Below are 55,458 nucleotides of genomic sequence, written 5' to 3' on the forward strand. Positions count from 1 at the left end.
GGTTAGACCGGGATGACCGTGGGCACGATCATCGGGCGGCGGCGGTACGTCTCGGCCACCCAGCGGCCGGTCACCCGGCGGACGGCCTGCGCGATCCGGTGGCTGTCGGTGATGCCCTCGGACTCGGTGCGGGACAGCTCCATCTCCACCAGCGGCAGCACGGCGTCGAGCGCCTTCGGGTCGTCGGAGAAGCCGCGGCCGGAGATCGAGGGCGAACCGACCGCGCGGCCCGTCGCCGAATCGATCACCACGGTGATCGCGATGAACCCGCCCTCGCCGAGCACCAGCCTGTCCGACAGCGTCGACTCGCCGACGTCACCGACCGAAAGCCCGTCCACGTACACGTGCCCGACCTCGACCCGGCCGGTGGCGCGGGCCCGGCCGTCGACCAGGTCGACCACCACGCCGTCCTCGGCGAGCACCACGTGCTCCGGCGCCACCCCAGTGCGCACCGCCAGCTCACCGTTCGCGCGCAGGTGCCGCCACTCGCCGTGCACCGGCATCACGTTGCTGGGGCGAATAGCGTTGTACAGGAACAAAAGCTCGCCCGCGGACGCGTGCCCGGACACGTGCACCTTCGCGTTGCCCTGGTGCACGACGTTCGCGCCGAGCCGCACCAGGCCGTTGACCACACCGAACACCGCGGTCTCGTTGCCCGGGATCAGCGAGCTGGCCAGCACCACGGTGTCCCCGGCGCGGATGGAGATCTGCCGGTGTTCGCCGCGCGCCATCCGCGACAGCGCCGAGAGCGGCTCGCCCTGCGAACCGGTCGACACGAACAGCACCTTCGTCTCCGGCAGGTTCACCGCCTGGTCGAGGTCGATCAGGAGCCCCTCGGGGATCTCCAGCAGCCCCAGCTCGGCGGCGATGCCCATGTTGCGGACCATCGAGCGGCCCACGAACGCGACCCGCCTGCCGTGCCGGACCGCCGCGTCGAGCACCTGCTGCACGCGGTGCACGTGGCTGGCGAAACACGCCACGATCACGCGCTGGGTGACCCGGCCGATCACGTCGTCGAGCACCGGGCCGATGTCGCGCTCCGGCGTGACGAACCCGGGCACCTCGGCGTTGGTGGAGTCGATGCACAGCAGGTCCACGCCCTCGTCGCCCAGCCGGGAGAACCCGGCGAGGTCGGTGAGGCGCCCGTCGAGGGGCAGCTGGTCGAGCTTGATGTCACCGGTGTGCAGCACGACCCCGGCCGGGGTGCGGATGGCGACCGCGAGCGCGTCCGGGATGGAGTGGTTGACCGCGAAGAACTCCAGCTCGAACGGGCCCACCGAACGGCGCTCGGATTCGGTCACCTCGATCAGCTTCGGCCGCTGCCGGTGCTCGCGGCATTTCGCCTCGAGCAGCGCGAGGGTGAACCGGGATCCGTAGACCGGCAGGTCCGGGCGCAGCCGCAGCAGGAACGGGACCGCGCCGATGTGGTCCTCGTGCCCGTGGGTGAGCACGAGCGCGTCGATCTCGTCCAGCCTGTCCTCGATGGCGCGGAAGTCCGGCAGGATCAGGTCGACGCCCGGCTGCGCGTCCTCCGGGAAGAGCACCCCGCAGTCGACGATCAGCAGCCTGCCGCCGAACTCGAAGACGGTCATGTTGCGGCCCACCTCGCCGATTCCGCCCAGCGCGACTACGCGCAGGGCACCGTCGGCGAGTGCGGGCGGGGTGCTGGTCGGTCCGGGTCCGGCTGGATTCGGGGAAAGCTGTGTCACCTAGGAATGGTCCCTACGCTGGTGTGAGTGGTCGGCGAGACGTAGGCCGCCGCCGAGTCCGCTTGCGCGACCCTCGAACTGTGCCAGTCCCCGCCGCGGGATTCGTCAAGGGGGACCCCGGCCTGGGTGAGGTCCGCGGCGATAGCCTCGACCTGGTCCTCGGTGGCGGGCACCAGCGGCAGCCGCGGGCCGCCGACCTCGTGGCCGCGCAGCGCGAGGGCCGTCTTGGAGAACACCACGCCGCCGACCCGGGACATCGCCCGGAACACCGGCAGCATGGCGCGGTGGTTGGTGCGCGCGGTGGAGGTGTCCCCGTCTTCGTAGGCCTCGATCATCGCGCGGATCCGGCCCGCGACGACGTGCCCGATCACGCTCACCACGCCGGTGGCGCCCACGGACAGCCACGGCAGGTTCAGCGCGTCGTCACCGGAGTAGTAGGCCAGATGCGTGTTCGCGATGACCTCGCTGCCCGCCAGCAGATCGCCCTTCGCGTCCTTGACCGCGAGGATCCGCGGGTGCTCGGCGAGCCGGCGCAGGGTGTCGACCTCGATCGGCACGATCGAGCGCGGCGGGATGTCGTAGAGCATCACCGGCAGCCCGGTCGCGTCCGCGACCGTGGTGAAATGCGCCTGGATCCCGGCCTGGGACGGGCGCGAGTAGTACGGGGTGACCAGCAGGACGCCGTGCGCGCCGGCCTTTTCGGCCTGCTGCACCAGTTCCACGCTGTGCGCCGTGTTGTAGGTGCCGGCACCGGCGACGACCGTCGCGCGGTCACCGACCGCTTCGACCACGGCGCGGATGACGTCGGCCTTCTCGGCGTCGGTCGTGGTCGGGCTCTCGCCGGTGGTGCCGTTGAGCACGAGGCCGTCGTTGCCCAGGTCCACGAGGTGCTCGGCGAGCTCCTGCGCCCGCTTCAGGTCCACCGCGCCCTGGGCGTCGAAGGGGGTGACCATCGCGGTGAGCACGCGCCCGAACGGCCTGCCGGGGGCTGCGGTAGGTGGAGTGGACATGCTCTGACGGTACCTCGTTCGGGCCGGATTCTCCGCGACGACCTGCCGCAACGGCACGATCCACAGGCGGAGCACGCGGCGGGCCGGAGAATCCCGCGTGCCGGTGCCGCGTGACCGGAACTTATCCCGCTATTTCACGCTGTAGGCCACGCCCTCCGTCAGCTGCGCGGAGTCCTGCCGGGTGACGGCGCAGTAGGCCGACCGGTACGGGGTTTCGTAGGTGTCGACCGGCGTGTCCCACAGCTGCTGGGTCGGGATGAGCGCGCGGAAGTTCAGCGTGGGCCTGGCCTTCCCGTCGACCATGTTCGAGTGGAACGTCATCGTGCACCGGGCCTGGGCGAAGCGGGCGAGCGCGTCCACGCCCGGATAAGCCGCCGCGTCCGGGTCGGAACCGCTGGTACTGCCACCGAAAACCGTGAAGGTGTCGTAGACCTCGAAGTCGTGCGCCTTGGCGCAGTCGAGCCCGTTGTCGCTGGAGATGTTGTAGCCCGGGGTGAGCCTGCCGTTGTAGCAGGAGTACGAGGAGGTCGGGCTGAACGACGCCAGATCGCCCCCGTCGCCGTAGGTCAGCGTGGGCAGCATCGCCGGGTCCGTCGTGGACTTCGGCGTGCCCCACCAGTCCCCGAGCGCGAACCCGCCGGCCAGCAGCAGCACCGCGGCCACCGCGCCGAGTGAGACGAAAAGCTTGCGCCGCCCGGGATTCGCCGGCTGCACGGGCGCCTGCATGGTCGGCAGCGGGCCCGACCACAACGCGGTGTGCCCGCCCGGCGGCGTGTGCTGGCCGGCCGGCGTCGCGGCCATGCCGAGCAGCTGATGCGCCTGCGCGGCACTGATCCGGCCGTCCGGGCTGGCCACCAGCAGACCCATGATCGCCGACGCGAGCGGCCCCTGAATCCTTGTCAGGTAAGGGATTTCGTTCATGATCGCGTGCAGCGTCGCCGCCGTGGTGGGCCGTTCGAAAGCGAGCACGCCCTCGACCGCGAAGTACAGCGTCGCGCCCAGCGACCACAGATCCGAGGCGGGCAGCGCTTCCTTGCCCGCGACGCGTTCCGGCGCCATGAACGCCGGGGAGCCGACGATCATCCCGCTGGTGGTCAGCCGCGGGTCGTCGACGGCCTGCGCGATCCCGAAGTCGGTGAGCTTCACGCGGCCGTTGGCGGCGACCATGATGTTGCCCGGCTTGACATCGCGGTGCACGATCCCGGCTTCGTGCGCGGCCTGCAGCGCGGTGAGCACCTGCTGCCCGATCGACGCCGCCTGCGCCGGGGGCAGTGGGCCGTTGCGCCGCACCAGTTCCGACAGCGTCGGCGCCTCGACGAGCTCCATCACGATGAATGTGCCGCCGTCCTCGGAGACGACGTCGAAGACCGTGACCACCGCCGGGTCGTTAAGCCTGCCCCCGGTGCGTACCTCGCGCAGCACGCGTTCGGCGCGGACCGAATCCTCCGCGCCGTCGGGCAGCTGCAGTTCCTTGATCGCGACCTGCCGCCCGATCACCCGGTCCTCGCCGCGCCAGACCACGCCCATCCCGCCGCGGCCGATCTCGGCCAGCAAGGCGTACCGCCCCGCGATGATCCGGGGCGTGGGCGTGTTCGCCCGTTGCGTCGTCTGTTCGTTGGTCACCTGGCCGGGCCCTCCCTCGGTGCGGACTGGACGGATGCTAGTCCGACCCCGCACGCGTCCGGGCGGTTCCTCGGGAATTCAGCCGGCGAACGTGAGCCAGAGCAGCACCACGTTGAGCACCACGACGATCCCGGCGACGGCCCACGCCAGCACCGTGGTGACCCGGTGGTTGACCGCGTCACCGAGCAGGCCGCGGTCGCTGGTCAGGCGGACCAGCGGGATCAGCGCGAACGGGATGCCGAACGAGAGCACCACCTGTGACACCACGAGCGCGCGGGACGGGTCCGCGCCCAGCGCGAGCACGACGATCGCCGGGGCGAGCGTGATCAGCCGGCGCAGCAGGATGGGAATGCGTTTGCGCAGCAGGCCCTGCATGATCATCGCGCCGGCGTAGGCGCCGACCGAGGTCGAGGCGAGCCCGGAAGCGAGCAGTCCCAGCGCGAACAGCAACGCGACGCCACTCCCCAGCGCCTGGCCGACCGCGGTGTGCACGCCCTCGATCGAATCCACGCCCGCCACGCCTTGGAGATTGGTGGCCGCGAGCAGCAGCATCGACAGGTTCACCGCGCCCGCGAGCAGCATCGCGAGCCCGACGTCGACGCGGGTGATCTTCAGCAGCCGCTTGAGCCTGCCGCCCTCGGGATGCCCGTGCCTGTCGCGCGCCAGCCCGGAGTGCAGGTACACCGCGTGCGGCATGACCGTCGCGCCGAGCATGGCCGCCGCGATGAGCACGCTCTCGCTGCCCTGGAACCTCGGCAGCAGCCCGCCCGCGACGCCGGCGGCGTCCGGCGGTTCGACGAACACACTGGCCAGGAAACCGATCGCGATGACGGCCAGCAGCCCGGTGATCACCCGCTCGAACGGCCGCTGCCCGCCCTTGTCCTGCACCACCAGCAGGCCCATCGACACCACGCCGGTGATCACGCCACCGGCCAGCAAAGGCAGCCGGAACAACAGGTTCAGCGCGATCGCGCCGCCCACGACCTCGGCGAGGTCGGTGGCCACCGCGACCAGTTCCGCCTGCGCCCAGTAGGCCAGCCGCCCGGCGCGCGGCGTCCGCTCGCGCATCGCCTCGGGCAGTGACATGCCGGTGACCAGGCCGAGTTTCGCGGACAGGTACTGCACGAGCGCGGCCATCAGGTTGGCCGCCACGATCACCCAGACCAGCAGGTACCCGAACTGGGCGCCGGCGCTGACGTTCGCCGCGACGTTGCCGGGGTCGACGTACGCGATCGCCGCCACGAAGGCGGGCCCGAGCAGCGCCCCGCCGGCGCGGACACGCGCCAGCTTGGGGCGGGCCGCCTCCGTCAGTGCCATCGGACCACCTCTCGCCGCACGGTGTCGCCGGACCCAACTTGAATGTTAGGTGGACCGAACTTCCCTGTACAGCGTGCCCGGTGTGGCCTTGCTCGCGAATTTCAGCCCGGGAGGGCCACCTCGTGCCCGGCCCCGCGCAGCGCGTTGACCGCACGCTCCAGGTCCGCCCGCTTCACCAGCACGTGATCGGTGTCGAACGTGGAGAGCGTGAACAGCGCGACCCCGGCCGCGGCCAGCTCGTTGGCCAGCGCCGCGATGATGCCGGTGAGCTGGAACGCCAGCGGGCCGCGCACGGTCAGCAGCCGCCAGCCCGCCTCGACCCTCGCGCCCTCGGGCTCGTCACCGGAGGCGCAGATGACCGACAGCTCGGCGAGGGTGCGGGTGACCGAGACGAACCCCGGCCGCTCCAGCAGCGCGGCCGGAACCGGGGCGTCCGGCTCCAGCCTGGCGACCGTGTACTCCCCCGGCTGAACGTCGATGGCGAGCCGTTTCACCCCTCGAGCACCTTCGGGCTGGAGGCGATCTCGGTGCCGTCGGGCAGGGTCGAGATGGTGAAGTCGGCGAACACGTTTTCGGCGGCCTTTTGCAGCTGCCGCAAGCATTCCACGGCCAGCGCGCGGATCTCCACGTCGGCGTGCTCGGTGGCGCGCATGGCGATGAAGTGACGCCAGGCGCGGTAGTTCCCGGTGACGACGATGCGGGTCTCGGTGGCGTTGGGCAGCACCGCGCGGGCGGCCTGGCGGGCCTGCTTGCGACGCAGCGTGGCGCTGGGCGCGTCGTCGAACTTCTGCTCCAGCCCGGCGAGCAGCTCGGTGTACGCGTCCACACTCGCCTGCGCGGCCTTGAGGAACTTCTCGTGCAGCTCGGGATCCTGCGCGATGACGTCGGGCTCGACGAAGGCCGCGTTGCGCTCGGGGACGTAGCGCTGGGAAAGCTGCGAGAACGAGAAGTGCCGGTGGCGGATCAGCTCGTGGGTGAGCGAGCGGGAGATCCCGGTGATGTAGAAGCTGACCGAACCGTGCTCGAGCACCGAAAGGTGGCCGACCTCGATGATGTGGTCGACGTAGCCCGCGTTGGTCGCGGTCTTCGGGTTGGGTTTCTTCCAGGACTGGTAGCAGGCCCGGCCGGCGAACTCGGCCAGCGCCTGGCCGCCGTCCGCGTCGGTGGACCAGGGCACGTCCTCCGGCGGGAAGAACTCCGTCTTCGCGATCAACTGCACCTTGGGCGAAACCGTCTCGGCCACCTTCGCGCTCCTTCCCCTCTGCGACTCCAGGCAGCGTAACGGGAGCCTCCGACGGTTTCGGCGAAGACGCCCCGGCACCAACCCGACGCCTTGACTGACACCACATGTGACGTCATAGTGGTGTCATGGATTTGACGCCGTACATCACCAGCCTCCGCGAGGACCTCGCCGCCACGGCTTCGGCCGGCGACGAGAACACCCGGCGGACCGCGGCCGTGCTCTCCGCGGCGCTGGAGCCGGCGGTGCGGCTGGCGCTGATGAACGCGCTCGCCGACCTCGCCGCCGAGGTCACCACGCATCTGCCCGGGCACGTCGTGGAGGTCCGGCTCGACGGCCGGGACGTCCGCGTCGTCGTCACGGGGTCGCCGGAGGCCGCGCCGGAGCCGGGGCAGGCCCCGCCGCCACCGCCTCCGCCGCCTGCTCCCCCGAATCCGGGCGAGGGCGGGGACATCGCCCGCATGACGCTGCGGATGGTCGAACAGATCAAGGGACAGGCCGAGCAGGCCGCCGCCGCGCAGGGGGTTTCGCTGAACACGTTCATTTCGCAGGCGGTGCAGGGCGCGCTCGGTGGCGCCCAGTTCCACGGCAAGGGCGCGGGTAAGGCCAAGCCCGGCCGCAGCACCGACTCCCATCTGCACGGCTGGGTGAAGGGATGACCATGACCGAGCAACCGGGGGAACTGGCGCAGCACCAGGTGTTCCCCGTCGACGGGCCGGTGGATCTGGACGTGAGCGTGCTGCTCGGCCGGATCACCGTGGAGCTCGTGCCGGACGCCACCGAAGTCGGCGTCGAGGTGCGGCACGAGCCCGATGTCCGTGAGCCGTGGGCGCAGGGCATGACGAACCTGCTGAACTGGGTCACCGAACGGTTCGGGGACCAGTTCGGGGAGTTCAGCGGGTCCGCGGCCGAGGCGGTGCAGCAGACGCGGGTGGAGCAGACCGGCGGCCGCATCGTCGTCCGGGCGCCGAAAGCCTTGCCACTGCGCAACATTCCGCTCGGCGTGGTGGTGCGCGCGCCCGCCGGTTCACGGCTGGAGGCGCGCGCGGGTTCGGCCGATGTCACGGTCACCGGCGCCTGCGGGCGCGCGGACGTGCTGACCGGCGCGGGTGAGGTGAAGGTGGAGCGCACCGACGGCGCCGCGGTCGTGCGCACCGGCTCCGGCGCGATCCGGCTCGGCCCGACGCTGGGCGGGCTGCAGCTGCGCACCGGAAGTGGTGACGTGGAGGCGTCTTCGCTGTCCGGCTCGTCGACGGTGGCCACCGGCACCGGCGATGTGTGGCTGGGCGTGACCTCCGGCGAGATCATGGCGCGCAGCGGCAGCGGCGACCTGTCGGTGGCCGAAGCGGCCGCCGGATCGCTCGAACTGATCACCGGCTCCGGCGAGATCCGGGTCGGCGTGCGGCCGGGCGTGACCGCCGAAGTGGACCTGACTTCCAGTAGTGGCAAGGTTTCCAGCGAACTGGACGTGGCGCTCGAAGAGCCGGAGGGCGAGGTGCCGCTGCACGTCCGCGGCCGCACCGGCTCCGGCGCCGCGGTGATCACCCGCGCACCCCAGTAGCGCGGCGCCCAGGGGGTAGGGGGTGTCCCCGGATCCGTGTCCCACAGCCGGATTCCGGGGACACCCCCTCGCTCGTCACCGCGTCCACGAGATGTTCGGGTGGCACACCACAACCTGCCGCGGTGCGTAAAGTCGATCTCATGCCGGACATCGCGCCGTTCACGCCGCATACTCCGCAGGAAGCGATCGAAGATCTCCGTGCCCGTCTGCGCGCGACGCGGTGGCCGGACGCGCCCGAGGACGCCGGCTGGTCCCTGGGCACCGACATCGCCTACCTCCGGGAGCTCGTCGCGTACTGGGCGGACGGGTTCGACTGGCCGGCGCAGGAGGCGAAACTCGCGCGGCTGCCCCGTTTCCGCACGACCATCGACGGGCTCGGCATCCATTTCGTGCACGCGCGCGCGAAAGAGCCCGCGCTACCGCTGATCCTCTGCCACGGCTGGCCGGATTCCTTCTGGCGCTACGAAAAAGTCATCCCGCTCCTGACCGATCCCGCCGCGCACGGCGGCGATCCGGCGGACGCGTTCGACGTGGTGGTGCCGGACATGCCGGGCTACGGCTACTCCGACCGCCCCACCGCCGAGATACCCGACACGATCACCGTCGCGGGCAGGTGGGCCAGGCTGATGACAGCGCTCGGCTACGAACGATTCGCCGCGGCGGGCGGGGACATCGGCAGCGGGGTGAGCCGCTTCCTGGCGCTCGATCACGCCGAGCGCGTCGTCGGCGTGCACCGGATCGACGCGGGAATGCCCGTCTTCACGGGTGATCCGGCCGAGCTCGCGCCCGAAGAGCGCGCCTTCCTCGAATCCGCGATGGCGTGGGGCGCGGCGGAGGGCGCTTACGGCGCGATGCACCGCACGAAGCCCCAAACCGCGGCCGTCGGGCTGACCGACTCCCCCGCCGGGCTCGCCGCGTGGATCGCCGAGAAGCTCCGCGCGTGGAGCGATTGCGGAGGCGACGTCGAGCGGCGCTTCACGAAGGACGAGATCCTCACCAACGTCTCGATTTATTGGTTCACCGGCACGATCGGCTCATCGATGCGCATGTACCACGCCAACGGCGCGATCCCCCGCGAGCAGCAGGCCCGCCGGGTCGAGGTGCCATCGGGTTTCGCGCTGTTCCCCGGCGACCTCGTCCGCCCGCCCCGCGCGTGGCTCGAACGCACGACGAACCTCGTGCACCTGAGCGAACAGCCGCGTGGCGGGCATTTCGCGCCGTTCGAAGAGCCCGAGGCGTACGTCGAAGATCTTCGGACGTTCTTCCGGCCGTACCGCGGCAAAATGTGAGGGACTTTCGCAATAGCCTACTCGCAGGTAGTCTCACGCTCCGCACGTAGTCGTGTACAGCCGGAAGGAGCGCGCGCATGCCCCGGACAGTTCGCACACTGGTGGCGCTGACCGCCGCCGTCACGATGTTCGTCGCCGGCGTCAGCGCTCCCGCGGAGGCCGCCGCCACCAACGACTACTGCGTCGGCCAGTGCAACGACATCCTGCCGCCCGGCGAGAACGGCAACGCCACGCTCGCCGACATCCTCGCCAACCGGCTGTTCGGCACCCGGCCCGCGCACACCGACGACCAGCTCAAGCCGTACGAGCAGCTCGCGGGCAACTACCAGCAGCTGACCAACGACACCATCGACGACTACTTCAACGACTCGTCGTTCGGCGTCGCGAGCGGCGACGTGGCGAGCACGATCCAGCCGCGCTCGGACGTGAAGATCGTGCGGGACAAGAAAACCGGCGTCCCGCACGTGTACGGCAGCACCCGCTCGGGCACCGAGTTCGGCGCCGGGTACGCCGCCGCGCAGGACCGGCTGTGGATGATGGACGTGTTCCGGCACGTCGGGCGCGGGCAGCTGAGCGGGTTCGCCGGCGGCGCGGAGGCGAACCGTTCGCTGGAGCAGACGTTCTGGGCCGCGGCGCCGTACACCGAGCAGGACCTGCAGTCACAGGTCGACCGCATCGCGCAGAGCGGAGCCGAAGGCGCGCAAGCACTTTCGGACATCAGCGCTTACCTCGAAGGGCTCAACAGCTACATCAAGCAGTCGCACGACGGCCGCTACTTCCCCGGCGAGTACGTGCTGACCGGGCACGTCGACGCGATCACCAACGCCGGGGACATCGCACCGTTCACCGCGACCGACCTGATCGCCATCGCCGGTGTGGTGGGGGCGCTATTCGGCACCGGTGGCGGCGGCGAGGTCCAGTCCGCGCTCGTCAAGCAGGCCGCCGAAGCGAGGTACGGCACGCAGCTGGGCGACCAGGTGTGGCAGTCCTTCCGCGAGCAGAACGACCCCGAAGCCGACCTGACCCTCCACGATGGACAGACGTTCCCGTACGGGGCGAGCCCGGCCAACGCGCAGGGCGTCGCGACCCCGGACCCGGGCTCGGTCACGCCGCAGCAGGAGATCTACGACCCCACGGGCTCGGCGGTCACGAACGCCAAGGCCGAGGTCGCCGCGCCCGGGAATCTCAATGCCGCCAAGGGAATCTTCGACAACGGCGTGCTGCCGGGCGCGATGCTGTCGGACAAGCACGGGATGTCCAACGCGCTCGTCGTGTCCGGGCAGCACACCGACGACGGGCACCCGATCGCCGTGTTCGGCCCGCAGACCGGGTACTTCGCGCCGCAGCTGCTGATGCTGGAAGAGTTGCAGGGGCCTGGAATCAGCTCGCGCGGCGTCGCGTTCGCCGGCACGAACTTCTACGTGCAGCTGGGCCGCGGCCAGGACTACGCGTGGAGCGCGACGTCGGCGAGCCAGGACATCACCGACACCTTCGCCGTGCCGCTGTGCACGACCGGCGGCTCGGTGGTGACGAAGGATTCGAACTCCTACCTCGACAACGGCCAGTGCGTGCCGATGGAGGCGCTGGAGGTCGACGACTCGTGGAGCCCGACGATCGCGGACAGCACCGCGAAGGGCTCGTACAAGCTGATCGTCTACCGAACGCGGTACGGTCTCGTGCAGTCCCGCGCGACGATCGGCGGGAAGCCCGTCGCGTACACCAGCCAGCGGTCGACGTACCGGCACGAGGCGGACTCGATCATCGGGTTCCAGAAGTTCAATGATCCGGCACAAATGGCCACAGCGCAGCAGTTCCAGCAAGCCGCGTCGCAGATCAACTACACGTTCAACTGGTTCTACGTGAACTCGACCGAGGCCGCGTACTACAACTCCGGCTGGAACCCGGTTCGTCCGTCCACTGTGGATCCGAACCTGCCGGTGCTGGGCGAGCGGCGGTACGAATGGGCGGGCTGGGACCCGGCCACGAACGACGCCCAGCACACGACGGCCGCCGAGCACCCGAACTCGATCGGGCAGGACTACTACGTGTCCTGGAACAACAAACAGGCGCAGGGCTACACCGCCGCCGGGTTCGGTGACGGCAGCGTGCACCGTTCCGATCTGCTCGACGACAGGCTGGGCGCGCTGGTGCGCAGCGGTCAGAAACTCAGCCGCGCGGACGTGACGAAGGCGATGGAGGACGCCGCCGTCACCGACCTGCGCGGTGAGGACGTGCTGCCGGAGCTGCTGAAGGTGATCGACTCGCAGCCGGTCACCGATCCCGCGCAGGCCAAGGCCGTCGAGCAGCTGCGGACGTGGCTTTCCCACGGCGCCAAGCGGGTCGAGACCACGCCGGGCAGCCACACCTACGCCGACGCGGACGCGATCCGGGTGCTGGACGCGTGGTGGCCGCTGCTGGTGCAGGCGGAGTTCGGGCCGGGCATGGGCAAGGACCTGTTCACCGCGATGACCGGCGCGCTGCAGATCAACGAATCGCCGTCGAACGGGCAGACCGGCCCCACCTCGGGCTCCGCGGGCGCGAACGAATCGGTGCCACACCGGGGTTCGGCGTTCCAGTTCGGCTGGTGGTCCTATGTGGACAAGGATCTGCGGGCCGTGCTCGGGGAACCCGTGGCGGGCGGGCTGGCGCAGCCGTACTGCGGCGGCGGTGACCTCGCGTCGTGCCGGACGGCGCTGCTGACGACCCTGGCGCAGGCCGCGGCGCAGCCGGCGTCGGAGGTCTATCCGGCGGATGACAACTGTTCGGCCGGGCAGCAGTGGTGCGCGGATTCGATCGTGCAGCGGCCGCTGGGCGGGGTGACCGACCCGGCGAGCACGTGGCAGAACCGGCCGACGTTCCAGCAGGTCGTGCAGTTCGCCGGGCACCGGTGAGCCCGACGGCGGCGCGCTGGGACTCACTGCCATGGTCCGAATCCGCCTCGGCCGGGAAGCGCGGCTCGATCAGGTCACGGTGTTCGTGGACGCCGCGGCGGAGGTCTCCCTCATCGGCGGGCGGGGCTGACGACCGTGCGAGGAGTCAGGCGTCCCTTCTCCGGCTCACGGGTGATCTCCCCGGCGGTGGCCGCCGAGTTCAGGGCGCCGATGGTGTCCTCGGCGCGGTAGATCGTCTCCAGCAGCGTGTGCCGCTGCAGTTCGGCGACCGTGCGGCTGCCCCGCCGGGCAAGTTCGGCCGACAGCGCCCGTCGCAGCGGAAGTAGTTGGGGCGTAAGGGAAATATCGATCAGCGTGCGCTCGGTGTCCGCCGGGTCCCGGTAGCGGATCCCGGCGAACTCGTCGACGGACCACAGCTCTCGCTTGAAGGTCGCGAGATGTTTGCTGTCGCCCGTCGCGAACACCAGGAGCTCCGTCTCGCCACCGTCGGCGACCAGCTCGACGGCGACCCGGTAGGCCAGCCCGACCTCCCCCAACCGCTGCCGGTCGCCGGCCTCGGGCAGCGTGAAGACCACCTCGTGGGCCTTGCCCTTCGTCAGCGACAACGCGTCGAGCATGTCCAGGTGCGCCAGCATCGGCCCGTCCACGGTCAGGCCCGTGGGCGTGTCCACCCGGCGGACCGACAACCCTTCCGGCGGCTCCCCCAGCTCGGGCGACCCCACGACCACCATCTCGAGGTGGTGCCCCTCGATCCGGTCGGCGAACTCCTCGAAGACCCGGAACGCGTCGGCCCCGAGTTCACCACCCTCGACATACGTGGCGCGGCGATGCGACCGCAGCGCCCCGGCCAGCCATGCGTCGAGGTACCGCACCAGCACGTCCCGCTCCACGGCGGCATGCTGGTCACGGCGCCGGACGCGCTCGGCCATGCTCTGGTTGTACCGTGCGCGACCGGCACACGCCACCCCCGTAACGGGCACCATGGTCGACGCGACTGCGCTGGTGACACCCCTGGGAGGCTTGAGATGTCCTCCACGTATTTCTTCCAAGAGGCCTGGCCCGAGGAGCTCGCCCGCCTCACCTCGCTCGAGGCAGCGCTCGACCCCGGGACGAAGGCACTGCTGGAACCCTTGTCCCGCAACGCGAAAACGTGCCTGGAAGCCGGCGCTGGGGCCGGTTCCATCGCCGGGTGGCTGGGCGAGCACATCCCTCCGCCGGGGCGGGTGCTCGCCTGTGACATCCAGACCAAGTTCCTCGAGCGGATGAGCAACGCCCAGTTGGAGATTCGCCGCCACGACATCGCCGCGGACGCGTTACCCGCCGATTCCTTCGATCTCGTGCATGTCCGGTGGACGCTGTTCTGGCTCGCCCCGGCATCCCGGGCCGCGGCGGTCGCGCACCTGCTTTCGTCCTTGCGCCCTGAAGGCCGGCTTCTCGTCGAAGAGCCGGATTTCGCGCCCCTGTTGCACTCGCCCATGCCCGCACCCCTCGACCAGGTGATCACCGAGCACGCCCGGTTGATCAGCGAACGCAGCCCTGTCGACGTGACCTATGGCCGGCGCGTCTACGCCGACCTGACGGCGGCCGGACTCCGCGACACCCGGACCGCCGCACGCACGCACGTGATCGAGCCGGGCAGGACCGAGACCGGGGGCGCCTGGCTACGGCTGGCCCTGAACCGGATCCGCCCGGACATGGTACGTGCGGGGATGGTCACCGAGGCCGCGTTCGACGTGGCGCTCCGGCAGTTCGACGAGCCGAACGGGCTCGTCTTCCCGCTCACGATGGCGGTGTGGGGACAGAAATAGCTGTCACAGCTTGCGCAGTACCGGCGCCAGATCACCCCGCTCCCCCACGACGACCCCGTCGAGTTGCAGCCACTCGGCCATGTGGCGCAGCTCGGCGATCAGCTCCGGGGCGACGCGTGCGATGTCCGCACCCGGCTCGGCGAAGGCGCCCGGCACCCGCAGCACACCTTCGGCCCTGTCCGCCTTCAGGTCCACCCTCGCGACCAGCTCACCGTCGAGCAGGAACGGGAAAACGTAGTAGCCGTAAACCCTTTTCGGCCCTGGGACGTAGATCTCGATGCGGTACTTGAAGTCGAACAGCCGCTCCGTCCTGGCGCGCTCCCAGATCAGCGGGTCGAACGGGCACAGCAGCGCCCGGCCGGTGATCTTGCGCGGCTGCCGCGCGCCCGCGAACCGGTACGCCGGGGCCCGCCACGTGCGCACGCGGACCGGCTCCAGCACACCGGCCTCGACGAGATCCACCACCGCCTGCTGACTCACCTGCGGGCCGAGCCGGTAGTAGTCCCGCAGATCGGGCTCGGTGGCCACGCCGAGCGCCGCGGCCGAGCGCGTGATCAGCTCCCGTGCGCCCTGTTCCGGGGTGACCTCCCGGCTCAGGATCTCCGGCGGGATGACCCGTTCCGTCAGGTCATAAAGCCGCTCGAAGGACTTGCGGCTACCCGTGGTCAGCTGCCCGATGCCGAACAGGTACTCACAGACCTTCTTCACCTCCGAGCGATCCCACCACGGGCCCGGGGTGCGCTGCGCCTCCCCCACCACCTCGCGCTCGATCCGCCCCGCGCCGACCGGGCCTAGCTCCTTGACCACCGCCAGGATGTCCTCCACCAGCTGCGGCGACCGGTCCAGGATCGGCTGGTAGTGCCGCCACCAGCCGTCCCGCTTCGCGCGGGAACGCAGCAGCGGCCAGTCCTCCACCGGGATCAGGCTCGCCTCGTGCGCCCACGTCTCCACCAGCAACCGCGGCTTGCGCGCGCTCGGCGACCACGCCGCGTCGTCGATCAAGGCCTGGTCATACGCGCCGAGCCGCGCGAACAAGGGCGCGTAATGGGCGCGCACCACCACGTTCACCGAGTCGAGCTGGAGCAGCTGCACGCGCGAGAGCACCTTCTTCAGGTGCCTGCGCGTGCTGACCTCCGGCCTCGGATCGGCGAACCCCTGCGCGGCCAGCGCGACCCGCCGCGTGGCCGCAACGCTCATCGTGTCCATCGGGGATCATCGTGCCAGCACCCACCGACAGTTTTTTACGAGATCGCCCGCAGCGGCCCGCGGAGCCGTCGTAGCTCGTCGACCGCCTCGGCCGTTTTCCGTTCGGCGGGAAGGAAAACGACGAGCTGCTGATTGTCGTCGGCGAGTTCGAGCGGCTCGCGGAGGAAGCGGAGTTCCCGCCCGGACGGGTGATCCAGGCGGAGCACGCCGCGCTCCGGGACCTCGTGCCGGTTCAGCCGGCGGGTGAACTCGGGGCCCGCGACGGGCGCCAGTTCGGCGCTGAGCCATTCGCTGTTCTCGACGGCGGGCCCGAGCCAGAGGTCGAACGCCTGCTCGTCGGCGACCTGGTCCCAATCGGGAAACAGCTTGCGCGCACGGGGATCGGTGAAGACGTACCGGGTGAGGTTCGGCGCCTCGGAGTCGAGCAGGCCGCTGCCGCTGGTGATCACCTCGAAGCCCGCGGTGTGCGCGAGGAGGTCGCCCAGCCTGTTCGTCACCACCGCGATGCCCGGCTCAAGCAGGCGAAGCGTTTGCAGGATCTGCGGCCGCACGTGCCGCGGCGGTGGCGCCGGACGGGTGTGCGTCGGGCAGGCGCCGCCGGTGATCTTCGCGAGGTAGCGCAGGTGGTTGCGCTCCGCGGGGCCCAGGCTCAGCGCGTCGGCGAGCGCGTTCATCACGGCGGGCGAGGGGTTGCGGTCGCGGCCCTGCTCGATCCGCGTCAGGTACTCGACGCTGATGCCCGCGCGGGTGGCGAGATCCGAGCGGCGCAGCCCCGGGGAGCGGCGGCGGCCGCGCTCGGGCAGGCCCAGCGTCTCCGGCTGGGTGCTGTCGCGCTTGGCGCGGAGGAAATCCCCCAGTGGCGAGCCCATCTGCCGAGCATAGGCCGGTCGGCGGGGCTCAGCGTGGCCCTGCGGGGGCCAGCCTGAGCGCGGCCTTGCTGCCGCGGCGGCCCAGGTCGATCGTGGGGGCATGACCAAACTCGTGATCATCGTCGGCAGCGTCCGCGAAGGCCGGTTCGGCCCCGTCGTGGCTTCGTGGGTCGCCGGGCAGGCCACCGCGCACGGCGGTTTCGACGTGGATGTGCTCGATCTCGCCGATGTCGACATCCCGCTGGAACTGCCCGCGGCGTCCCCGAAATACGCCGGGGACGACTACCCGCGCCCCGCCGGGATGGCCGCGCTGACGTCGGCGCTGACGGAGGCGGACGCGTTCATCATCGTCACGCCGGAGTACAACCACAGCTACCCGGCCTCGCTCAAGGCGGCGATCGACTGGCATTTCACGCAGTGGACGGCCAAACCGGTCGCGTTCGTCAGCTACGGCGGCGCCGCCGGTGGCCGGCATGCGGTGCTGCACCTGGAAAACGTGCTGACCGAACTGCACGCGGTGACCATTCGCGACGGTCTGATGTTCCCGATGTACTACACCGCCTGGGAAGACGGCAAGCCACTCGACCCCGCGACGCCCGGCTACGCCAAGACCATGCTGGACCAGCTGGCCTGGTGGGCCCGGGCACTGAAGGCCGCCCGGGAGGCCGAGCCTTATCCGGCTTAGTGCTCACTCCGCGAGCCAGTGCAAGACGATCATGCCGCCGTGCGGCGGCTGGTCGAGGCGCCGGTCGTAGGTCGCCAGGTACTCGTCCAGGAGTTCCTGGATCCGGAGGTCCAGTTCGGCGGCGTCGTCCGGTGACAGGTGCAGGGCGAAGCTGCGGAAGAGCTGCACCGAACCCGGCCCGGCCGCGCTGATCTCCTCTCGCCTCGACGAGGTGACGCACGTGGTAGAGCACGGTTCCCGGGTCGCGGTCGACTCGCCCGGCCAGTTGTTTGTTGGTCAGCTCCTGCTGCCAGCACAGACGCAGGATCCTCATGAGCCTGCTTGCGCTCATCGCACTCGGCGCGCTGGCCGGGGTGACCGACAAGGCCATGCGGGCCGCCGAAGCACCCTGGTGATCAGCCCGGCACCACGACCATCCGCTTCCCCGGCGGGGCATCGCGGGCCCAGGCATCTTCGATCCCGCTCAGCGGCACTCGTTCGATGTCGCACACGAGTTCCCCGGCTCGCGCCCATTCGACGACCTGCTCATAGGCTTCCGTCATCGCCGTCGGCGTCAAACCCTTGGTGGCGCCGTAGATCTCGACGCCCGAGGTGCGCACGCTCGCCGCGGGCAACGAAAGCGTCCCGCCCGCGCTCGCGCCCACCTGGACGAGCCGGGTGGGTTTGGCCAGGCCCAGCCCGGCCGGGGTCAGCGCTCGTATCAACAGCTCGGTTGGCCTGCCCCACAGGAAGTCGAGCACCACATCGCAGTCCACGTGGCGGAAAGCGGCCACGAGGTCCTCGTCCGGCACGTCGGTGCGGATGGTCGCGTCCGCACCCACCTCGCGCAGTGCCTCCGCCCGCCGTCCGGTCGCGATCACCCGTCCCGCGCCGAGTTTGCGGAGGACCTGAACGGCGCGCTCGGCCAGCGCGCCGTAGGGCGGGCGCACGTTCCCGAACCCGACCACCGTGCCATCGGGCAGCGCGCCGACACCGTCGAAACCGGGGATCGCGGGCAAGGCCGCCGCGAAGTCCCCCGACGCGTGACGGCGGCGGTTGTGCACGAACTCGGCGAGACGCCCCGGTACGAGGACTTTCCCGACCCGGTTCCGGGTGAGGGCGAGGTTCGGGTGCATGCCGCTGACGCGCGAGCGGATCGTCGCGGAAGCACTGGCTCTGCTGGACGAAACCGGCCTGGAAGGCGTATCGCTGCGCAAACTCGCCACCCGGCTCGGGATCCAGGCGCCGACGCTCTACTGGTACGTCCGCAACAAACGTGAGCTGACCGGCGAAATGGCGGAAGCGATCCTGCGGCCCGATCTGGAGACGCTCCCGGAACCCAAGGGCACCCCGTGGCGCGAGTGGCTCCTGGACGCCGCGAGCCGGTTCCGCCGCGCGCTGCTCAGCCATCGGGACGGCGCCCGGATCGTCGCGGAGGCCCAGCGTTCGACGACGATGGCCGACCTCACCGAGCACGCCCTGTCCGTGCTGGTGGAACAAGGCGAATCCGTGCGACAGGCGCGGTTGCTCGTGCTGCTCGTCGAACGGTTCACCCTCGGGCTCGTGCTGGAGGAACAGTCCGGCCAGGCCGAGCCACACGATGTCGACCGGGAAGCGCTCGCCGAACGGTATCCGCTGACGACCGCCGGGATCACCGAGTACTTCGGCACCGGCGCTACCGTCGACGACCTCTTCCGCCACAGCGTCCGCCTGATGCTCGGCGCTACAGCACCGTGATGCCCGCCGGCTGGGTGGACAGGCCCACCGGCACTGTGCCCACCACCCGCCGCGAGGCGAGATCCACCGCCTGCACCGTGCACGAAGCGTTGGTGCTGACCCACAACGTCTCCTGCGTGGCGAACAGGCCCGTGGGCACATGGCCGACCGGGATCGTCGCGACGACGCTGCCATTCCCGGGGTCGACGACGGAAACCGTGTCGTCGTTGGCATTGCTCACGTAGGCGAAGGAGCCGTCCGGCCGGAACACGACCTGCCACGGCGAACACCCGACCGACACCCGTTCCACCGCAGCACCCCGCACCACGGCGATGGCGTTTTCGTCCGGCAACGTCGCATACACCAGCGAGCCGTCCGGGGACACGGCGAGCCCGCGGGCCCGCGCCAGCTCGGTCATCCGCGAGCGCACGGCGCGCGTTTCCAGATCCACAATGGACAGACCGTCCGCGCAAGTGGCGTACAACGTCGTGCCCGCGACGGCCACGCCCAGCGGCGCCGCGCCCACCTCGATCTCGCCCTCGCCCAGCACCGAAACCGTGCGCGTGCCCGTGTTCGCGACGAACACGTCCGGTCCGGAAGCGACGATCCCGTGCGGTGACGCGCCGACGGGGATCCGCCCGGTCATCGCGTTCGTGCCCGGGTCGAACACCGAAACATCACTCGCGCCCGAGTTGGTCACCAGGATCCGCGAGCCGTCCGTGGTGACGTCGTACGGGTTCGGGCCCGCGACCACGGCCCGCAGCAAGGAAGAACCCTCCAGCACGAGCAGCTGGAACCCGGTGATGCCCACGACGTAGACCCGCCCCTCCCCCGCCGCGGGCGGGACGGCCGTCGCCGCCGCGAGCGGGATGCCCGGGAAGTTCGTGCCCTCGGCGCCATCGGGAAAGTCGGCCCGGTGCGTCGTCAGGGTTTCGCTCACCCGGCTGCGTGGCCCGGCGTAGCCGGTCGTTTCCCTGCGGCCGCCCGGTTCCTGCCGCGGCTCCTGCTGCACGCCCGGAACCGCGGCAGGCGGGAGCGTCGCGACTCCATTCTGGGCTTCGGCGACATCCACGCGCGGCAACGACGGGAACGGCGCATCCGAAGGCATTCCCAAGGCGGACAACAGATCCCCGAACGTCTCCCGGCGCCAGTCCGTCAGGTTCGGCTCCCGCACCCCGGTCACCAGCTCGCACAACCGCAGCACCGACGTGTGGTCGAACCGCTCGCGCGCCACCCAGCCGCCCTGCGTCCACGGCGAGATGATCAGGCAGGGCACCCGGAATCCGGCCCCGATCGGCACCCCGTCGACGAACTCGCCCTCGGTCCCCCGCTCCGGCAACGGCGGCGGCACGTGGTCGAACAGCCCGTCGTTCTCGTCGTAGTTGAGGATGAACACCGTCTTGCGCCACACATCCGGGTTCGCGGCGACGGCGTCGAGCTTGCGGGCCACGAAATCCGCGCCCGCGGCGGGCAGGTAGTCCGGGTGCTCGCACTGCGCCCCGGTCGGCACGATCCACGAAACGGTCGGCAGCCTGTCCTCGCGCGCGTCCCGTTCGAACTGGTCGGCCGGGCCGATCGCCAACCCGTGCCGGTACAGCGGCGAAGCGGTGTCCGCGTCCTGGTACGCCTGGAAGAACTCCAGCGGGTTGCAGCCGTAGTCGTCTTCCTCCTGGTAGACGTGCCAGGAAACGCCCGCCTCGGTCAGCCGCTCCGGGTAGGTCTTCCAGCGGAACGGCGAGGGCACCACGTTGCTGGTCACCGGGCCGCCGCCGTCGCCGCCCGGGTCGATGGTGCCGGTCCACAGGTACAGCCGGTTCGGCCACGTCGGGCCGAGCACCGAGCAGTGGTAGGCGTCGCAGATCGTGAACGCCTCGGCCAGCGCGAAGTGGAACGGGATGTCCTCGCGCGTGTAGTAGCCCATCGTGAACGGCCCCGAGGCGCCGTCGGCAGCGCGGTGCGCGGGCACCCACCGGTCCATCCGGCCGTCGTGGCACGCTTCGTGCTGCACGGAAAACGCGTGGCTGGTCGACGGGATCGCTTGTGCGCCAGTGCGTTTCGTGTCGAGTCGGAACGGCAGGAGGTATCCCGACGAGCTTTTCTCGTCGGGCTGGTGGAACACCGAACGCCCGTCCGCCAGCGTGAGCGCGTCCGGGTCGCCGAAGCCGCGCACCCCGGACAGTGTGCCGAAGTAGTGGTCGAACGAACGGTTCTCCTGCGTCAGCACCACCACGTGCTCGATGCCCGCGGGTTTGACCCCGCTCGTCACGGCCTTGCGCAGATTCGGCGGCAGGAACGCGGCCACGGCGGCGAGACCGACGACGCCGGCGCCGGTCGCCAGTGCGGTCCGCCTGCTGACCATGCGCCCGATGCTCGCGAACCCGCTCGCCGAGGGCAATGCACCTGCCGGAATTGGTAGGTTCTGCTGCCATGAGCACGCCCTCGGTCCGCGCCGCCGTCGCCACGGACGCCCCGGAAATCGCCCGCATCCAGCGCACCACGTGGCGCACCGCCTTCGCCGACCTGCTCGGCGAGCAGGCGCTGGCCGAGCTGGACGCGAACGCCGAGGAACAATGGGCCGCCGCGATCGAGCACCCCGCGACCACCGTGCACGTGGCCACCGAAGGCGAGTTCACCGTCGGGTTCTGCGTCGCCGGGCCCGCGCCCGACGAGGAGGTGGCCTACGCCTCCGGCGAGCTGCCCGAGGACGCCGCCCGCACCGGCCTGATCGCGACGATCCTGGTGGAACCGCGCTGGGGCCGTCGCGGGCACGGCGGCAGGCTGCTCGCCAGCGCCGCCGCCGGCCTGCGCCGGAACGGCGCCGAACGAGGGATCAGCTGGGTCGCCGAGTCGGACTCGGCGTCACTTGGCTTCTTCCGGCGCGCGGGCTGGAGTCCGGACGGAACCGTTCGGACGCTCGATACCGGCCAGCGCCGGCTGCGCGAGGTCCGGCTGACCGGACAGCTCGAAATCGAGCTCGTCGGCGGGTGAGACCCTGCCCTTGCCGCGGCCGCGGAACCACCGCACCGTCATCACGATCAGGAAGATCACCGCGATGATCTGGTAGCTCGAACCCGCGACCTTCTGCGGGAAACTCCAGATCTGGTACTCCAGCGGCACCTGGTAGTGCGGGGCGAGCCAGAGGATCACGACGCCCGCCCAGCCGGCGAACAGCAGCCACCGGTTGTTCTTCTGCACGCCCATCACCATGATCAGCGCCGCCGTGGGCAGGGCCAGTATCCAGTGGTGCGACCAGGAAATCGGCGAAACCAGCAGCACGCCGGTGGCGTTCACGCCCAGCGCCATCGCGAGGTTGCCGTCGTCGAGCGCGCGCTTCGTGCCCAGCCAGGTCATCGCCACGACGAGCAGCACGCCCACGCCGCCGACGAGGGTCAGCGTGTGGCCGCTGAGGCCGAGCTTCTCGAAGCTGGCAGTGACCGACTCGTTCGCGTGGATCGGGCCGATGTTCATGCCCGTGGCGTTGAAGACCCGGTCGGTCCAGTACAGCCACGAGTCGTGCGGCGCCAGCACGAACGCGATCGCGGTGCACGCCAGGAAGCTCAGGAAGCTGGTGACGACCGCGCGGAAGTCCTTCCGCAGCAGGAACAGCAGGCAGAACCCGGCCGGGGTCAGCTTCACCGCGGCCGCGATGCCGATCAGCACGCCGCGCGGCCACTTCGGGTTCGGCCACAGGCAGTCGACCGCGACCAGCATCATCAGGATGACGTTGATCTGGCCCCAGAAGATCGTGTTCTGCACCGGGTGCGCGACCACGAGCACGCAGGCGGCCGCGACGACCATCCACGGCTTGCCGAGGTACCGGGCCAGCTCCGGCGAAGCCTTGCGGTACGCCCAGATGATAGGGAACAGGCACAGGCAGGTCAGCCCGGTCAGCAGCGGGTAGCCGATGCTCGGCGGGACGATCGCCAGCGGCGTGAACACTATCGCGGAGAACGGGGGGTACGTGTACGGCAGCGCGCCGCCGACCGACGAGACGGGCAGCTGCTCATAGATCGAGTGGCCCTTCAGGAACGTGTCCGCGCCGAGGCGGTACACGTCGACGTCCGTCGGCCATTTCACGATGCCGTGCGCGTAGTAGGCCAGTGCGGCGAACAGCACCAGGCCCAGCAGCACCTCGGCGGCCAGCCGGAGACGCTCGGTGGCACTCCCATGCCTCAATGTCGCGATGGCAGCTCTCAACTCGCCTCTCCCAGATCCCGGCCACGAGATGTACCACGAAAATGACGCGGTGGCCCCTATCTTGGTTGCCTGCGTGTCGGGGCCGGCGACCGGGTCCCCTTCCCGGGCGTGTCGGTGAAGACGACCCAGCGTAGTACGCAGTAGAGGAACACCGCTTCGGCGGCTCCGGCGACGATCCGGGACACGTGGTATTCCAGGCCCAGCGCGGCGAGGCCGGTGCCGAGACCCAGGATGAAGGCGAAGTAGTTGATGGCGATCGCGATCGCGTAGCGCACCGCCTGCCCGCCGACGGGCGCGTGCGAGCGGAAGTTCATGCTGCGATTCAGCACGAAGCTCAGCGCGAAGGCGCAGACGTAGGCGATCGTGATGCTGACCGGCAGCGGCAGCCCGAGCACCCCGTGCCCGAGCGTGAGCAGGGCCAGGTCCACGGCGAAGGTGAAGCTGTTGATCACGGCGAACCCGAGCATGCTGGGCGCGACGATCGCCGACAGCCCGAACGGGAGCCGGCGCACCACCGCCGCGCACAGTTCCGTGAATCGTTCCGGCGCGCTCCCCGACGTATCCCGCACCGCGCCAGGTTTCCAGTGCCAGGTGGACGGAAAGTGACGAGCCGGTGGTCGGCAGGCGGCGACCGTCACGCGCTGCGACCGCTTTACCGGGCAATCACCGCCAAAAAGGCATTCTGTAAGGAAAATTACCGCGGCCCGGGCACCCGTGACCGCGAAGAAATCAACTAGTACGGTGAACCACCCCGCGCCCCCGCCCGTCCCAAGTGGTGACCGTCACTTCGTCGCCGAGACCCGAGGAGACACGATGCTGGGCTGGTTCTGCCTGACTCTCGGCGTCGCCTTCTCCTCCGCGCTCGTCCCGGTGATCAGTGTCGAGGTGTATGTACTGGGGCTGATGGCCAGCGAACCGGCGGCGGGCTGGTTCCTGGTGGGCGCCGCCGTCGCGATCGGGCAGATGGCCGGCAAGTTCCTCTACTACCTGGCCGCGCGCGGTTCGATCCGGCTGCCGCCGTTCCTGCACGACCGTTTGCACCGCCGGCGCCCGCCCAGCCGCCGGCGCGACCGCTGGCACCAGCGCACGAAATGGCTGCGCGGCAAGGTGGAGGCGCTGCGCGAGCGCTGCCACCGCCATCCCCACTGGATGACCGGCACGTACGGCGTGAGCTCGGTGGTCGGGCTGCCCCCGTTCATGGCGACCACGGTGCTGGCCGGGCTGGTGGACATGCGGATGTCCACGTTCGTCGGCGCCGGGCTGGCGGGCCGGTTCGTACGCTACAGCCTGCTCGCCGCGTGCCCGGCGATGTTCGCTGGCTGGTTCCATACGTAACCTTCCCTGAAATGACCTATCCTTCCGAGCTATACGGAAGGTATGGTCACTTCATGCCCAAAAAGCTCTATTCGGCGGAAGAGGTGGCCGAGCAGCTCGGCCTGCACGTCCGCACCGTGCGCGGGTACGTCCGCGACGGACGGCTCAAGGCGGTCCGGATCGGCAAGCAGTACCGGATCGCCCGGGAGGACCTGGAGGAGCTGCTCGGCACGCCGGTCGCCGAAGAGGAGCCCGTGCGGCGCGCCAGGCATTCCGAGGTCACCAGCATCGTGGAGGCCGACGCGGTGAGCCGGGAGACCGCCGACAGGATCACCACGCTGCTCATGGCCGCCAGCGCCGTGCCGGGCGCGCAGCCGCTGAAGGTGCAGACCGCCTACGACGAGGAGCGGGCCCGGCTCAAGGTGATCCTCCTCGGCGGGTTGAGCGACACGGCGCAGCTGCTGCAGCACGTCGAGGGGGTGCTGGGCTCGTGATCTACAAAACGGAAGAGGGCAGGCGCGAGGTCCTGCGCCGCTACGAGGAAATCCTCGACGGCTGGCCCGTTCCCGCGGAACGCAAACGTGTGCCGACCGGCGAGGGCGAGACCTTCGTACTCGTGTCCGGGCCCGAGCACGCGCCGCCTTTGGTGCTGCTGCACGGTTCCGGCAGCAACGCCGCGATGTGGCAGGCCGACGTGAGGGCGTGGTCCGAGGACTTCCGCGTGCACGCCGTCGACCTCATCGGCGAGCCGGGGCTCAGCGCTCCCACCCGGCTGCCGCTGGGCTCGGACGGGATCGCTCGCTGGCTGGACGAGGTGCTCGACGGGCTGGGGCTCGGCAAGGCGGCGCTCGTGGGCGCGTCTCTCGGCGGCTGGCACGCGCTCGACTACGCGATCCGCCGGCCGGATCGGGTCACGCGGCTGGCGTTGCTGTGCCCGGGCGGGCTCGGCAAGCAGACGTACGGCTGGGTGCTGCCTTCCTTGCTGCTGAAGCCTTTCGGCCGCTGGGGCACCTTGCGCACGCTGAAGCTGGTGGCCGGAGTGGACCCGCGAGAAGCCCCGGAAAGCGCGGAGTACGTGGCGCTGATCTTCACGCATTTCCTGCCCCGGCGGGAAAAGCTGCCCGTGTTCTCCGACGCCGAGCTGGCGAAACTGACCATGCCGGTGCGGGTCATCGTCGGCGGCCGGGACGCGATGTTCGACTCCAAGGACACGGAAACCCGGGCGCGCCAGGCGATCCCGGGGGTAGCGGTGACCGTGCTGCCCGAGGTCGCGCACTGGATCCCCGGGCAGACGGAAACGCTGCGGGACTTCCTGCGCGGGTGAGCCGGCCGCTCAGCCCTTGGGCTGAGCGGCTTCCAGCTCGATCGCCTTGCGCATCGTCGCACGGGCCCGGCGCCGGTCGCCCGCGATGTCGTAGGCGTACGCCAGCCGGTACCAGTGGCGCCAGTCGTCCGGGTTCGCCTCCAGCTCCTTGCGGCGCTCCTCGAACCACGCGTCGGCGGCGTCACGGTCCACGCGGCCCGACGGGCGGCGGGGCAGATCCGCCACGTCGGGCAGGTCGCCCTCCTCGTCGAGCCGCCGCGAGAGGCGCTGGATCTGCGTGCCCGAACGCCAGGTGGCGATGATCATCCACAGCCCCAGCAGCGGGAGCACCAGCACCGCGACACCGAGGGCCACCCCGGCGGCGGTGCCGGACCGCAGCAGCAGCACGGCGCGGTCGGCGAGCAGGACGAGATAGACCACCAGCGCGGCGGTCATCAACAGGGCTACGTTGCGCGCTTTCACAGGTCGAGCACGTTCTCCAGGCCCACGGTGAGGCCCGGCCGCCTGCGCACCTCGCGCACGCCCAGCAGCACGCCCGGCATGAACGAAACGCGGTCGATCGAGTCGTGCCGGATGGTCAGGGTCTCGCCCTGGCCGCCGAACAGGATCTCCTCGTGCGCCACCAGACCCGGCAGCCGCACCGAGTGCACCCGCACGTCGTCCACCGAAGCACCGCGTGCACCGTCCACTTCGGACGTCGTGGCGTCGGCGCCCGGCCGCAGGCCCGCGGACCGGCGGGCCTCGGCGACCATGCGCGCGGTGTGCGCCGCGGTGCCCGATGGGGCGTCGGCCTTGCGGTTGTGGTGCAGCTCGATGATCTCTGCCGACTCGTAGAAGCGGGCCGCCTGCGCGGCGAACCGCATCGCGAGCACGGCACCGAGCGCGAAGTTCGGCGCGATCAGCACGCCCGTCTCCGGCTTGCCCGAGAGCCACTCGCGCACCCGCGCCAGCCGCTCCTCGGTGAACCCGGTGGTGCCCACGACGGCGCTGATGCCGTTCTCCACCACGAACCGCAGGTTGTCCATCACCGCGTCGGGGTGGGTGAAGTCGATGACGACCCCGGCCTTCGCGTCGACGAGGCCCGACAGCGCGTCACCGGCGTCGAGCTTCGCGACGACCTCCATGCCCTCGGCACCCTCGACCGCCTGCACGGCCTGCGCGCCCATGCGGCCCCGGGCGCCGAGCACCCCTACGCGGATGTTGTCGGGAGAAGTCATTGAGCGATCACCTCGTGCAGATCGTCCGGCAGGTCGTCGACGTGAGCGTACGGCCCGACGACGGAAGCCGCGGACACGCCACCGGGCGTGCGGAACAGGGTGCGAGCAAGCTCATACACGTCTTCGGCGGTCACCGCGTCGATCTTCGCGACGGTCTCGTCGACGCTCGTGTACTCGCCGAAGTTGAGCTCCTGCTTGCCGATGCGCGACATCCGGGAGGCCGTGTCCTCCAGGCCCAGCACCAGGCCGCCGCGCAGCTGGCCCTTCGCGCGGGCCACCTCGGCGTCGGTGAAGCCCTCCTTGCCGACCTGGCCGAGGACATCGCGCAGCACGTTGGCCACCTCGCCGAGGCGCTCCGGCTGGCAACCCGCGTACACGGAGAAATGGCCGGTGTCGGAGTACGCGGCGGTGGACGAGTACACCTGGTACGCGAGGCCACGCTGTTCGCGGATCTCCTGGAACAGCCGGGAACTCATGCCGCCACCGAGCGCCGCGTTGAGCACGCTGAGCGCGTAGCGGCGCTCGTCGTGCCGGGACAGCGCGCGCATCCCGAGCATCACGTGCGCCTGCTCGGTGTCGTCCGTGTGCAGCGCCAGCTTGGGCTGGGTGGTGATCCTCGCCCGGCCGCGCCGCGGCGGCACCGGAGTGTCCGAACCGGACAGATGGTCACGCAAAGCCTTGCGCGCCAGGCGAAGCACCTGACCGTGCTCGATGTTGCCCGCGACCGCGAGCACCATCCGCGGCGCCTTGTAGCGGCGCTTGTAGAACCCGCGCAGCGCGCCGGCGGACATCCCGTTGATCGAGGCTTCGCTGCCCAGCACCGGCTTCGCGAGCGGGTGCCCGGCCAGTACCGTGCTCACGAACGTCTCGTGCAGCAGGTCCTCGGGGTCGTCGTCGCGCATCGCGATCTCCTCGAGCACCACGCTGCGTTCGGTGTCCACATCGGACGGTGCGCAGAGCGCGTCGAACACCACGTCGGTGACCAGGTCCATCGCCAGCGGGAGATCCTCGTCGAGCACCTGCGCGTAGTAGCAGGTGTGCTCCTTGGCGGTGAAGGCGTTGAACTCGCCGCCGACCGCGTCGATCTCCTCGGCGATCTGGGTGGCCCCGCGCCGCCGCGTTCCCTTGAACAGCAGGTGTTCCAGGTAGTGCGCGGCACCGGCCACGCTCGCCGTCTCGTCGCGGGAGCCGATGCCGACCCACAGCCCGACGGTGGCCGAGCGCACGCCCGGCACGTGCTCGGTGACCACGCGCAGGCCACCGGGCAGCACCGTGCGCTTGACCGAGGCGTCCAGTGTCCGCGTTGTCCCGGCTGCCTGCTCGTACCCGGGTATCTGTCGCGCCAACTCGTTCCTCACTACGAAAGCAAGAATGGCCCGCCCGAGCGGATGCCGGACGGGCCATTCAGCGATAGGTGTTACTGGGCGGCGTCGGCCGTCTCCGGGGTGGCGTCGGCGGGCTTGTCGCCCTCCTCTTCCTTCACCAGGACCAGGCTGATCTTGCCGCGGTTGTCGATGTCGGCGATCTCGACGCGAAGCTTGTCGCCCACGTTGACCACGTCCTCGACCTTGCCGATCCGCTTGCCGTTGCCCAGCTTCGAGATGTGGATGAGGCCGTCCTTGCCCGGCAGCAGCGAGACGAACGCGCCGAACGCGGCCGTCTTCACCACGGTGCCGAGGAACCGCTCGCCCACCTTCGGCAGCTGCGGGTTGGCGATGGCGTTGATCTTGCCGATCGCGGCCTCCGCCGACGGGCCGTCGGCCGCGCCCACGTAGATCGTGCCGTCGTCCTCGATGGAGATGTCGGCGCCGGTCTCCTCGGTGATCGAGTTGATCATCTTGCCCTTCGGCCCGATGACCTCGCCGATCTTGTCGACCGGGATCTTCACGCTCGTGACGCGCGGGGCGTACGGGCTCATCTCGTCCGGGCCGTCGATGGCCTCGGCGATCACCTCGAGGATGGTCAGCCGGGCGTCCTTGGCCTGCTTCAGCGCGGCACCGAGCACCTCCGACGGGATGCCGTCGAGCTTGGTGTCGAGCTGGAGCGCGGTGATGATGTCCTTGGTGCCGGCAACCTTGAAGTCCATGTCACCGAGCGCGTCCTCGGCGCCGAGGATGTCGGTCAGCGCCACGTAGCGGGTCTCGCCGTCGACCTCGTCGGAGACGAGGCCCATCGCGATGCCCGCGACCGGGGCCTTCAGCGGGACACCGGCGTTGTACAGGCCCATCGTGGACGCGCAGACCGAGCCCATCGACGTGGAACCGTTGGAGCCCAGCGCTTCCGACACCTGGCGGATCGCGTACGGGAACTCGTCCCGCTTGGGCAGCACCGGCACCAGCGCGCGCTCGGCGAGCATGCCGTGGCCGATCTCGCGCCGCTTCGGGGAGCCGACGCGGCCGGTCTCACCGGTGGAGAACGGCGGGAAGTTGTAGTGGTGCAGGTAGCGCTTCGTCGTCTCCGGGGAGAGCGAGTCGATCTGCTGCTCCATGCGCAGCATGTTCAGCGTGGTGACACCCAGGATCTGGGTCTCGCCGCGCTCGAACAGCGCCGAACCGTGCGCTCGCGGGATCAGCCCGACCTCCGCGGAGAGGCTGCGGATGTCGGTGAGGCCGCGGCCGTCCATCCGGATCTTCTCCGTGAGGACGCGCTTGCGCATGATCTTCTTCGTCAGCGCCTTGAACGCGCCGCCGATCTCCTTGTCACGGCCCTCGAAGGCCTCGCCATCGCCGAGGCCGATCTTCTCCAGGACGGTGGCCTTGACGGCGTCGGTCGCGTTGTCGCGGTCCTGCTTGCCCGGGATCTGCAGCGCCTTGGCCAGCTCGTCGGAGGCGATCGCCGCGACGGCCTCGTAGACGTCCTGCTCGTAGGCCGGGAACAGCGGGAACTCGCCGGTGGGCTTGGCGGCCGAGTCGGCGAGCCGCTGCTGCGCCTCGCACAGCACGCGGATGAACGGCTTCGCGGCGTCGAGGCCCTGTGCCACGACGAGCTCGTCCGGGGCGGTGCCGCCCGCGGCGATCAGGTCGAGCGTGTGCTCGGTGCCCTCGGCCTCGACCATCATGATCGCGACGTCGTCACCGACGACGCGGCCGGCGACCACCATGTTGAAGGTGGCCTTCTCCAGCTGCGACCAGGTCGGGAAGGCGACCCACTGGCCCTCGATCAGCGCGACGCGCACCCCGGCGACCGGGCCCGAGAACGGCAGCCCGCCGATCTGGGTGGACGCGGACGCGGCGTTGATCGCCAGCACGTCGTACGGGTCGTCCGGGTGCAGGCTCTGCACCGTGATGACGACCTGGATCTCGTTGCGCAGGCCGTCGGCGAACGACGGGCGCAGCGGCCGGTCGATCAGCCGGCAGGTCAGGATCGCGTCGGTGGAGGGACGGCCCTCGCGGCGGAAGAACGCGCCCGGGATCCGGCCCGCGGCGTACATCCGCTCCTCGACGTCCACCGTGAGCGGGAAGAAGTCGAAGTGGTCCTTCGGGTGCTTCGACGCCGTCGTCGCCGACAGCAGCATGGTCTCTTCGTCCAGGTAGGCCACGACGGCCCCGGCGGCCTGGCGGGCCAGCCTCCCGGTCTCGAAGCGGATGGTGCGGGTGCCGAACTTGCCGTTGTCGATGACGGCCTCGGCCTCGTGCACCGTGTTGCCTGCTTCGGTCATGTGTGTGGTTCTCCTCGTTGTTTCCTGTGGCGTGACACGGGGAACGAGGCCGGTCTTCGATCGAAGCCCCCGGGGTGATCCCGGAAGCCACTACCGAGGACCGGCGAAGAAGTCCTCGCGCGTGCCCGCCTTCCTCTTTCTTGCCTGATATGGACCGAGGGGGAGCGACCGGGTGGTCACTCCCCCTCGGTTCGGGTCATCGGCGCAGGCCGAGCCGCTGGATCAGCGATCGGTAGCGTTCGATGTCGACCTTCGCCACGTAGTTGAGCAGCCGGCGGCGGCGGCCGACCAGCAGCAGCAGGCCACGACGCGAGTGGTGGTCGTGCTTGTGCGCCTTGAGGTGCTCGGTGAGGCCGATGATCCGCTTGGTCAGCAGGGCCACCTGGGCCTCGGGGGATCCCGTGTCCGAGTCGTGCAGGCCGTACTCGGTGAGGATCGACTTCTTCTCTTCGGTGGACAGCGCCACTGCGGTTGTTCTCCTTGTTGTCTGTACCGTGCGGCCCGGGCAAGCTTGCATGCCGGGTGAGCCGGTCACGGCCGCCACGGACTGCAGCCGGACCCAGTTCGTCAGGGTATCAGCCGGACGCCTGACCAGCCGGGCGGACCTCGAGCGGGAACCGCTCGACTACCGAGTACCGGCGCCCGGTCGGGGTGGGGTCGCTCCGCATCAGCACCACCTCGATGGCCGTCCACGGTTCGCTCACGTACCGCGACAGCCCTTGCGCCAGCTCGGCAGGCACGTCGCCGGTCGTGCGCGCCACCGCGAGGTGCGGCAGGTACGGGCGCTCCGCCCCCGCCCCGGCCGCGGTGGCCAGCGCGATGAGGCTCTCGCTGTAGACCCCCAAATACAGGACGCGGCTGAACGTGCCCGCGCCCTCCAGACGCAAAACCGGCGCCGGCTGCCCCGCCAGCGCCTTCCGTAACCAGTCTACCCGCGTCTCGGTCTCCTCGGCCTCGCCGTAGAACCCGAGCGTGATGTGCCAGCGATCCGGCGGCGTCCACCGCGCGTCCGGCGCCTGCGGGCGCAGCGCGCCGAGCCGCAGCTCCAGCGATTCCGCGAGCTGCGCCGGCGGGACGATCGCGGAGAACAACAACACGGTCAGCTCCGGTTCCCGGCCCGGCGCAGCAGGTCCGCGAGCGCCGGGAAGTCGTCGTCGAGACGCTTGGCCGCTTCGCCGAGATCCTCTTCCTCGGCGATGTCCCGCAGGGTGGCCAGCACGTGCCGGTCGTCGGCGACCGCGGCCACCGGGATGTTGTCCCTGCCCACCGTGGGCCGCGCGTCCTTCACGTCCTCCAGCGCCGCGAGCATCGCCTCCTTGCGGCCCGCCGCGACCTCGGGGATCAGGCATTTACGCTCGAGCATGATCATCCGGGCGAGCACCACCGGGTTGCCGATCTTCGCCCGGCGCCCGCTCATCACCTGGCTCAGCATGGGCGCGCTGATGCCCAGCACTTCGGCCAGGTAGGCCTGCGAAACGTCGAAGGCGACCACCAGCCTGCGCACCCGGTCCCCGAGTGGTTCGCCGTACCACTCGCGCTGCAACGAGATGTTGCGCTGGACGATCTTGTGGTCCTCCACCGTTGCCCGCTCCCCTTTGCTGCTGACTCCCCGGTCAGGACCGGCTACCACCGGTGCCCTTGCATCTTGCCAGGCCGGGCGCGGCGGGCGGGGGCGATTCACGAACCGATTCGCAAACGCACTCACGCCCCGAGCGCGCTCCGCGTCCTGGCGACGTCGTCGTCGATCTTGGCGACCAGATCCTCCGGGGTGGTGAACTTGATCTGGCCGCGCAGCCTGCTCACGAAGTCCAGCGCGACGTGCTGGCCGTAGAAGTCCTCGTCCACGTCGAGCACGAACGCCTCGACGGTGCGCTCCCGGCCGGAGAAGGTCGGGTTGGTGCCGACCGAAACCGCCGAGGGCAGCCGCTGGTCGCCGCGGACGAACCAGCACGCGTACACGCCGTCGGCGGGCACCGCCGCGAAGCGCGGGGTGGACAGGTTCGCCGTCGGGTAGCCGAGATCGTGGCCCCGCCCGTCGCCGCGCACGACGATGCCCTCCAGCCGGTGCGGGCGCCCCAGCGCCTCGGCCGCCGCCTGCACGTCGCCCGCGTCGATGCAGGAACGCACGTACGTGGAGGAGAAGGTGATCTCGCCGTTGTCCGCGCCCGGCTCGCTGCTGCTCTGCAGCTCGGCGCCGTAGGCGACGAAACCGAACCGGCGGCCCAGCTCCCGCAGCATCGACACGGTGCCGAGCGCGTGCTCGCCGAAGGTGAAGTTCTCACCGACTACGACGGCGGCCGCGTGCAGCCGGTCGACGAGGATCTCGTGCACGAACTCGTCGGCGGACAGGCGCATCAGCTCGGGGGTGAACGGCAGTACCGCGAACACGTCCACGCCGAGCTGCTCGACCAGCTCCGCCTTGCGGCGCAACGTGGTCAGCTGCGCCGGGTGGCTGCCGGGGCGGACCACCTCCGAGGGGTGCGGGTCGAACGTGAGCACCACGCTGGGCAGCTCACGGGCCTTGGCGATCTCGACCGTCTTGCCGATCAGCGCCTGATGCCCGCGGTGCACCCCGTCGAACACGCCGATCGTGACCACACACCGTCCCCAGCCGCCGGGGAGATCTTCCAAGCCGCGCCACCTCTGCACACACGAAGCGTAACTGCCGCGCGCAGCGCGTCCGTTGAGGGTGGTGGTGGGCGAAACGATCGGCCTTTAGGTTGCGTTTTAGAAGTGGCGGAGCCGCTTGCGGTGGGCCATCAGCTCGCACCGCCGGGGGTTCTGAGGCGGTTCCTGGCGAGGACAGCGCCGAAGTGGTGAAGGTGCTGTCGCGCGGAGCGCGTCCGTAAGGGGTGGTGGTCGGGCTGGCGGGTGGGAATTCATGATGAGGCGATCCCGGAGTCAGGGGCCGCCTTGAATCGGCGGGGCCGCGCGGAGCGCGTCTGTTGAGGGTGGTGGCGGGTGACGGGAGGGGCCCCTACCCGCACCGTCACGCAGGCCACTTCCAAGCAGTCTTCAGGCGGGATCGAGGACGACGACCGAGCGGGCCACTCCCCCGGCGTCGACCGCGAGGGCGACTGCTTTGCCGTCCGGGCCGAACACCCCGTAGGTGCCTTCGATCCCGGACGCGCGCACCTGCTGTCCATATTGGACGGCGCGGGCGGTGGAGGCGTCCACGTCGTAGCGCGGGAAGGCTGTCGCGACGGCCGTCGCGAGGTCGTGCGAGAGCTCGGGCTTTTCCTCCAGCTGCTCCAGAGTGCGTGCCGTCGCGATGCTGAACGGGCCGACCGTCGTGCGGCGCAACCGCGCGAGGTGGCCGCCGATGCCGAGCGCCTTCCCGAGGTCACGGGCCAGCGCGCGAACATAGGTGCCGGACGAGCATTCCACCACCGCGTCCAGTTCCACGCGGCCGGTTTCGTGCCGGGTGTCGAGCAGGTCGAACCGGTACACGGTGACCTTGCGCGGCGGCAGCTCGACGTCTTCTCCCGCGCGGACGCGGGCGTACGCGCGCTTGCCGGCGACCTTGACCGCGCTGACCGCGCTGGGCACCTGGTCGATTTCCCCGGTGAGCGCGGCGATTCCGGCCGCGATCCGCTCGCCGGTGACCGCGGCGACGGCTCCGGGGTCCGCTGTGGACAGCCGTTCTCCCTCAGCGTCGTCGGTGTTCGTGGCGGCGCCGAGGGAGAAGGTGGCCAGGTACGTCTTGCGGTCCAGCGCGAGATGGCCGAGCAGCTTCGTCGCGCGCTCGATGCCCAGCACCAGCACCCCGGTGGCCATCGGATCGAGCGTGCCGGCGTGCCCGACCTTGCGGGTGCCCATGATCCGGCGGACCTTGGCCACCACGTCGTGCGAGGTCATCCCCGGTGCTTTGTCGATCACGAGCAGGCCGGGCGGGGGTGCGGGTTTTGCTGCTGGCACGGACGAACTCTAAGCCGCGGGCACCCGCTCGGGCTCAACCACCCTGGCGTCGAACGCACGGCGCCGGACCTGTACCGGGACCTCTTCACCGCGGGCCTGCGCGGCGAACAGTTCGGTCCTCGTGCGGCGCCACCACACCAGCATCCGGAACGTGCCCAGCGCCAGCAACGCCACCACACTGAGCAAAGCGAGCCGGAAGCTCCCGCCCGTCCACTGCAGCAGCACACCGATCAGCAGCGCCGTGATCGTGGTGGCGACGAACCCGCCGACGTTGACCACACCGGTAGCCGTGCCGACACGGCGCAGCGGGTTGTAGTCGCGGGCGAGCGCGAAGCCGATCATCGAGGCCGGGCCGCCGAGCGACAGGAACGCGAAGCTGGGCACCAGCACCGCGACCGGGATCGTGCCCGGCCAGCTCAGCAGCACCGCCCACACGAGCGCCGCGCCGGTGAGATAACCGATCACGAGCGGCATCCGCAGCCCGGGCCGCGCCGCGATCAGGCTGCCCACGACGGGGCCGCCGATCATCGAGCCGAACACGAACACGGTCAGCAGCGCGCTCGCCGTCGCCGCGGCCATGCCCTCCCCCTGCACGAGGAAAGGCACGCCCCACAACAGGGTCAGCACGTTCGGCGCGAACATCGTGGAGAAGTGCACCCAGAAACCCAGCCGCGTGCCGGGCACCCGCCAGGCCGTGGCTATCTGGCCCAGCAGCGCGCGCTTGTCGACCGGGGCGGCCTTGGCCGTGTGCCCGGCCGGGGTGTCGCGCACGCGGGCGGCGACGAACGCGGCGTAGAGCGCGGTGATCAGGCCGACCACGAGGAAGGTCGGCGTCCAGCCCGGCCCGGCGAGCAGCAGGGTGAGCGGGACGGTGGCGGCGAGGTTGCCGACGTAGCCGAGCGCGGTGGTGAACGACGTGACCACCGCGTACTGCCTGCCGGGGAAGTGCGCGGCGATCAGGCGCAGCACGCTGACGAACGTGAGCGCGTCACCGAAGCCGAGCACGCCGCGCGCGAGCAGGCCGAGCGCGTAGGAATGCGCTACCGCGAGCAGGATCTGGCCCAGGCCGAGGAAGAGCAGCGCGATGACGAGGATCTTGCGCGGACCGTAGCGGTCCACGAGCACCCCCGTCGGGATCTGCATGGCGGCGTAGACGCCGACCTGCAGGACGGTGAAGGTGCCGAGAGCGGCGGCGCCGACGGAGAAGCGGTCGGCGGCTTCCAGGCCGGCGACCCCGAAGGACGCCCGGTGGAAGACTGCGAGGAGGTAGACGACTGCTGCGGTGAACCAGATGAGCCACGACCGGCGGCTGGCTTTGCCGGTCACGGGTGCCTGCTCGGGCGGCACGAAGGAGTCCTCCTTGTGGAGTCGGCGGAATGCGGGCGGGGTCCCGCATAAGGTGTATCGACTTCACATCGGTGAAACTTACCCGTGATACCGGTGTTTTCGGACACATCGTTTCATCCGCGCACCGCGCCTGTGACGGCCCAGTGGCCGGACCGCCACCGGAAGACGACGGCCGCCAGGCGCAGCACCATGAACAGCGACAGTCCCGTCCAGATCCCGGTCAGCCCCCAGCCGAGCGCGAGCGAAACCCAGATCAGCGGCAGGAACCCGATCGCCGCGCTGGCCAGCGTGGCGGTGCGGAGGAAGGCCGCGTCACCGGCGCCGAGCAGCACCCCGTCGAGGGCGAACACGACCCCGGCGATCGGTTGCAGCACAACGAAGAACCACCACGCGTGCGGTACTTCGGCGAGCACCGCCGGATCCGAGGTGAACGCGTGCGGAAGTACCTGTGACAGCGCGGCGAACAGCGCGCACAGCGCGCAGCCGAAGATCAGGCCGTACGCGGTGATCTGCCCGGCCACGCCCTGCGCGCGGGACCGCGACTCCGCCCCGAGCGCCGCCCCGATGAGCGACTGCGCCGCGATCGCGACCGAATCGAGGACGAGGGAGAGGAAAGTCCACAGCTGCAACACGATCTGGTGCGCGCCGACCGCGGCGGTGGACGTGCGCGCCGCGACGGCCGCCGCGGAGATGAAGCAGGCCTGGAACGCGAGGCTGCGCAGCACGAGGTCACGGCCGAGGGTCAGCTGCGCGCGCATGACCGAGAGGCGCGGCCGCAGCGGCGCCTTCTCCGCCACCAGCGCACGCAGGAACAGCCCGGCGGAGATGACCTGCGCGACGACGTTCGCCACCGCCGAGCCTGCCAGCCCCCAGCCCGCGGCATACACCAGGACCGGGCACAGGACGGCGGAAATCCCGTTGCCCAGCAAGACATAGCGCAGCGGGCGGACCGCGTCCTGCACGCCGCGCATCCAGCCGTTGCCCGCCATCGTGACGAGGATCAGCGGCGCCCCGAAGAGCGCGATGCGCAACCAGGACACGGCGGCGCCGGCGATCTCGTCACTGCCCGAGAGCGCCCGCGCGATCGGGTGGGCGAGCAACTGCCCGGCGACCACGAGCACGAGGCCGACCGCCAGCGCCAGCCAGGTGGCCTGCACGCCCTCGCTGACCGCCTCCTCGCGGCGGCCGGCTCCGTGCAGCCGGGCCGTGCGCGAGGTGGTGCCGTAGGAGAGGAACGTGAGCTGGGTGGAGATCTGCGACAGGACGACGCCACCGAGCGCGAGCCCGGCCAGCGGCAGCGCGCCGAGGTGGCCGACCACCGCGGTGTCCACCAGCACATACAGCGGCTCGGCCGCCAGCACCCCCAAGGCGGGTACCGCCAGCCCGAACACCTTCCTGGCGGGCACCCGCTCCCCCGTCACATCGACCACCCGCCCAGCGTAGCGAGCAGGTGCGACAGTTCGGGCGGGCGCGGGCGGCTGATCCTCTCGCTGGGGTCCATCCACAGTGGACGCGGTGGGGCAGCGCCGCATCCGGCCGCATCACCTCGAGCGGGAAGTTCACGAGCGGAGGTCACACGCCGTGACTGAGGAAGACGACAGTCCCCTCAGCGAGGGCACCGCAGCGTGAGGCGTTCGCGTCGTGGTCGCTAGGCTTCTTTCGATGTTCGACTACGGGATCCTCCTCTATCCGGCCGCGAACCGGGTCTACGCCGACTCCTCGCCGGCCCTGTTGCGCGCCGAGCTGGCGGTGTTCGGCGAAGCGCTGAGCACCCCGCCGGCCGAGATCGGCGAGCGGAGGATCGGCGGGATCGACTACGTCACTTTCTCCACGGAGCAGCGACTGTCCGAAGAGGACGTCTCACTGCTGTCGAACCTCTCCTCCCGCTACGCGCTGTTCGAGCTCGAAGGCGGGCTGCTGCGCCCGGTCGAGGTCACGCCGCTGGACAAGTTCGACTCGGACCTGCTCACCATCCAGAAGTACGCCGGCAAGACGAACGAGCTGTTCACCAAGCTGCTGCTCAACGTCACACTCCTGTCCACTTCGGACCCGACGGCCTTCCTGCACCGCCCGCTGCACGTGCTGGACCCGTTGTGCGGCAGGGGAACCACGCTGAACCAGGCGATGACCTACGGCCTCGACGCCACCGGCATCGACGTCGACAAACGTGATTTCGAGGCGTACGAGCAGTTCATCAAGACCTGGCTGCGCGCCAAGCGCATCAAGCACACCGCCGACTCCGGGCAGCTGCGCCGCGACAAGGTCAAGCTCGGCCAGCGCCTCGAGCTGGAGTTCGGGCTGTCCAAGGAGGCCTACAAGGCGGGCGACGCGCGGCGGATCACGTACTACAACTGCGACACCGCCACGGGCACCCGGCTGGTCAAGTCGGGTTCGGTGGAGGTGGTCGTGACCGACGCGCCGTACGGGGTGCAGCACGGCAGCCACCGGTCCGACGAACTCTCCCGCAGCCCGCGCGACCTGCTGCGCGACTCGGTGCCGGCCTGGGTGCGCACGCTGCGCGCGGGCGGCGCGTTCGGCATCTCGTGGAACACGCACGTGATCAAGCGCGACGAGCTGGCCGGCATCCTCACCGGCGCCGGGCTCGAGGTCCGCGAGGACGGCCCGTTCGGCGGGTTCGAGCACCGCGTGGACCAGGCGATCCTGCGCGACCTGATGGTGGCCCGCAAACCCTGACAAGCCGCTGACCTTGGCGGCGATGAGTTCCGCGCCCCGCACCGGTAGGTACCCGCGCAAGCTGGACTACCCCGGGAGGATCTCGTGGACCACAGACAACGCTGGGTGCTGGCGCTGACGTCGCTCGCGTCGCTGATGGTGATGCTGGACATGCTGGTCGTCACCACCGCGCTCAACGCGATCAGGCTCGACCTGCACGCCGGTCTCGCCGAGCTGGAGTGGACGGTCAACGCGTACACGCTGAGCTTCGCCGTGCTGCTCATGACGGCCGCCGCGCTCGGCGACCGGTTCGGCAGGCGGCGGTTGTTCGTCATCGGGCTCGCCGTGTTCACCGTCGCGTCGGCGGGATGCGCCGTCGCGCCGGGCGCCGGGCTGCTCATCACCGGCCGCGCGATCCAGGGCGCGGCGTCGGCGATGGTGATGCCGCTGGCGTTCTCACTGCTTTCGGCCGCGTTCCCGCCCGCGCAGCGCGGCAAGGCGCTGGGCCTGTTCAGCGGGGTCAGCGGGCTGGCGACGCTCGGCGGCCCGCTGGTGGGCGGCGCGATCGTGCAAGGACTCGCGTGGCAGTGGATCTTCTGGCTCAACGTGCCGATCGGCCTGCTGCTGATCCCGCTCGCGCGCACCAGGATCCCGGAAAGCCGGGGCGCCGCGGCACGCCTCGACTTCGGCGGGCTGCTGCTGGCCGGCGTCGGCGCGCTGGGCATCGTGTGGGCGCTGGTGCACGCGAACACCGACGGCTGGGGCACGCCGGGAGTACTCGTCCCGCTGATCGCCGGCGCGGTGTGCGTGGCCGGGTTCGTGGAGTGGGAGCGGCGGGTGCCCGAGCCGATGCTGCCGATGAGGCTGTTCACCTCGCGGGCGTTCGCGGCCGGGAACTTCGCCGGTTTCCTGCTCTACGCCTCGATCTTCGGCTCGGCGTTCTTCTTCGCGCAGTTCTTCCAGGCCGGTCTGCGCTACAGCCCGCTGGAGGCCGGGCTGGCGCTCGTGCCGTGGACGGTGACGCTGTCGCTGGTGGCACCGATCGCGGGCGCGCGGATGAACCGGATCGGCGAACGGCGACTACTGGTGGCGGGGATGACGTTGCAGGCGGCCGGGTTCGGCTGGATCGCGCTGGTCGCGAGTACGACGACGGCGTACGTGTCGCTGGTGCCGCCGATGGTGCTCGCCGGCGTCGGGGTGTCGATGGCGATGCCCGCCGCGCAGAACGCGGTGATCGGGGCGGTGCCGCCGCCGATGATCGGCAAGGCGTCCGGGACGTTCAACACGCTGCGGCAGCTCGGCGGGACGTTCGGCGTGGTGATCCTGTCCGCGGTGTTCACCTCGGCCGGCGGCTTCGGCTCGGCCACCGACTTCGGCCACGGGTTCGCCCGCGCGATCGCCGTCGGGGCCGGGTTGTCGCTCGCCGCCGCGATCGTGGGCTTGTGGATTCCGGTGCGTTCGGACCAGAGTGTGCCCGTGCGGCGCGCCACGGTGGAGGCCCGATGAAGACAGACGACGAGTTCGCGCGGCTCGCCGATCCGTACCGGCGCGAGCTGCTGGCCTACTGCTACCGGATGCTCGGCTCGGTCCACGACGCCGAGGACCTGGTGCAGGAGACCTATTTGCGCGCCTGGCGGGCCCGCGCGGACTACGACTCCAGCCGCGCTTCGCTGCGCACCTGGCTGTACCGGATCGCGACGAACGCCTGCCTGACGGCGCTCGACGGCCGGGACCGCCGTCCGCTGCCGTCAGGATTGGGCAACCCGAGCGACGACCCGGCCGGCCCGCTCGTGCGCCAGCCGGAAATCCCGTGGCTGCAACCCTTTCCGGTCGATCCGGCGGAGCTGGCCGAGTCCCGCGACACGATCCGGCTGGCGTTCGTCACCACCCTGCAGCGGCTGCCCGCGCGCCAGCGCGCCGTGTTGATCCTGCGCGACGTGCTGGCGTGGCGGGCGGCGGAAGTGGCCGCGCTGCTGGAAACCACGCCAGCCGGGGTGAACAGCGCGCTGCAACGCGCGCGGGCCGAGCTCGCCGATCGCGACACGGCGCCCGAGCCGCCTGACGCCGAACAGCGCGCCATGATCGACAAGTACGTCAAGGCGTTCGTGGACGCGGACCTCGACGGGCTGACCGCGCTGCTCCGGGACGATGTCGTGCTGGAGATGCCGCCGTGGGCGAACTGGTTCCGCGGGGTGGAGTCGTTCCGCGGCTTCTTCCTGCCGAAGCTGCGGCCGGGCCGGTGGCGGATGGTCACGGTGACGGTGAACGGCGGGCCCGGCACCGCCGGCTACCTCCTCGGCGAGGACGGCGTGCACCACGCGCACAGCATCACGGCCTACACCGTGACGCCGGACGGGATCTCGTGGGTCGCGGCCTTCCAGGACCCGGCGCTGTTCGCGACGTTCGGGCTGCCGCCGACGAGGTAGCCGGCCGGGAGTTCACCGGGGCAGTGCGGTGTTCGCCGTCTCGCGCAGGCCGAGCAGGCTGACCAGCCCGACGACGGCGACACCCATCACCCAGAACGCGGGCGAGGTGTGGCTGCCGGTCTTCTCCACCAGCAGCGTCGCCACGTACGGGGCGGTGCCGCCGGCCAGGATGGTGCCGAGGTTGAAGCCCAGCGCGACGCCGGTGTAGCGCACCTTGCCGGGGAACAGCTCGGTGAACATCGGGAACGCGGGCACCTGCAGCAGCGCGTTGAAGATCATGAACAGCAGGTACACCAGCCCCACCACGAAGATGCTCGACGCGGCGTCCATGACGGCCAGCACCGGGTACGCGATCACCAGGTACCCGGCAAGCCCGATGACCAGCACCCGGCGGCGGCCCCAGCGGTCGGACAGCAGCCCGGCCAGCGGCATCGTCAGGCACGCCAGCCCGATCACCGCCGCGGACAGCCAGTACACCTGGCCCGACGGGTAGTGCAGGGTCTTGATCAGGTACACGCTGACGTAGGTCAGTCCGATGTAGCCACTGCCGTTCGTCGCGACGGCGATGCCCATGACGCGCAGCACCGAAAGCGGGTTCGTGCGCAGCACCTGCAGCAGCGGCCACCGCGTGCGCTCGCCGCTTTCCTTGGTGCGGACGAACTCCGGGGTGTCCTCCAGCTTCCGCCGGGCCCACAGGCACAGCACCGCCAGCGGCAGGCACAGCAGGAACGGGATCCGCCAGCCCCACGACGTCATCGCCGCCGAGGTCGACGCGCTGGACACGATGCCGACGACCGTTGCCGCGACGGCGAATCCGAACGTCGAACCGAACGGGGTGAAGGAACCGAAGAACCCGCGCCGCGCGGGCGGGGTCGACTCGGCGATGTAGGTGGCCGCGCCGCCGATCTCGCCGCCCGCGCAGAAACCGCCGAGCAGGCGGAAAACCACGAGCAGCAACGGCGCGAACACCCCCGCGCTCGCATACGTGGGCAGGAAACCGAGCAGGCCCGAGCACACGCCCATGCCGAGCACGGTCGCGACGAGCGGGACGCGGCGGCCGTAGCGGTCGCCGAGCCAGCCGAAGAAGATGCCGCCCAGCGGCCGCACGAGGTAGCCGGAGGCGAAGACCGCCAGCGCCGAGAGCATCGAGGCCGTGCTGTTGCTGCTGGGGAAGAACAACGGGGCGATGGTGACGGCGAGGAAGCCGTACACGCTGAAGTCGTAGTACTCGACGAGCGTGCCGACCCCGCCCGCGAGCGCGGCGCGGCGGGTCAGTCTCGGCGAATAGGTCGTGGCGACATCGGTGGCGCCGGGGGCAAGGCTCATCGCGAGCTCCTCGGTGGGGTGGTGGTCAGCGGGCGGGGGCGCGGTGTTCGGCGAGCAGCAACCGAAGGCTGCCACCGGCTTCGAGGATCTTGACGACCCGGGGGCTGGGCGGGGTGCCGTCGAGCACGTCCCCGCCGGGCAGGTGGACGCGGGCGTGGCGCCAGTCGACTTCCAGCTCGTCCCAGCGCCGTACCCGGGAACCGATGCCGGGCACGGTGATCAGCGGCATCCCGTTGTAGGTCTCGCCGCGCCAGAAGCCGGGCGAGAACGACTCGGCCAGCACCGCGGAAACGCCGAGGTTCCGCAGCGCGACCATCGGCGGGTAGTGCGGGTGCCCGTAGCCGAAGTTCCGGCCGCCGACGATCACGTCCCCCGGCCGGACCCGCTCGGCGAAATCCGCTTCGTACGCGGTCATCGTGACCTTCCGCAGCACGTCCGCGTCGTAGTACTTGATGTTCTCCACGCCGATGATCAGGTCGACGTCGAAGTCGTCGCCGAAGATCCACGCGACGCGGCCGCGGAGCACGTCCGGCACCTCGCTCATTCCCGCACCTCCCTCGGGTCGCTGATCCGGCCGGTGAGCGCGCTCGCGGCGACCGTGTACGCCGAGCCCATGTAGATGTTCGCCGCGGTGCTGCCCATCCGGCCCGAGATGTTGAGCACCCCGGTGGAGATGCAGTTCTCCCCCTCCGCCAAAGGTTTCTGGTAGCCGAAGCAGAAGTCACAGCTGGACGTCGCGATGTTCGCCCCGGCCGTGCGCAGCACGTCGAGCAGGCCTTCCCCCTCCGCCTGGCGGTGGATCTCGGCGGATGTGGGCACCACGTTGAGCTCGACCCCCGCCGCGACCTTCTTGCCGCCCAGCACGTCCGCGGCGGCGCGGATGTCCTCGATCCGCCCGCTGGCGCAGGAACCGATGAACGCCTTGGTGACGCTGGTCCCCGCCAGCTCGCCGACCGCGTGGGTGTTCGCCGAGCGGGCCGAACCCGGCAGCACCACCTGAGGCTCCACAGTGGACAGATCGAAGGCGTGCCTGCCGGTGTAGGACGCGTCCGGGTCGCTGAAAAGCGGTTCGTACGGCGTTTTCGCGACGCGTTTCGCGAACTCGAGCGAGACCTCGTCGGGGTTGAAGATCGCCGACACGGCGCCGGTGAACATCGCCATCCCGCACAGGCCCTGGCGGCGTCCGATGCTCATCGTCGCCGCGCCCGGCCCGCCGAACTCCATCACCTGGTGCGCGCAGCCGTCCGCGCCGAGCCGGGAGATGATCGCGTGGATGAGGTCGCGGTTGTCCACACCTGGGGCGAACTCGCCGCTGAGGTCGAACCGCACCGAACCGGGGACGTCGAGGTAGATCTGCCCGGTGACCCAGGCTTCGAGCAGGTCGCGGCGCACGCCCCAGCCGAGCGCGCCGAACGCGCCGAGCCCGCTGACGTGCCCGTCGAAGTGGATCAGGAACCGCCCGGGCAGCGCGTAGCCCAGCTCGGCGGTGACCTGGTGCCCGATGCCGCGCGCCTCGTGCAGGGTGACGCCGTAGAACTCGCACCAGTCGCGGGTGACCTGGTGGATCTTCTCCTCGCGTTCGTCGCCCTTGGTGAGCATGTGGTCGATGAAGACGAGGTAGCGCTCCGGGTCGTCGAGCTTCGTGATGCCGAAGTCGTCGTGCATCTGCTTGAACATCACGTCGGTGTAGCCGGGGAAGTCGTAGGCCACCATGTGGTCCGGCCGGAACGGCAGGTTCTGCCCCGGGGAAACCGCGGGCACCCCGCCGGCGCGGGCGAGGATCTTCTCGGTGATCGTCTGCGGCACGGTGCTCACTTCCCGGCAGGCAGGTAGCGGCGCTGATCCTCTTCGACCTGGCCGAACCCGATGAGGTCGACGAAATCGTGGTGCGGCAAGGCATCCGCGCTGACCCGCGCGGGCGGCTCCCCCGCGGCGAGCCGGCCGAAGCAGGCCTTGAGCGCGCCGGCCGCGGCCATCAGCGGCTGGGTCGGCAGCAGCGCGATCCGCACGCCGATCTCCCGCAGGACGTCCGGGGTGAACTCCTTCTCCGTCCACGCGGAGGCGGTCAGCGTGGCCACCAGCGGGACGCCGGTGACCTCGTGGCACTTCGCCCATTCTTCGGTGGTGGAGAAGGTCTTGGTGACCGGCATGATCATGTCCGCGCCCGCGGCGACGTAGGCTTCGGCGCGGCGCAGCGCCTCGTCGCCGCTGGCGTCGGTGCGGGCGATCAACCGCATCCGGCCGCCGGCGGCGTCGCGCGCCGCGCGGATCTTGCCGGCGGCGGTTTCGGTGTCCAGCAAGGGAACCGGGTCACCGACGCAGATCGGGCAGCGTTTGGGCGACTCCTGGTCCTCCATGAACACCGCGGCGACCCCGGCGTCGGCGAAGCGGCGGGCGGTGCGCGCGGCGTTGAGCGCGTTGCCGTAGCCGGTGTCGATGTCGGCGATCAGCGGCAGCGCGCTGGCTTCGCGGATCTTGCGAACGGCTTCGAGGTTCTCGCTCATCGTGAAGAGCTCGGCATCGGGATAGCCCAGGCTGGCGGAGATGGCGAAGCCGGAGGCGCAGAGCGCGGCGAAGCCCGCCTGCTCGGCCATCCGTGCGGTGAGCCCGTCCCAGACCCCCGGCGCGAAGACCAGGTCGGACGCGGGCAACTCGGGCGGCGTGGTGGTCGACATCGAGCACCTTTCCGTATAGCGGACCCTGTTCCGAAAACCGTAAGGCGCCGGTCCTGGGAGTGTCAACGGTCGATCCCGCAAAATCGGATCGTGTACCGTTATCCGAAACGCACGGCGATGGAGGTGCGATGCGTGCGGTGATGCAGGCGGAACCACTGGGACTGCACCTGGTCTTCGACCGGGCCGAGGCGCTGTTCGCGGACCGGAGCGTCGTCACGCGGGAGCCGGACGGGCTGACCACGTCCACCTTCGGCGCGGTCTTCGAGCGGGCCCGGGGCCTGGCCGCCCTGCTCGCCGGACTCGGCCTGGCCCCGGGCGACCCGGTGGGCACGTTCGGCTGGAACACCGCCGGGCACCTGGCCGCGTACATCGCCGTGCCGGGCAGCGGGCTGGTCCTGCACACCATCAACATCCGGCTCTCGGCGGACGAAATCGCCTACACGGTCGGGCACGCGCGGGACCGCGTCGTGCTCGTCGACGGCACGCTCTGGAACACCTGGGCGCGGGTCGACCCGCCGGACTGCGTGGAGCACGTGCTGGTCTACGGGCCGGCGCCGGAACTGCCAGGGCGGCACGGGAAAGCGGTCGTGGTGCGGCTGGGCGAGCTACCCGTGGCCGCGCGGAAACCCTGGTACCGCCCGGAAGACGAGCACGAGGCGAGCGGGATCTGCTACACCTCGGGCACCACCGGCAAGCCCAAGGCGGTCGTCTACAGCCACCGCTCGGTCTACCTGCACGCGCTGACGTTGTGCGGCGCCGACACGTTCGCCATCTCCCACCACGACGTCGTGCTGCCCGTGGTGCCGATGTTCCACGCGAACTCGTGGAACCTGCCCTACGCGGCGCTGCTCGCCGGCGCGGGGCTCGCTTTCCCCGCCGCCGCAACGGATCCCGCCTCACTCGCGGAGTGCATCGAGGCCACCGGCGCGACCTTCTCGGCCGCGGTGCCCACGGTGTGGTCGAACCTCGTCACGGCCGTGCGAGCAGGCGAGGTCGGCGAAGCGGCCCTGAGTTCGTTGCGGCGGGTGGTGATCGGCGGCTCGGCCGCGTCGGAAACGTTGCTGACCCAGCTGTCCGGACTCGGGATCGAACCCGTCCACGCCTGGGGCATGACCGAGTGCTCTCCGGTCGGCCTGGTGGCCGGTCCGCCGGTCGGCGGCGGCGGCGAGGACTACCGGACCAGCCAGGGCAGGCCGATGCCAGGGCTCGCCACGAAGGTGGGCGCGGACGGCGAGTTGCGGATCAGCGGGCCGTACGTCGTCGCCGCGTACCACCAGCCGGATACCGCTGGTACCGAAGAGAAGTTCACCGACGAGGACGGCCGGCGCTGGCTGCGGACCGGCGACGTCGCGACGGTCGACGCGCGCGGGTACGTCCGGCTCGTCGACCGCACCAAGGACCTCGTGAAGTCCGGCGGCGAGTGGATCTCCTCGGTCGACCTGGAGAACCACCTGCTCGCCCACCCGGCCGTCCGCGAGGCGGCGGTGATCGCCGTGCCGGACCCGAAGTGGGACGAGCGCCCGCTCGCCGTCGTGGCCACCTCCGCCGAAGTGGAAGCGGCGCGGCTGCGGGAGTTCCTGCTCACGCGGGTGCCGAAGTGGCAGGTGGCCGACCGGTTCGAGTTCGTCGAAGAGGTCCCGAAGACCAGTGTCGGCAAACTGGACAAGAAGCTCCTGCGCGGCCGGTACGCGTGAGTATCGTCGGCGCTGCAGTACGACGGAAAGAGAGCGCGATGCCCGCCAACGGCGACGACGACCCGAAGAACGTGGTGAACTCGGTCTTCCGGGCCGGGCAGCTGCTCGAGTGCTTCGGGGAGAACCGGCCCACGCTCGGGCTTTCGGAACTGTCGGCGGCGACAGGGCTGAACAAGACGACCACCCACCGGCTGCTCACCACGCTGGTGCGGATGGGCTGGCTGACCCGCACCCCGGAGGGCGACTACAAGATCGGGATGAAGCTGTTCGGGCTCGGCTCCGTGGCGCTCGCCGGGTTCAGCCTGCGCGACGAGGCGCGGCCGCTGCTGCTCTCGCTGGCCGGCCAGTTCGGCGACACCGCTTACCTGATGGTGCCCGGGGACGGCGGCGCGGTGGTGATCGACCTGTTCGAGGGGGCGAGCCCGTTGTCGGTCAAGCACATCGGGATCGGCACCGTGCTGCCCTACCACGCCGCCGCCGGGCCGATGACCATGCTCGCCTACCGGCCCGAGCTGCGCGAGCAGTGGCTGGCCCGGCCGCTGGAGTCCTACACCGAGCACACGGTCGCCGACCCGGCCGAGCTGGCGGCGCAGCTGGACAAGATCCGCGCCGAGGGCTACACCATCAGCGACGAGGACTACCTGACCGGCGTCGGCGCGATCGCGGCGCCGGTGTTCGACCGAGACGGCACGCTGGAGGCGACGCTCAGCCTCGGCGGCCCGGCCGGGAACTTCCGCGGCAGCAGGCTGGTCGGCATGATCGGCGCGGTTCGCGAGGCGGCGAGCACCCTGTCCTCACGCCTCGGCTCCCCCAAGGATCTGGCCGAAGGGGCTTAGAGACTGTTCCCAAGGTGGGTTGCGTGGCAGTGCGGGTTGGGGCCCCGCCACCCTCAACGGACGCTCCGCGCGGCGGAGCCCGTTCAAGGCGGCCCTGGCTGTGGGATCGCCTCCTCGTGAATTCCCACCCGCCAGACCGACCACCACCCCCGGCGGTGCCAGCTGACGGCCCACAGCAAGCGGCTCCGCCGCTATCAAAAAACAACCTGGCCGCATGGTCATCGGGGGCGTGTTCGGCCGAGGGCAGCGGATCCGGTGCGTGGGGTTCGGGGCCTCAGGCCGCCAGGCTGCCGACCGTCTCCTCCGGCGTGGCGCGTTCGGTGTACATGCGCCAGAGGCGGTCGGCGAGGTCGGCCGGTTCGGCCATCTCCGGTTCGAACCCTCGCCGGGCGGCGGGGTCGGCGTCGAACAGGGCCTCGGCGTCGCTTTCGCGGATCAGGGCGCCGATGGTCAGCGCGCCGACGTAGATTCCCTTGTCCGCCAAGGCGAGGTTGAGGTTGAAGGCGTAGTTGCGCAGGCTCGCCTGTGCCGTCCCGGCGCCGGCGAGCGCGGGCAGCGGGTTCTTCGCCGACGCCCCGAAACCGTAGAGCAGCCCGCCGTCGCCCCGGTCGAGCATGCCGGGCAGCAGCAGCCGCGTGAGGGACAGCGGCGCGAGCACGGCACCCTCCAAGGCCGTGCGCATCGTGTCCACGTCGATGTCCAAGGCGGGCCGGATCGCCGACATGTCCAGGAAGCCGTTGATCACCGCGACGTCGACGTGGCCGAGCCCGGCGACGAGGTCCGCGTGCCCGGAGATGTCGGCGAGATCCGCGGCAATCCCCTTGGCCCGCAGGCCTTCCGACGTCAATATGTCCACAAAGGACTCCAGCCGCGCACCGTTGCGGGACACGAGTGCGACCTCGAATCCCTCCTTGCCGAACCGCCGCGCCGTCGCCAGGCCCATACCCGGCCCGGCCCCGAAGATCGCCAGTCGTTTCATGTCCAGCCTCCCAAGTTGAGGGTCTCCTCAAGTTCGACACGGTAGCTGAAGTTGAGGACATCCTCAAGTTGCTTATAATCGGGACATGGCGGCCGAACCGCGCCCGCTTCGCCGGGACGCCCAGCGCAACCGTGAGCTCCTCCTCGCGGCAGCGCGCGACGTGTTCGGCGAGAAGGGGCTCGATGCGCCGCTGGAGGAGATCGCACGCAAGGCCGGCGTGGCCATCGGCACCCTCTACAACCGCTTTCCCAGCCGCACGGCGCTGATCGAGGAGATCTTCGCCGAGGTCATCGAGAAGTGGGCCGAAATCGGCGAAGAAGCGTTGAAGTTCGAGGACGCGTGGGAGGGTTTCACGCATTTCGTCGAGCGGACCTGCGAGATGCAGTCCGTGGACCGGGGCCTGAGCGAGGTCTGCGTCATGACCTTCCCCGGCGTGCCCAGGATCGACCGCGCCAAGAGCCAGGTGTGGGAGGTGCTGGGCCGCGTCATCGGCCGAGCGCACGAGGAAGGCGGCCTTCGCGCCGACTTCACCGCCGAGGACCTGATCGTGGCCGTGGTCTCCACTTCCCGCGTTGGCGAGTTCTCCCTCGGCGACTGGCGTCGCCACCTCGGATTCCTCCTGGACGGCTGCCGGGTTCAGGCGCCGTAACGCGCACGCGGCGGGAGGCGCCGCTCGACCCCGTACGGTTGCAGGTGTTCCGCGAGCGGGCCGGTGAAAGCGTTTGCGAACGCGGCGGGGTCCCAGGTCCCGGCGGTCGCGAAGGGGTGGTCGGCGAAGGCGTTCGTGGTCACGACGGAGACCTTGGCGCCGTCGAAGCGGAGGAACTGGCCGGTGATCCCGGCGGCGAGATCGCTGAGCAGGAACGTGACCAGTGGCGCGATCCGCTCCGGCGGTTTGTCCTCGATCCCGGCCAGCGGCGGCGCGTTCGAAGTGGACGGTGCGAGCTCGCGGCCGAGCGCGTTGCCGGTCATCCTGGTCAGTGCCATCGGCGAGATCGCGTTCACCCGGATGTCCCTGGCTTCGAGGTCCAGCGCGGAGCTGAACGTGAGCGCGGCGAGCGCGCCTTTCGTCGCGGCGTAAGTGGAAACGGCGGGGAAGCCGAACATCCCGCCCGAGGAGGCGTTGACGATCGCGCCACCCCCTGTCATCACCCGCGAAGCCGCGGCCTGGCACAGTAACGCGCCGATCACGTTCACCGACACCGCACGCTGGATGGCCGCCGGGTTTTCCTCCCACGGCAGGGATTCGTGATAGAGCCCGGCGTTGTTGACCAGGCCGTGGAGCCCGCCGAACTCGCGGACACACGCCTCGACCATGGCTTCGACGGCCGCCGGATCGCTCACGTCGTGGGTGCTGGGAAGCGCTTTCCCGCCGATCTCCCCGGCCACGGCCCCGGCCTCCGCGGCATCGATGTCGTTGACCATCACACAGGCGCCGTGGGCGGCGAGGTCGAGCGCGTACGCCCGGCCCAGGCCCCGGCCCGCGCCGGTGACGATGACCGCGCGCCCGTCCAGAATCCCGTCACCCATGAACAGCCTCCCGTGCCACGACGTAACCGCGTCCGGCCGCCTCGGTCAGTACCTTGGCGGCCACCGCCGCCTCCTGCGTCGAGGGCGGCTTCTCCGGTACCGGCGCTTCCGCGTCGACTCCCAGCTCGCGCAGGCGCGCGAGGAAGGCCGCGTCTTCGCCCGCCGATGTCAGCAGACGGGGCGCCGCACCGAGTTCGAGGGTTCCCCAGCGGGTCAGCAGCCGCACTCTCGCCGTCGGCGCGGCCGTCACGTGGCCGACCCGCGCGACGATCCGGGCGGGGTCCGAACCTCCGTGCAGCAACAGGAGATTCCGGGCGCCGGCCGCCGCGTCGGCCGCCCCTCCCCCGCCGGGCAGCCGGACCTTGGGCCGGGCGTAGTCGCCGATGGCGGTCGAGTTGACGCGGCCGGCGAGGTCGACGTTCGCGGCGTCGAGCACGACGAGATCCGCGCGGCGCACGAGACCCCCGAGGACGTCGCCGGTGCTGCCGCGCCAGGCGATCGCCGAGCCGAACGCCGCGAAGTCCGTGGTGGACGTCGGCAGCGTGTCCGCCGGACCATCGGTGGCGAACCCGGCCTCGAACAGCTGCCGCACCGGCGAACCCAGTCGGACGGCCACTTCGCCGGCCAGCACCGGCCAGTGGAACCCGGTGAACACCCAGCCCCGGAACTCCCGCGCGGCCCGGACGAGGAAGGCGAGGACTTCGTCGTTCATGCGTAGGCCCCGACGTCGCGCGGATACCGGCCGGGCACGCCGTCCGGCGCGACGGAACCCGGCGCCACCACCACGGTTTCCACCAGCAGGCCGGGCAAATCCGCCGTCGCGACCGGGCCGAGCTCCTCCGCCACGACCACGACGTGCCGCGCCGCCTGGGCCGCCGCAAACGCTTCCCCCGCCGGGTAACCGATCGCAGTGGCACCGTTCGGAGCGGCGACGCTCGCGTGCACGAAGGCGAAGTCCAACGGCAGAGCGCGCACGACGGTCGCCGCGCCGAACGGCGACGCGGCCTCCGCGAGCATCCCGCCGGACCAGTCGCGATACCCCGTTTCCGGGTGCAGCGGGACCGGCGCGAACGGGACTCCCCGCGCCGCGGCGGTCAACGCGGCCGACAGAGCGCCCAGCGGAAGTTCGTGCCAGGTGATGGCCGAACCGTGCTGCCACGCGCGGCGGAAGTTCCTGGTGGGCGCCGGGCCGACCGCGCTCCAGCAGTGCGCGAACGTCGCCTCGGCGACGACACCGGCCTCGATCAGCCGGTCCAGGAGCAGCCCGCCGGACCCGATCACGAGGTGCAGCTCCCGCGCCCGCTGCCGGATCAGCTCCTCGCCCACCGCGAACAACTGCGCGCCGAAATTGCCGAGCCAGACCGTGTCGCCCGGGCTCACCCGCGCGACGGCCGCGGCGAGATCCGCGTTCACCGGCGGCTTCCGGCGGCCTGGCGCACCAGCAGCTGCGCCGGGCGATACCGCGGGTCACCGAATCCTTCCTGCAGTGCCCGGAGCCCGGCGAGCACCTCCGGCGCACCGACCTGCTCCAGGTACTCCAGCGGGCCCACGGGATGGTTCATGCCGAGCCGGAGCGCGAGGTTCACGTCCTCGCCGGTGGCCGTGCCCTCCTCGACGACGGTCAGCGCCTCGTTGGCCATCGTCTGCATCAGCCGGTCCACCACCAGGCCCGGCAACGCGAGCACGGGCACCGACGCGACGCCGAGCGCGTCGGCCACATCGTGCGCGGGCGCGATCTTCGCCACCGGGTCGTCGACGACCTCGGCGAACCGGCCGTGCAGCCGGACCCAGCCGACGCCATCGGGCAGGTGCTCGACCCAGCCGCCCGCCGACGAATCGACCGCGACGCGGCCCTGGTTCGCCAGATCGCGGACCGCCGCGACATCCTCGGGCGTGCAGGTGGTCGTCCGGTAGAGCTGGACCTTCGCGGCGGATTCCTTCGGCTGCCGGACCACTTCCGCTTGCGCCTCACGCGGTTTACCCAGCGCGTAGTCGTAGTACCCGCGCCCCGCGGCACGGCCGGTCGTTCCCGCGCGCACCAGCTGCCGGGTGAGCGGGATGGGGCGGTAGCGCGGATCGCCGAACTCACGCAGCGCTGTCTCGGACGAGCCGAGATGCGTGTGCAGGCCCGTGAAGTCCAGTAGTTCCAACGGCCCCATGCGATGCCCGAGCGCGCCCTTGACCGCCGCGTCGACGACCGCGGGCGGCACGCCCTGGGTCACCAGCAGCTGCGATTCGTAGTACAGCGGACGGCAGACGCGGTTGACGATGAAGTTCGGCGAGTCCGCGCACAGCACGGCCGTCTTGCCGAGACCGGTGGCCCAGGCCCGCGCGCGGTCGACCACCTCCGGATCGGTGCGGGCGCCGCGGATGATCTCGACCAGCCGCATTTTCGTCGGCGGGTTGAAGAAGTGCATCCCGATCACGCGCGCCGGATCCCCATACGCCGCACCGAGTTCACCGATGCTGAGCGACGACGTGTTCGACGCGACCACGAGCGCGGCGTTCCCGGCCGCCCGGATCCGGTCCAGCAGCGCCAGTTTCGCCTCGAACCGCTCGACGATGGCTTCGATGAACAGGTCCGCGTCCCGCGCCGCCTCCGCGACGCTCGCCGCCGGTGTGACGTCGACCGGCCCGTCTTCGAGGATTTTCGCGTGCCCGCGCGCCGTGGTCTCTTCGTCGACATCGACGATCGCCACCGCCGCCCCGGCTTGCGCGAACACCCGCGCGATCCCGCGGCCCATGGGGCCGAGCCCGGCCACCGCCACCCGCAGACCCGACAGCTCACCCATCACGCCACCCGCTCGATCACCGCGGCCACGCCCTGGCCGCCTCCGACGCAAAGACTCGCCACGCCCAGGGTTTCGTCCCGGCGCGCCAGTTCGTGCAGCAACGACACGACGAGCCGGCATCCGCTCTGGCCCGTGGGATGCCCGAGCGCGATACCGCCGCCGTTGACGTTCACGCGCTCCTCGTCCAGCGCCAGCGCGCGCACGTTCTGCACGATCTGCGCCGCGAACGCCTCGTTGATCTCCACCAGATCGAGGTCGCCCGGTTTCACGCCCGCCGTGTCCAGCGCCTTCGGGATCGCGTGGGACGGGCCGACGCCCATCACCGCCGGGTCCACCCCGACCGCGCTGAAGGACCGCATTTTCCCTTGCGGCACAAGGCCGTGCGCGGAGACCGCGGCCGCGCTGGCGAGCACGATCGCCGCGGCGCCGTCCGCCATCTGGCTGGCGTTGCCCGCCGTCACCGTGCCACCCTCCACAAAGGACGGTTTGAGTTTCGCCAGCCGTTCCGCCGACGTGTCGGGGCGGAAACCCTCGTCACGATCGAGCACGTCGCCGTCCTCCAACGGAACCTCGACGACCTGCCCCGCGAACCGGCCTTCCCGCCATGCTTCCGCGACACGCTGGTGCGAGCGCAGCGACCACGCGTCCTGATCGGCGCGCGAGACCCCGAACCGCTCCGCGATCCGTTCGGCCGTCTGCCCCATGTTCAGCCCGCACACCGGATCCGTGCCGCCGTCGCGCCAGCCGTCGGCGAGCACGATGTCGCCGCGCTTCACCCCGCCCCACCGCAACGACGACGGCGCGAGATAGGGCATGGTGCTCATCGACTCCGCCGCGACGGCCACCGCGATGTCCGCGCCGCCGGACAGGATCGCCTGCTGCGCAAGGTGAATCGCCTTGAGCCCGGACGCGCAGGCCATGTTGATCGTCTGTGCCGGAGTTTCCTGCGGGAACCCGGCGCGCAGCGCGACCTGGCGGCCGGGGTTGGGGCCGTTGCCCGCCTGGCGGCAGTTCGAGAACACGACCTCCTCGACCAGTTCCGGCCGCACCCCGGCGCGGGCGACCGCCTCGCGGGCGGCCAGCACGCCGAGCTCGACGGCGCCGACCTGGCGTAAGGAACCGCCGTAGCGCCCGTTGGGCGTGCGCACGGCACCGAGCAGCATGACGTCACGGGACACGGTGGGGCACCTCTCGTTCGTCGGACGCGCGGACCACCCGGCGCGCCTTGTGGGTAGTGCGGGGCAGCTGCCCTGGCGCGACGATGTCGACGACCGCGCGCACCTGCAGTTCCGCCCGCAGCGCGGTGGCCAGCTTCGCGGGCAGCTCGCCCTCGGCCGCCGCTTCGACCTGCAGGCGCAGGGCGGTCGGGTAGCCGGTGGCGGGGTCCGCGAGCGACGGGTCGAGCACGACGCGGAATTCGGCGAGGTCGCCGACCGTGCGGCGCACGACGTTCTCCACCGCGGACGGGAAGACGTTCACCCCGCGCACTACGAGCATGTCGTCGGCCCGGCCGCGAACACCGCCGGCGAGCCGGGCGTCGATGCGGCCGCAGGCACACGGCGTGCGGTCGAGCGCCACGACGTCGCCGGTCCACCACCGCACGAGCGGGCATGCCTGTTTGTCGAGGTGGGTCAGCACGAGTACGCCTTCGGCACCGTCCGGCACCGGGGCGTGCGTGACCGGGTCGACGACCTCGGCGTGCACGAAGTCTTCGTTGAGGTGACCGCCGGCCTGCGCCTCGCACTCCCACGCGATCGGCTGGAACTCCAGGCAGCCGTAGCCGTCGAAGCAGCGCGCGCCCCATTCACGCTCGATCAGCTCGCGCGTCGCGGGGACGGCGCCGCCCGGCTCGCCGCCGGTCATCACGTGCCGCACGCCGGACTCGTTCAACGGACGGCCCAGCGCGCGGGCGCGATCGGCCAGGTGCAGCAGGAACGACGGCGTGCCACCGACCGCGGTGGTGCCGTAGCGGAAGATCGTGTCGATCTGGCGTTCCGTGTCGCCAGAACCGCCGGGGATGACGGTGGCGCCGAGCTCGGTGTAGCCGAGGGTGCCGCCGAGCCCGCCGACGAACCACGCGAACGAGAACAGGCACTGGTACACGTCACCGGGCCGCACGCCCTGGCTGTACGCGGCGCGGGCGTAGAGCTCGGCCCAGCGATCGAGATCGTCGCGGGTCCAGGCGACCGGCGTGGGCCGGCCTGTGGTGCCCGAGGAGAAGTGGACCCTGGCGACTTTTTCCCTTGGTACGGCGAGGAAATCCCCGTACGGCGGCGAGTTCTCCAGTGAACGCTGGTAGTCGGCCTTGGTCGTGAACGGCAGCGCGGTGAACTCGTCGCCGGGCCGCCAGCCGAGTTCGTCCCACTGCCTGCGGTAGTACCGGCTCGTCGTGGCGACACGCTCCAACTGAGCCCGCAACGGCGTGCGGCCCGTCATGGGGTGGCCTCGAGGACCGCGCCGGTACACATCACGCTCGCGTCGCTGCCGAGGAAGTCGGCCAGCTGGTCGATCCGCGCGTCCGGCGTGGCGAGGATGGCGTTCACGCGGACACCGCGCGGCGCGGCTTCGCGAGCCAGCGTCCGGCAGAGCGACGCGAGCGCGGCGGCGAGTGCCGTGCCGTCCTCCCCCACCGTGTACTTCAGCAGCACG

At 70.7% G+C, this 55,458-nt stretch carries 53 protein-coding genes and 1 pseudogene (1 of these 54 only partly in view); 17 read left to right on the top strand and 37 right to left on the bottom strand.

Going from position 1 to position 55,458, the window contains the following annotated elements; all coding sequences use genetic code 11:
- Positions 1-2: 2 nt before the first annotated feature.
- The 6 genes from FPZ12_RS24530 to thyX form a co-directional block, all read right to left on the bottom strand.
- Entirely contained in the window at positions 3-1,709 is a 1,707-nt protein-coding gene (locus tag FPZ12_RS24530) for a ribonuclease J (RefSeq protein ID WP_150980481.1), read from the bottom strand.
- A complete protein-coding gene (gene dapA, locus FPZ12_RS24535; RefSeq protein ID WP_144761557.1) occupies positions 1,706-2,719 on the bottom strand; it encodes a 4-hydroxy-tetrahydrodipicolinate synthase in 1,014 nt (337 codons plus the stop codon). Before dapA ends, FPZ12_RS24530 begins: the two co-directional genes overlap by 4 nt.
- A 129-nt stretch (positions 2,720-2,848) precedes the next feature.
- Complete coding sequence (locus tag FPZ12_RS24540; protein ID WP_144761554.1) at positions 2,849-4,342, bottom strand: serine/threonine-protein kinase; 1,494 nt, start codon at positions 4,340-4,342, stop codon at positions 2,849-2,851.
- Positions 4,343-4,420: 78 nt separating this feature from the next.
- Entirely contained in the window at positions 4,421-5,659 is a 1,239-nt protein-coding gene (locus FPZ12_RS24545; RefSeq protein ID WP_166462888.1) for an Nramp family divalent metal transporter, read from the bottom strand.
- Positions 5,660-5,760: 101 nt separating this feature from the next.
- Positions 5,761-6,153: an ACT domain-containing protein gene (locus tag FPZ12_RS24550; protein ID WP_144761551.1), complete on the bottom strand. Its 393-nt coding sequence runs from the start codon at positions 6,151-6,153 to the stop codon at positions 5,761-5,763.
- Positions 6,150-6,902, bottom strand: coding sequence for an FAD-dependent thymidylate synthase (gene thyX, locus FPZ12_RS24555; protein WP_144761548.1), 753 nt, complete (start codon positions 6,900-6,902; stop codon positions 6,150-6,152). The genes FPZ12_RS24550 and thyX overlap by 4 nt, the downstream gene beginning before the upstream one ends.
- A gap of 125 nt (positions 6,903-7,027) precedes the next feature.
- On the opposite strand from thyX, the gene FPZ12_RS24560 reads away from it, so the two are divergent.
- From FPZ12_RS24560 to FPZ12_RS24575, 4 genes are all read left to right on the top strand, one after another.
- Complete coding sequence (locus tag FPZ12_RS24560; RefSeq protein ID WP_144761545.1) at positions 7,028-7,558, top strand: toxin-antitoxin system HicB family antitoxin; 531 nt, start codon at positions 7,028-7,030, stop codon at positions 7,556-7,558.
- Positions 7,555-8,460, top strand: coding sequence for a DUF4097 family beta strand repeat-containing protein (locus FPZ12_RS24565; RefSeq protein ID WP_424923637.1), 906 nt, complete (start codon positions 7,555-7,557; stop codon positions 8,458-8,460). Before FPZ12_RS24560 ends, FPZ12_RS24565 begins: the two co-directional genes overlap by 4 nt.
- A gap of 122 nt (positions 8,461-8,582) precedes the next feature.
- Positions 8,583-9,749 carry an epoxide hydrolase family protein gene (locus tag FPZ12_RS24570; RefSeq protein ID WP_243770006.1) on the top strand — a complete coding sequence of 389 codons (1,167 nt, stop codon included), beginning with the start codon at positions 8,583-8,585 and terminating at the stop codon, positions 9,747-9,749.
- Positions 9,750-9,826: 77 nt separating this feature from the next.
- Positions 9,827-12,640, top strand: coding sequence for a penicillin acylase family protein (locus tag FPZ12_RS24575; protein ID WP_144758767.1), 2,814 nt, complete (start codon positions 9,827-9,829; stop codon positions 12,638-12,640).
- A 110-nt stretch (positions 12,641-12,750) separates the two neighbouring features.
- On the opposite strand, the gene FPZ12_RS24580 is transcribed toward FPZ12_RS24575, so the two are convergent.
- Positions 12,751-13,569 (bottom strand): hypothetical protein, encoded by an 819-nt coding sequence (locus tag FPZ12_RS24580; protein ID WP_144758770.1) that lies wholly within the window; start codon positions 13,567-13,569, stop codon positions 12,751-12,753.
- A 96-nt stretch (positions 13,570-13,665) separates the two neighbouring features.
- Here FPZ12_RS24580 and FPZ12_RS24585 point away from each other — a divergent pair, with 96 nt between their 5' ends.
- Entirely contained in the window at positions 13,666-14,448 is a 783-nt protein-coding gene (locus tag FPZ12_RS24585; RefSeq protein ID WP_166462889.1) for a methyltransferase domain-containing protein, read from the top strand.
- Positions 14,449-14,451: 3 nt separating this feature from the next.
- Here FPZ12_RS24585 and FPZ12_RS24590 read toward each other — a convergent pair whose 3' ends face one another.
- Both FPZ12_RS24590 and FPZ12_RS24595 read right to left on the bottom strand, forming a co-directional pair.
- Positions 14,452-15,654 carry a winged helix-turn-helix domain-containing protein gene (locus FPZ12_RS24590; RefSeq protein ID WP_144758776.1) on the bottom strand — a complete coding sequence of 401 codons (1,203 nt, stop codon included), beginning with the start codon at positions 15,652-15,654 and terminating at the stop codon, positions 14,452-14,454.
- A 35-nt stretch (positions 15,655-15,689) separates the two neighbouring features.
- Positions 15,690-16,523 carry a helix-turn-helix domain-containing protein gene (locus tag FPZ12_RS24595; protein ID WP_144758779.1) on the bottom strand — a complete coding sequence of 278 codons (834 nt, stop codon included), beginning with the start codon at positions 16,521-16,523 and terminating at the stop codon, positions 15,690-15,692.
- A 100-nt stretch (positions 16,524-16,623) separates the two neighbouring features.
- Here FPZ12_RS24595 and FPZ12_RS24600 point away from each other — a divergent pair, with 100 nt between their 5' ends.
- Positions 16,624-17,208 (top strand): NADPH-dependent FMN reductase, encoded by a 585-nt coding sequence (locus FPZ12_RS24600; RefSeq protein ID WP_144758782.1) that lies wholly within the window; start codon positions 16,624-16,626, stop codon positions 17,206-17,208.
- Between the two features lie 3 nt (positions 17,209-17,211).
- On the opposite strand, the gene FPZ12_RS46600 is transcribed toward FPZ12_RS24600, so the two are convergent.
- Positions 17,212-17,376: a hypothetical protein gene (locus tag FPZ12_RS46600; RefSeq protein ID WP_243770007.1), complete on the bottom strand. Its 165-nt coding sequence runs from the start codon at positions 17,374-17,376 to the stop codon at positions 17,212-17,214.
- 227 nt (positions 17,377-17,603) lie between these two features.
- The gene (locus FPZ12_RS24610) at positions 17,604-18,323 is read right to left on the bottom strand and encodes a hypothetical protein (RefSeq protein ID WP_166462890.1); all 720 of its coding nucleotides are present in this window, start codon (positions 18,321-18,323) and stop codon (positions 17,604-17,606) included.
- Here FPZ12_RS24610 and FPZ12_RS24615 point away from each other — a divergent pair.
- Positions 18,322-18,924 (top strand): TetR/AcrR family transcriptional regulator C-terminal domain-containing protein, encoded by a 603-nt coding sequence (locus FPZ12_RS24615; protein ID WP_144758787.1) that lies wholly within the window; start codon positions 18,322-18,324, stop codon positions 18,922-18,924. The genes FPZ12_RS24610 and FPZ12_RS24615 overlap by 2 nt on opposite strands.
- Here the strand turns inward: FPZ12_RS24615 and FPZ12_RS24620 are convergent.
- Positions 18,911-21,262 carry an alkaline phosphatase family protein gene (locus tag FPZ12_RS24620; protein WP_144758790.1) on the bottom strand — a complete coding sequence of 784 codons (2,352 nt, stop codon included), beginning with the start codon at positions 21,260-21,262 and terminating at the stop codon, positions 18,911-18,913. The two genes, FPZ12_RS24615 and FPZ12_RS24620, sit on opposite strands and share 14 nt — an antisense overlap.
- A gap of 68 nt (positions 21,263-21,330) precedes the next feature.
- Here FPZ12_RS24620 and FPZ12_RS24625 point away from each other — a divergent pair, with 68 nt between their 5' ends.
- A complete protein-coding gene (locus FPZ12_RS24625; RefSeq protein WP_144758793.1) occupies positions 21,331-21,891 on the top strand; it encodes a GNAT family N-acetyltransferase in 561 nt (186 codons plus the stop codon).
- Positions 21,892-22,173: 282 nt separating this feature from the next.
- On the opposite strand, the pseudogene FPZ12_RS46605 reads toward FPZ12_RS24625, so the two are convergent.
- A pseudogene (locus FPZ12_RS46605) lies at positions 22,174-23,034 on the bottom strand (glycosyltransferase family 87 protein); the annotation flags it as partial.
- 122 nt (positions 23,035-23,156) lie between these two features.
- A complete protein-coding gene (locus FPZ12_RS24635; RefSeq protein WP_243770008.1) occupies positions 23,157-23,669 on the bottom strand; it encodes a GtrA family protein in 513 nt (170 codons plus the stop codon).
- Between the two features lie 244 nt (positions 23,670-23,913).
- Here FPZ12_RS24635 and FPZ12_RS24640 point away from each other — a divergent pair, with 244 nt between their 5' ends.
- The 3 genes from FPZ12_RS24640 to FPZ12_RS24650 are packed head-to-tail and all read left to right on the top strand — an operon-like array spanning position 23,914 to position 25,738.
- On the top strand, positions 23,914-24,435 hold the full coding sequence (locus tag FPZ12_RS24640) for a hypothetical protein (protein WP_144751160.1): 522 nt from the start codon (positions 23,914-23,916) through the stop codon (positions 24,433-24,435).
- A gap of 53 nt (positions 24,436-24,488) precedes the next feature.
- Positions 24,489-24,908 carry a helix-turn-helix domain-containing protein gene (locus tag FPZ12_RS24645; protein ID WP_144751162.1) on the top strand — a complete coding sequence of 140 codons (420 nt, stop codon included), beginning with the start codon at positions 24,489-24,491 and terminating at the stop codon, positions 24,906-24,908.
- Entirely contained in the window at positions 24,905-25,738 is an 834-nt protein-coding gene (locus tag FPZ12_RS24650; RefSeq protein ID WP_144751164.1) for an alpha/beta fold hydrolase, read from the top strand. The genes FPZ12_RS24645 and FPZ12_RS24650 overlap by 4 nt, the downstream gene beginning before the upstream one ends.
- Before the next feature lie 9 nt (positions 25,739-25,747).
- Here FPZ12_RS24650 and FPZ12_RS24655 read toward each other — a convergent pair whose 3' ends face one another.
- From FPZ12_RS24655 to FPZ12_RS24705, 11 genes are all read right to left on the bottom strand, one after another.
- Positions 25,748-26,200 (bottom strand): tetratricopeptide repeat protein, encoded by a 453-nt coding sequence (locus FPZ12_RS24655; RefSeq protein ID WP_144751176.1) that lies wholly within the window; start codon positions 26,198-26,200, stop codon positions 25,748-25,750.
- Positions 26,197-26,955: a 4-hydroxy-tetrahydrodipicolinate reductase gene (dapB, locus tag FPZ12_RS24660; protein ID WP_144751178.1), complete on the bottom strand. Its 759-nt coding sequence runs from the start codon at positions 26,953-26,955 to the stop codon at positions 26,197-26,199. The genes FPZ12_RS24655 and dapB overlap by 4 nt, the downstream gene beginning before the upstream one ends.
- Entirely contained in the window at positions 26,952-28,301 is a 1,350-nt protein-coding gene (locus FPZ12_RS24665; RefSeq protein WP_144751180.1) for a M16 family metallopeptidase, read from the bottom strand. The genes dapB and FPZ12_RS24665 overlap by 4 nt, the downstream gene beginning before the upstream one ends.
- Positions 28,302-28,372: 71 nt before the next feature.
- On the bottom strand, positions 28,373-30,613 hold the full coding sequence (locus FPZ12_RS24670) for a polyribonucleotide nucleotidyltransferase (protein WP_144751182.1): 2,241 nt from the start codon (positions 30,611-30,613) through the stop codon (positions 28,373-28,375).
- A 196-nt stretch (positions 30,614-30,809) separates the two neighbouring features.
- Complete coding sequence (rpsO, locus tag FPZ12_RS24675) at positions 30,810-31,079, bottom strand: 30S ribosomal protein S15 (protein WP_144751184.1); 270 nt, start codon at positions 31,077-31,079, stop codon at positions 30,810-30,812.
- Positions 31,080-31,188: 109 nt separating this feature from the next.
- Entirely contained in the window at positions 31,189-31,710 is a 522-nt protein-coding gene (gene thpR / locus FPZ12_RS24680) for an RNA 2',3'-cyclic phosphodiesterase (protein WP_144751186.1), read from the bottom strand.
- 2 nt (positions 31,711-31,712) lie between these two features.
- Positions 31,713-32,192 (bottom strand): helix-turn-helix domain-containing protein, encoded by a 480-nt coding sequence (locus tag FPZ12_RS24685; protein ID WP_144751188.1) that lies wholly within the window; start codon positions 32,190-32,192, stop codon positions 31,713-31,715.
- Positions 32,193-32,314: 122 nt separating this feature from the next.
- Entirely contained in the window at positions 32,315-33,262 is a 948-nt protein-coding gene (locus tag FPZ12_RS24690) for a bifunctional riboflavin kinase/FAD synthetase (RefSeq protein ID WP_144751190.1), read from the bottom strand.
- Positions 33,263-33,628: 366 nt separating this feature from the next.
- A complete protein-coding gene (gene truB, locus FPZ12_RS24695) occupies positions 33,629-34,531 on the bottom strand; it encodes a tRNA pseudouridine(55) synthase TruB (RefSeq protein ID WP_144751192.1) in 903 nt (300 codons plus the stop codon).
- A 9-nt stretch (positions 34,532-34,540) separates the two neighbouring features.
- Positions 34,541-35,857: an MFS transporter gene (locus FPZ12_RS24700; RefSeq protein ID WP_144751194.1), complete on the bottom strand. Its 1,317-nt coding sequence runs from the start codon at positions 35,855-35,857 to the stop codon at positions 34,541-34,543.
- A 134-nt stretch (positions 35,858-35,991) separates the two neighbouring features.
- Positions 35,992-37,308 carry an MATE family efflux transporter gene (locus FPZ12_RS24705; protein WP_243770009.1) on the bottom strand — a complete coding sequence of 439 codons (1,317 nt, stop codon included), beginning with the start codon at positions 37,306-37,308 and terminating at the stop codon, positions 35,992-35,994.
- Positions 37,309-37,540: 232 nt separating this feature from the next.
- On the opposite strand from FPZ12_RS24705, the gene FPZ12_RS24710 reads away from it, so the two are divergent.
- The 3 genes from FPZ12_RS24710 to FPZ12_RS24720 all read left to right on the top strand — a co-directional run bounded on the left by FPZ12_RS24710 (position 37,541) and on the right by FPZ12_RS24720 (position 40,977).
- Complete coding sequence (locus FPZ12_RS24710; protein ID WP_144751198.1) at positions 37,541-38,572, top strand: TRM11 family SAM-dependent methyltransferase; 1,032 nt, start codon at positions 37,541-37,543, stop codon at positions 38,570-38,572.
- An 84-nt stretch (positions 38,573-38,656) separates the two neighbouring features.
- Positions 38,657-40,057: a DHA2 family efflux MFS transporter permease subunit gene (locus FPZ12_RS24715; RefSeq protein ID WP_144751200.1), complete on the top strand. Its 1,401-nt coding sequence runs from the start codon at positions 38,657-38,659 to the stop codon at positions 40,055-40,057.
- On the top strand, positions 40,054-40,977 hold the full coding sequence (locus tag FPZ12_RS24720; RefSeq protein ID WP_144751202.1) for a sigma-70 family RNA polymerase sigma factor: 924 nt from the start codon (positions 40,054-40,056) through the stop codon (positions 40,975-40,977). Before FPZ12_RS24715 ends, FPZ12_RS24720 begins: the two co-directional genes overlap by 4 nt.
- 12 nt (positions 40,978-40,989) lie before the next feature.
- Here the strand turns inward: FPZ12_RS24720 and FPZ12_RS24725 are convergent, their stop codons facing one another.
- The 4 genes from FPZ12_RS24725 to FPZ12_RS24740 are packed head-to-tail and all read right to left on the bottom strand — an operon-like array spanning position 40,990 to position 44,978.
- Complete coding sequence (locus FPZ12_RS24725; RefSeq protein ID WP_144751204.1) at positions 40,990-42,303, bottom strand: MFS transporter; 1,314 nt, start codon at positions 42,301-42,303, stop codon at positions 40,990-40,992.
- Positions 42,304-42,328: 25 nt separating this feature from the next.
- Positions 42,329-42,847 carry a 3-isopropylmalate dehydratase small subunit gene (locus FPZ12_RS24730; protein ID WP_144751206.1) on the bottom strand — a complete coding sequence of 173 codons (519 nt, stop codon included), beginning with the start codon at positions 42,845-42,847 and terminating at the stop codon, positions 42,329-42,331.
- Positions 42,844-44,118: a 3-isopropylmalate dehydratase large subunit gene (locus FPZ12_RS24735; protein WP_243770010.1), complete on the bottom strand. Its 1,275-nt coding sequence runs from the start codon at positions 44,116-44,118 to the stop codon at positions 42,844-42,846. The genes FPZ12_RS24730 and FPZ12_RS24735 overlap by 4 nt, the downstream gene beginning before the upstream one ends.
- Positions 44,115-44,978, bottom strand: coding sequence for an isocitrate lyase/PEP mutase family protein (locus FPZ12_RS24740; protein ID WP_144751208.1), 864 nt, complete (start codon positions 44,976-44,978; stop codon positions 44,115-44,117). The genes FPZ12_RS24735 and FPZ12_RS24740 overlap by 4 nt, the downstream gene beginning before the upstream one ends.
- 128 nt (positions 44,979-45,106) lie before the next feature.
- Between FPZ12_RS24740 and FPZ12_RS24745 the strand changes: the two genes are divergently transcribed.
- Both FPZ12_RS24745 and FPZ12_RS24750 read left to right on the top strand, forming a co-directional pair.
- The gene (locus FPZ12_RS24745) at positions 45,107-46,672 is read left to right on the top strand and encodes an AMP-binding protein (RefSeq protein WP_144751210.1); all 1,566 of its coding nucleotides are present in this window, start codon (positions 45,107-45,109) and stop codon (positions 46,670-46,672) included.
- A gap of 38 nt (positions 46,673-46,710) precedes the next feature.
- Positions 46,711-47,508, top strand: a complete 798-nt coding sequence (locus FPZ12_RS24750; protein WP_144751212.1) for an IclR family transcriptional regulator — start codon at positions 46,711-46,713, stop codon at positions 47,506-47,508.
- Positions 47,509-47,782: 274 nt separating this feature from the next.
- On the opposite strand, the gene FPZ12_RS24755 is transcribed toward FPZ12_RS24750, so the two are convergent.
- Entirely contained in the window at positions 47,783-48,487 is a 705-nt protein-coding gene (locus FPZ12_RS24755; RefSeq protein ID WP_144751214.1) for an SDR family NAD(P)-dependent oxidoreductase, read from the bottom strand.
- An 85-nt stretch (positions 48,488-48,572) separates the two neighbouring features.
- On the opposite strand from FPZ12_RS24755, the gene FPZ12_RS24760 reads away from it, so the two are divergent.
- Entirely contained in the window at positions 48,573-49,136 is a 564-nt protein-coding gene (locus FPZ12_RS24760; RefSeq protein WP_144751216.1) for a TetR/AcrR family transcriptional regulator, read from the top strand.
- On the opposite strand, the gene FPZ12_RS24765 is transcribed toward FPZ12_RS24760, so the two are convergent.
- The 7 genes in view from FPZ12_RS24765 to FPZ12_RS46060 are tightly spaced (each overlapping or abutting the next) and all read right to left on the bottom strand, a layout consistent with a single transcriptional unit that may run on beyond the window.
- On the bottom strand, positions 49,124-50,017 hold the full coding sequence (locus FPZ12_RS24765) for an SDR family NAD(P)-dependent oxidoreductase (RefSeq protein WP_144751218.1): 894 nt from the start codon (positions 50,015-50,017) through the stop codon (positions 49,124-49,126). The genes FPZ12_RS24760 and FPZ12_RS24765 overlap by 13 nt on opposite strands.
- The gene (locus FPZ12_RS24770) at positions 50,010-50,729 is read right to left on the bottom strand and encodes a co-chaperone HscB (protein ID WP_144751221.1); all 720 of its coding nucleotides are present in this window, start codon (positions 50,727-50,729) and stop codon (positions 50,010-50,012) included. The genes FPZ12_RS24765 and FPZ12_RS24770 overlap by 8 nt, the downstream gene beginning before the upstream one ends.
- Complete coding sequence (locus FPZ12_RS24775) at positions 50,726-51,430, bottom strand: CoA-transferase (RefSeq protein WP_144751223.1); 705 nt, start codon at positions 51,428-51,430, stop codon at positions 50,726-50,728. Before FPZ12_RS24775 ends, FPZ12_RS24770 begins: the two co-directional genes overlap by 4 nt.
- Positions 51,427-52,809, bottom strand: coding sequence for a 3-hydroxyacyl-CoA dehydrogenase NAD-binding domain-containing protein (locus FPZ12_RS24780; protein ID WP_208025983.1), 1,383 nt, complete (start codon positions 52,807-52,809; stop codon positions 51,427-51,429). Before FPZ12_RS24780 ends, FPZ12_RS24775 begins: the two co-directional genes overlap by 4 nt.
- A complete protein-coding gene (locus tag FPZ12_RS24785) occupies positions 52,809-53,987 on the bottom strand; it encodes a thiolase family protein (RefSeq protein WP_208025984.1) in 1,179 nt (392 codons plus the stop codon). Before FPZ12_RS24785 ends, FPZ12_RS24780 begins: the two co-directional genes overlap by 1 nt.
- Positions 53,977-55,245 carry a phenylacetate--CoA ligase family protein gene (locus tag FPZ12_RS24790; protein WP_144751225.1) on the bottom strand — a complete coding sequence of 423 codons (1,269 nt, stop codon included), beginning with the start codon at positions 55,243-55,245 and terminating at the stop codon, positions 53,977-53,979. The genes FPZ12_RS24785 and FPZ12_RS24790 overlap by 11 nt, the downstream gene beginning before the upstream one ends.
- On the bottom strand, positions 55,242-55,458 hold the 3' portion of the coding sequence (locus tag FPZ12_RS46060) for a Rossmann fold domain-containing protein (RefSeq protein WP_208025985.1). It continues 134 nt past the right edge of the window; the window shows 217 of its 351 coding nt (coding positions 135-351); the start codon falls outside the window, past its right edge; the stop codon is at positions 55,242-55,244. Before FPZ12_RS46060 ends, FPZ12_RS24790 begins: the two co-directional genes overlap by 4 nt.

The sequence above is a fragment of the Amycolatopsis acidicola genome, from assembly GCF_007713735.2.
GTDB classification, from domain to species: domain Bacteria; phylum Actinomycetota; class Actinomycetes; order Mycobacteriales; family Pseudonocardiaceae; genus Amycolatopsis_E; species Amycolatopsis_E acidicola.

What these genes read in the sequence shown, in the direction of transcription:
- dapA (WP_144761557.1), bottom strand. Translation starts at nt 2,719, where the DNA reads ATGTCCACTCCACCTACCGCAGCCCCCGGCAGGCCGTTCGGGCGCGTG.
- FPZ12_RS24545 (WP_166462888.1), bottom strand. Translation starts at nt 5,659, where the DNA reads ATGGCACTGACGGAGGCGGCCCGCCCCAAGCTGGCGCGTGTCCGCGCC.
- FPZ12_RS24560 (WP_144761545.1), top strand. Translation starts at nt 7,028, where the DNA reads ATGGATTTGACGCCGTACATCACCAGCCTCCGCGAGGACCTCGCCGCC.
- FPZ12_RS24565 (WP_424923637.1), top strand. Translation starts at nt 7,555, where the DNA reads ATGACCATGACCGAGCAACCGGGGGAACTGGCGCAGCACCAGGTGTTC.
- FPZ12_RS24575 (WP_144758767.1), top strand. Translation starts at nt 9,827, where the DNA reads ATGCCCCGGACAGTTCGCACACTGGTGGCGCTGACCGCCGCCGTCACG.
- FPZ12_RS24580 (WP_144758770.1), bottom strand. Translation starts at nt 13,569, where the DNA reads ATGGCCGAGCGCGTCCGGCGCCGTGACCAGCATGCCGCCGTGGAGCGG.
- FPZ12_RS24585 (WP_166462889.1), top strand. Translation starts at nt 13,666, where the DNA reads ATGTCCTCCACGTATTTCTTCCAAGAGGCCTGGCCCGAGGAGCTCGCC.
- FPZ12_RS24590 (WP_144758776.1), bottom strand. Translation starts at nt 15,654, where the DNA reads ATGGACACGATGAGCGTTGCGGCCACGCGGCGGGTCGCGCTGGCCGCG.
- FPZ12_RS24595 (WP_144758779.1), bottom strand. Translation starts at nt 16,523, where the DNA reads ATGGGCTCGCCACTGGGGGATTTCCTCCGCGCCAAGCGCGACAGCACC.
- FPZ12_RS24600 (WP_144758782.1), top strand. Translation starts at nt 16,624, where the DNA reads ATGACCAAACTCGTGATCATCGTCGGCAGCGTCCGCGAAGGCCGGTTC.
- FPZ12_RS24615 (WP_144758787.1), top strand. Translation starts at nt 18,322, where the DNA reads ATGCCGCTGACGCGCGAGCGGATCGTCGCGGAAGCACTGGCTCTGCTG.
- FPZ12_RS24610 (WP_166462890.1), bottom strand. Translation starts at nt 18,323, where the DNA reads ATGCACCCGAACCTCGCCCTCACCCGGAACCGGGTCGGGAAAGTCCTC.
- FPZ12_RS24620 (WP_144758790.1), bottom strand. Translation starts at nt 21,262, where the DNA reads ATGGTCAGCAGGCGGACCGCACTGGCGACCGGCGCCGGCGTCGTCGGT.
- FPZ12_RS24625 (WP_144758793.1), top strand. Translation starts at nt 21,331, where the DNA reads ATGAGCACGCCCTCGGTCCGCGCCGCCGTCGCCACGGACGCCCCGGAA.
- FPZ12_RS24640 (WP_144751160.1), top strand. Translation starts at nt 23,914, where the DNA reads ATGCTGGGCTGGTTCTGCCTGACTCTCGGCGTCGCCTTCTCCTCCGCG.
- FPZ12_RS24645 (WP_144751162.1), top strand. Translation starts at nt 24,489, where the DNA reads ATGCCCAAAAAGCTCTATTCGGCGGAAGAGGTGGCCGAGCAGCTCGGC.
- dapB (WP_144751178.1), bottom strand. Translation starts at nt 26,955, where the DNA reads ATGACTTCTCCCGACAACATCCGCGTAGGGGTGCTCGGCGCCCGGGGC.
- FPZ12_RS24670 (WP_144751182.1), bottom strand. Translation starts at nt 30,613, where the DNA reads ATGACCGAAGCAGGCAACACGGTGCACGAGGCCGAGGCCGTCATCGAC.
- FPZ12_RS24710 (WP_144751198.1), top strand. Translation starts at nt 37,541, where the DNA reads ATGTTCGACTACGGGATCCTCCTCTATCCGGCCGCGAACCGGGTCTAC.
- FPZ12_RS24720 (WP_144751202.1), top strand. Translation starts at nt 40,054, where the DNA reads ATGAAGACAGACGACGAGTTCGCGCGGCTCGCCGATCCGTACCGGCGC.
- FPZ12_RS24725 (WP_144751204.1), bottom strand. Translation starts at nt 42,303, where the DNA reads ATGAGCCTTGCCCCCGGCGCCACCGATGTCGCCACGACCTATTCGCCG.
- FPZ12_RS24730 (WP_144751206.1), bottom strand. Translation starts at nt 42,847, where the DNA reads ATGAGCGAGGTGCCGGACGTGCTCCGCGGCCGCGTCGCGTGGATCTTC.
- FPZ12_RS24740 (WP_144751208.1), bottom strand. Translation starts at nt 44,978, where the DNA reads ATGTCGACCACCACGCCGCCCGAGTTGCCCGCGTCCGACCTGGTCTTC.
- FPZ12_RS24745 (WP_144751210.1), top strand. Translation starts at nt 45,107, where the DNA reads ATGCGTGCGGTGATGCAGGCGGAACCACTGGGACTGCACCTGGTCTTC.
- FPZ12_RS24750 (WP_144751212.1), top strand. Translation starts at nt 46,711, where the DNA reads ATGCCCGCCAACGGCGACGACGACCCGAAGAACGTGGTGAACTCGGTC.
- FPZ12_RS24755 (WP_144751214.1), bottom strand. Translation starts at nt 48,487, where the DNA reads ATGAAACGACTGGCGATCTTCGGGGCCGGGCCGGGTATGGGCCTGGCG.
- FPZ12_RS24760 (WP_144751216.1), top strand. Translation starts at nt 48,573, where the DNA reads ATGGCGGCCGAACCGCGCCCGCTTCGCCGGGACGCCCAGCGCAACCGT.
- FPZ12_RS24765 (WP_144751218.1), bottom strand. Translation starts at nt 50,017, where the DNA reads ATGGGTGACGGGATTCTGGACGGGCGCGCGGTCATCGTCACCGGCGCG.
- FPZ12_RS24770 (WP_144751221.1), bottom strand. Translation starts at nt 50,729, where the DNA reads ATGAACGACGAAGTCCTCGCCTTCCTCGTCCGGGCCGCGCGGGAGTTC.
- FPZ12_RS24780 (WP_208025983.1), bottom strand. Translation starts at nt 52,809, where the DNA reads ATGGGTGAGCTGTCGGGTCTGCGGGTGGCGGTGGCCGGGCTCGGCCCC.
- FPZ12_RS24790 (WP_144751225.1), bottom strand. Translation starts at nt 55,245, where the DNA reads ATGACGGGCCGCACGCCGTTGCGGGCTCAGTTGGAGCGTGTCGCCACG.